This window comes from Pseudomonas sp. ICMP 8385 (assembly GCF_002699915.1).
GTDB classification, from domain to species: Bacteria; Pseudomonadota; Gammaproteobacteria; order Pseudomonadales; family Pseudomonadaceae; genus Aquipseudomonas; species Aquipseudomonas gessardii.
Genome location: NZ_LKBY01000124.1, coordinates 1 through 57,671, shown reverse-complemented (window position 1 = coordinate 57,671; position 57,671 = coordinate 1). Strand labels below are relative to the sequence as shown.

Below are 57,671 nucleotides of genomic sequence, written 5' to 3'. Positions count from 1 at the left end.
CACGGCGATCCGTCGCGCTTCGGGCGTGTGGCGCATGTCCGGCAACAGGCGCATCAGCCGTGCATAGTTGGCCTCGCAAGCAGCTTGCAAGCCGATCAGGTCGACCCGGTAGCGTTCCCGTGCCTTTACTGCCATAACCCCCTCACTTCCGCGCGATTAAGCGCAAGCCATTGCAGGGCGATAATGCTGGCTGCGTTGGAAATCTTACCGTCGCGTACCGCTTGCAGGGCATCTTCAAAGGCCCAGACAGTGACGCGGATATCTTCTGCTTCTTCGGCCAGGCCATGGATCCCGCCGGCACCGGTACTGTCGCAACGCCCCAGGAACAGGTGGACGAGTTCGGTGCTGCCACCCGGCGACGGGAAATATTGGGTGATTGGCCACAGCGCAGAGAAGGTCAGCCCAGCTTCCTCCTCGGCTTCGCGGTGCGCAACCTCCTCCGGTTGCTCGTCCTTGTCGATCAGGCCGGCCACCATCTCCACCAACCAGGGGTTGTCGGTGCGACCCATGGCACCCACGCGGAACTGTTCGATCAGCACCACTTCATCGCGTTGCGCATCGTAGGGCAGGACACAGACGGCATCGTGGCGCACAAAAATCTCGCGGTTGATCACCGGGCTCATGCCGCCGTCGAACAGCTCGTGGCGCAGCTGTACACGATCAAGCTTGTAGAAGCCCTGGTAGGCATTGTCGCGCTGAACCTCTTCAAACCTGGTCGGCGTCGATTTCGCACTGTCGGTCATATCAACCCTCGTTTATTGCGGTGTGTGTCTTGGCATCGCGCCATCCTACAGCGCACGCGCCCGTCGGTGCAGCCCCTTTCCTGTTGCCGGGACAGGCGGCGGCGGTCAAACTCACTGTAATCAGCTTAGTGGCGAACTGACTGGGATGCCGACAGTCGAAGCCCCATATCTTTCGCTCTTCTCCGCTTTATGAAGGACGCCCATGTCGCTGTTAAAAGTCGCCTCCGTGGCCTGTATTGCCCTGACCCTCGGCGCTTGCCAGAGCCTGTTCCAACCCAGCTACCGCGCACCGCTGGAAGCCACCCGCGATGCCTCCGAGGTGGTGCAACCCGGCTGCACCGCCGCCGATTGCCCACTGGTGAACATCGATACGGTGCATTTCGCCAACGAGCCCAAGCTCGATGCCCTGATCGAGCAACGCTTGCTGGAAATGACCCGCACCGCCCCCGGCGCGCCACTGCCAGCCTCGCTGAATGCCTATCGGGAAAAATTCCTACGCGAGTCCGGCCCGCGCAACAGTATGTATTTGCAGGCCAAGGTACGGGAGCAGCATGACGGCTTGGTGATCATCGAACTGTCCAGCTACCTGGACACCGGCGGCGCCCATGGCGAACCCGGTCGTGGCTTTATCAACTACTCGCGCCAGCAGCAGAAAAACCTGACCCTGACGGACATGTTGCGCCCCGGCAAGGAAGATGCGTTCTGGAAAGCCGCCCAGGTGGCCCACAACAGCTGGCTGATCAGCACCCGCCTGAGCCTGGAGCCGGAGTACGTGAAAAGCTGGCCCTTCCAGAAAACCCCGAACGTGGCGCTGACCTACGGCGCGGTGGTGCTCAAGTACCCCACCACCACCATTGCGCCCTACGCCATGGGCCACGTCGAGTTGCAGATTCCTTACGCGCGCCTCGACGGCATCATCAAGCCTGAGCTAGTGCCTGCACGCCGCTGAAGATTGATCGTTCCCACGCTCCGCGTGGGAATGCCGCGTTGGACGCTCTGCGTCCGCGTTGTGACGCGAAGCGTCACGGGATGCATTCCCACGCAGAGCGTGGGAACGATCATTGGGGTCAGACCTTTTTGTAGAGCTGACTGCCCTCCTGCTTGAACCGCTGCGCCTGTTCGGCCAAGCCCTTGGCCACATCCACGTCCACCGCTTCGATGCGCTGGTTGGCCGCGTATTCGCGCACTTCCTGGGTGATTTTCATCGAGCAGAATTTCGGCCCGCACATCGAGCAAAAGTGCGCGACCTTGGCCGAGTCCTTGGGCAGGGTTTCATCGTGATAGGAGCGTGCGGTGTCCGGGTCCAGGCCGAGGTTGAACTGGTCTTCCCAGCGGAACTCGAACCGTGCCTTGCTCAAGGCGTTGTCGCGGATCTGCGCGCCGGGATGGCCCTTGGCCAAATCCGCCGCGTGGGCCGCGATTTTGTAGGTGATGATCCCGGTCTTCACGTCATCCTTGTTCGGCAGGCCCAGGTGTTCCTTGGGCGTGACGTAGCACAGCATGGCGCAACCGAACCAGCCGATCATCGCCGCGCCGATCCCCGAGGTGATGTGGTCGTAGCCGGGCGCGATATCGGTGGTCAGCGGGCCCAGGGTGTAGAACGGCGCTTCGTCGCAGCACTCCAGCTGTTTGTCCATGTTCTCCTTGATCAACTGCATCGGCACATGGCCAGGGCCTTCGATCATGGTTTGCACGTCGTGCTTCCAGGCAATCTTGGTCAACTCGCCAAGGGTTTCCAGCTCACCGAACTGCGCCGCATCGTTGGCGTCGGCAATCGAGCCCGGACGCAGGCCATCGCCGAGGGAGAAGCTGACGTCATAGGCCTTCATGATTTCGCAGATTTCGTCGAAATGCGTGTAGGTAAAGTTCTCTTTATGGTGCGCCAGGCACCACTTGGCCATGATCGAGCCGCCCCGGGACACAATGCCGGTGACGCGCTTGGCGGTCAGCGGTACATAGCGCAGCAACACGCCAGCATGAATGGTGAAGTAATCGACGCCCTGCTCGGCCTGTTCGATCAAGGTGTCGCGGAACAGCTCCCAGGTCAGGTCTTCGGCGGCGCCGCCGACTTTTTCCAGGGCCTGGTAGATCGGCACGGTGCCGATCGGCACCGGCGAGTTGCGGATGATCCACTCGCGGGTTTCGTGGATGTGCTTGCCGGTGGACAGGTCCATCACCGTGTCCGACCCCCAGCGAATGCCCCAGGTGAGTTTCGCCACTTCTTCTTCGATGGACGAACCCAGGGCGCTGTTGCCGATATTGCCGTTGATCTTCACCAGGAAGTTACGGCCGATGATCATCGGTTCCAGTTCGGTATGGTTGATGTTGGCCGGAATGATGGCGCGGCCACGGGCGATTTCTTCGCGCACGAACTCCGGGGTGATGATTTTCGGCACGCTGGCACCAAAGCTGTGGCCGGCGTGCTGCTGCTCGAGCAGGCCACTGGCGCGGGCTTCTTCGAGCTTCATGTTTTCGCGGATGGCGACGTATTCCATCTCGGCGGTGATGATGCCCTGGCGCGCGTAGTGCATCTGCGTGACGTTGGCCCCGGCCTTGGCGCGGCGTGGGTTTTTCACGTGGGCAAAACGCAGGGCGGTCAGTTCGGCGTCGCTCAGGCGCTGTTGGCCGAAGTGCGAACTGAGGCCCGGCAGGCGCTCGGTGTCGCCACGGGATTCGATCCATGGCGAGCGCACATCGCCCAGGCCTTTGCGCACGTCGATGATGACATTCGGGTCGGTGTACGGGCCGGAGGTGTCGTAGACCACCACCGGTGCATTGATCTCACCGCCGAAGTCGGTGGGGGTCACGTCCAGGCTGACTTCGCGCATCGGCACGCGGATATCCGGGCGAGTGCCCTGCACATAGACTTTTTGCGAGCGGGTAAAGGGCTGCACAGATCCCGAGTCAACCTTGGCCGACTCACTCAAATGCACGGTGTTTTTTAGTTTTGTACTCATCACGGGCTCTCCAGACACATCCAGGCAGTGGATTTTTGTCGGAGCGAACCTGTGACGGATGGACGCACTGGAGGCAGTGCTGTGCTTGGTGCACGAGGGCTGTTCGATTGTCGAACAACATCCCGGACGAAGCACAAGAGGACTCGCCGGGTGACGAGAAATCTTGTTCCCTACGCAGGCGCTAACCTGATCAGGTTCAACGGGATCCGGTATTGACCGATCTCAGCCTCATAGCAAGGCACCCCGACAAGAACGCGGTCAGTCTAGACCATGGAGCAGGCAAATTGCCAATAGCGGTGCATTCAGCATGATGAATGGCGCAATTACAGGATTGTTGTGCCGGGGTGCGACCACTACACTCGGCTCCTGCCTCAGCGGCTTGACGCTATGGATTGCTCGTCGTAGCCTTGGGCGCTAAATTATTGTCGTAATATTTATCTAGGGATCGCCTCATGCTGCGCAAACTTTCACTGGCTCTTGCCGTGTCTTGTGCGACCAATGGACTGGTCTGGGCAGCAGAAGCGCCCTTGTCGACCAAAACCGACCTGGTCAGCGTCTACCAGGAAGCGGTGGACAACAACGCCGACCTGGCCGCCGCCCGCGCCCAATATGGCGCGCAGAAAGAAGTGGTGCCCCAGGCCCGCGCCGGCTTGCTGCCCAACCTTTCGGCCGGGGCCGACGTGAACAACGTGCGCACCCAGATCGATACCCCGTCGGCTACCGCCAATCGCGACGCCCATACCTGGCGCGCGACCCTGAGCCAGCCACTGTTCCGTGCCGACCGCTGGTTCCAGTTGCAAGCCGCCGAAGCCGTCAATGAACAAGCCGCCCTGCAACTGTCGGCCACCGAGCAGGAATTGATCCTGCAAAGTGCCGAAAACTATTTCGCCGTGTTGCGTGCCCAGGACAACCTGGCCTCGACCAAGGCCGAAGAAGCCGCCTTCAAACGCCAACTGGACCAGTCCAACGAGCGTTTCGACGTGGGCCTGTCGGACAAGACCGACGTGCTGCAATCCCAGGCCAGCTACGACACCGCGCGGGCCAACCGGATCCTCGCCCAGCGCCAGGTGGATGATGCGTTTGAAGCGCTGATCACCCTGACCAACCGCCAATACAATTCGATCCAGGGCATCGTCCATACCTTGCCGGTGTTACCACCGGCACCGAACGATGCCAAGGCCTGGGTCGACACCGCCGGGCGGCAGAACCTGAACCTGCTGGCCAGCAACTATGCGGTCACCGCCGCCGAAGAAACCCTCAAGCAACGCAAGGCCGGCCACGCGCCGACCCTGGACGCGGTGGCGCAATACGAGAAAGGCGACAATGACGCCCTCGGTTTACGCAACCCCAATGCCTTCGGTCAGCCTTATGGCGGTGATGTCGAGCAGCGCACCATCGGCCTGCGCCTGAACATCCCGTTGTACAGCGGCGGCCTCACCAGCTCCCAGGTGCGCGAATCCTATTCGCGCCTGGGCCAGACCGAACAGCAACGCGAGGGCCTGCGCCGCCAGGTGGTGGAAAACACCCGCAACCTGCACCGCGCGGTCAACACCGACGTCGAACAGGTGCAGGCGCGCCGCCAGTCGATCATCTCCAACCAGAGCGCAGTGGAAGCCACGGAAATCGGTTACCAGGTGGGCACGCGCAATATCGTCGATGTGCTGGATTCGCAGCGCCAGCTCTACGCGTCGGTGCGCAACTACAACAACAGCCGCTATGACTACATCCTCGACAACCTGCGCTTGAAGCAGGCGGCGGGGACATTGAACCCGGGGGACTTGCAGGACCTGGCGCGGTACCTGAAGGCCGACTACAACCCGGACAAGGACTTCCTGCCGCCGGACCTGGCCAAGGCTGCGGCCGAACAACTGAAGGCCCGCCCTGGTAACTAAACCCACCACATAAGCCAGCTCCCACAGGTCAGGCTTTGAGCAGTCTGTCCAAGCCATCGAGCAAACGCTTCAACGCGCCCTGGTTGGCCTGCATCACCTTGAGCCCCGCCTGCGCCATCTTCTGGGCATCCTGCGGCAGTTCAAACAACTGCCGCACCGCCTCGGCCAACCCTTCAGCATCATCCACTGCCTGCAACGCCCCGGCCTCGCGCATCAGCGCGGCGATTTCGAGGAAGTTGAACAGGTGCGGACCGCTGATCACCGGCTTGGCCAGCGCCGCCGGCTCCAGCAGGTTATGCCCGCCATTGGGCACCAGGCTGCCGCCGACGAAAGCGCTATCGGCCAAGGCGTAGAGAAACAGCAACTCGCCCATGGTGTCGCCCAGCAACACCGAGGTCTCGGCATCGACCGGCGCGTCGCTGGAGCGCTGCACCGTGGCAAAACCCTGCTGTTGGCACAGCTCCAGCACTGCGTTGAACCGCTCTGGATGACGGGGCACCAGGATCAGCAGCGCATTGGGGTAGCTGGCCAACAGTTGCCGATGCGCAGCCAGCACCACGGCATCTTCACCCTCATGGGTACTGGCGGCGATCCACACCGGGCGCTCGCTGGCCTGCCACTGTTCGCGCAAGGCCGCGGCACGCGCCAGCAGTTGCGGGTCGATGCTCAGGTCAAACTTGATCGAGCCGGTGACTTCAACCGTTTCGGCGCGCGCACCCAGGCTGCGAAAGCGCTCGGCCTCGGTGGCGGTCTGCACGGCAAACAGGCTCATTTCTGCCAGCATCGGCGCCGTCAGCTTGGCGAAACGTGCATAGCCCTTGGCCGAGCGTGCTGACAGCCGCGCATTGGCCAGGGCCACGGGAATCCCGCGCTTGGCACATTGGTGGATATGGTTGGGCCACAACTCGGTTTCCATGATGACCGCAAGCTTAGGCTGCACCCGGTCCAGAAAACGCTTGGCGGCACACGGTAAATCGTAGGGCAGGTAGCAATGCTGGATGCGCGGCTCATGGGCGAACAGTGCCTGGATCCGCTCGGAACCGGTGGGCGTCATGCAGGTGACGGTGATCGGCAACTCAGGATGACGCTCCAGCAAGCCACGGATCATCGGCGCGGCCGCGATGCTCTCGCCCACCGACACCGCATGCACCCAGATCCCGCCGGGCTTGAGCACCGGCAAGCCGTAGGAAAAGCGCTCGCTGACGCGCTTGGCGTAGGCCGGCGCCTTGCGGGCCCGTAGCCAAAGTCGTAAGGCCACCAACGGCAGCGCCAGGTAAAACACACAGCTGTAGAGAGTTCTATTCATGGCGGCGGAGTTTATCGGCTTTTTCAGCCGATCGCCTGCAAACACGCGGTAAAACGTTCGGCCAGAAAACGCGCCGCCGGGCCCAGGGGCTCATCGCGCCGCCACACCAGTTCCACCACCAGGGCCGGCGGGGTCCATTCGCTGTCCAGCTCGACCATCTGCCCCTGATACGTGGGGTATTGCACCACATGCCGGGGCAACCAGGCCCAGCCCAGGCCCCGGGCCAGCCACTCGGCCAGCACGTAGAAACTGTCGGCGCGCCACACCTGCGGGCTGGCCGCCTCGCTGCCGGGGTAGACGCTGGTCTGGGTCGACATCAGCAACTGGCGAAACTGCGCCAGGCGCTGGCAATCGACAAACCCACCCCGGGCCAGCGGATGGCCGACGCCGCACACCGTGACCATCTCCACACTGCCGACCACCCGCCGCTCCAGGGCTTCGGGGATCTGGTCGTGATAGAACAGCAACCCCAGGTCGGCCTTGCGCTCCACCAGCTTGCGTGCGACATCACCTTGGGCTGTGCTGGACAATTGCACTTCCAGGCTGGGAAATTTCCCGGCCAGCGCCTCAAGGCTGTCGAGCACCGGCTGATACAGCATGGCTTCGTCCTGGGCCAGGCGCAGTCGTGCTTCTTCGCCGCGCATCAGGGACAGGGCGCGGCCATTGAGGCGCTCACACTGGCGCAGCACTTCCCGGGCTTCTTCCAGCAGGACCGCGCCGGCCGCCGTCAAACGGGGCTGGCGACCGCTGCTGCGATCAAACAGGCTCACGCCCAGGTCGGCCTCCAGCAAGGCAATGCCATTACTCACCGCCGACTGCGCCTTGCGCTGGTCCCGCGCCACCGCCGAAAACGAGCGCTGCTCGGCGACGCTGACAAACAGGCGCATCTGCTCCAGGTTCCACTGCACACTCATTGGCTCAACCCATCTTAAATTCGGATAGGTAATGACTTTACCCCATCTATGAAGTCTCTAGAATGCCGGCCTTGTTACGCGCCCCTATTTCCGAGGAACACCCCCATGAACGCCGCCTACTACTACCTGGCCATTGCCATCTGCTCGGAAGTGATCGCTACCGTTTCCATGAAAGCGATCAAAGGCTGGAGCACGCCGATCCCGCTGCTGCTGGTTATCGTCGGCTATGGCGTGGCGTTCTGGATGCTGACCCTGGTGGTGCGCACCGTGCCGGTGGGCGTGGCCTACGCGGTGTGGGCGGGGCTGGGGATCGTCATGGTCAGCATCGCGGCGCTGTTTATCTATGGGCAGAAGCTCGATCTACCGGCGATGCTGGGAATGGGCCTGATTGTGCTGGGGGTGGTGGTGATTCAGTTGTTTTCAAAAACAGCGGGCCACTGACCTTCTACAGTTGTTGATCCTGGGCAAAGATCCCGCTGTCGAGTCTGTATACTTGGCCTCTTGTTCTGAACACTGAGGTCGCCCCATGCCATCCGTTATTTCCACCGACGTCCTGATTGTCGGCGCCGGGGTTGCCGGCCTCTGGCTCAATGCGCGCCTGCGCAGCCAGGGGTTTTCCACGCTTGTGGTGGAGAACGCGACCCTGGGTGGTGGGCAGAGCGTGAAGTCCCAGGGGATCATTCACGGTGGTGCAAAATACGCCCTACATGGCGCCCTGACCGGTGCCTCCGAAGCCATTGCCGATATGCCACGACGCTGGCGCGAAGCCCTGGCGGGCACCGGCGAGCTGGACCTGACGGGCGTGCGCCTGCTGTCCCAGGCCCATTACCTGTGGTCGCCGGGCACCCTGGCCGGCAACCTCACCAGTTTCTTCGCCAGCAAGGCAGTGCGGGGCCGCGTCGACCAGGTCAAGGGCGACGATTTGCCGCCGGCCCTGCAAGACCGCCGCTTCAAGGGCAAGGTCTATCGCCTGGCCGAACTGGTGGTGGATGTACCGAGCCTGATCGAACGCCTGGCACAACTGGCTGGCGACGGCCTGCTCGCCGGGCAACAGATCGAGCCGCTGCTGGAAGGTGGCCTGCTGGTCGGCCTGAAAGTCGATGGCCGGGCGATCCGCGCCCAGCGCATCGTGCTGAGTGCCGGCGGCGGCACCGCCGAGCTGCTGACGGCCCTGGGCCTGAGCCAGCCGGCCATGCAAAAGCGCCCGCTGCATATGATCATCGCCAAGGGCCCCGGCCTCAAACCCCTGTATGCGCACTGCCTGGGCGGCGGCACCAAGCCACGGATCACCATCACCACGCACCCGGCCGCCGATGGCAACTGGGTGTGGTACATGGGCGGCGATATTGCCGAGACCGAAGGCGTGCACCGCACACCCGCCGAGCAGATCGCCACGGCGCAAAAGGAGCTGGCACAGCTGCTGCCGTGGATCGATATGAGCCAGGTCCAGTGGGCGACCCTGCGGGTGGATCGCGCCGAACCCCTGCAAACGGGCCTGACCCGGCCAGACAATGCGTTCCTCGCCGAACAGGGCCGCCTGTTGGTGGGCTGGCCAACCAAGCTGGCCCTGGCGCCGGACTTCGCCGACCGCGTGCTGAGCGCCCTGGAACGTGACGGTATCCAGCCGACACCAAGCGCGCCGCTGCCCGAGCTGCCACGCCCGGCCATCGCCCAACCTGCCTGGGAGCAATTGTTGCCATGAGCCTGCCGACCCTGCATGACCTCCATCGCCCCCTGGGCAGCACCGGCCTGCTGGTGTCACCACTGGGCCTGGGCACCGTGAAGCTGGGGCGCGACCAGGGGGTGAAGTACCCCAATGGTTTCCAGATCCCCAATGATGAAGAGGCGCGGATGTTGCTGCGCCAGGCGCGCGAACTGGGGATCAACCTGATCGACACCGCCCCGGCCTATGGTCACAGTGAAGAACGCCTGGGGCCGCTGCTGCGGGGCCAGCGCCAGGACTGGGTGATTGTCAGCAAGGTCGGCGAAGAGTTTACCGACGGCGTATCCCACCATGATTTCAGCGCGGCCCACACCCGGCGGTCCGTGGAGCGCAGCCTGAAACGCCTGGAAACGGATTTTATCGACCTGGTGCTGGTGCATTCCGACGGCAACGACTTGCATATCCTCAACGATTGCGAGGTCTACCAGACCCTGGCGCAACTCAAGGCCGAGGGCAAGATTCGCGGTTTCGGTTTCTCGGGCAAAACCGTCGAAGGCGGGGTGAAGGCTCTGGAACAAGGCGATTGCGCGATGGTCACCTACAATCTGAACGAGCAAAACGAAAAAGCCGTGATCGATTACGCCGCCGCCCATGGCAAAGGCATCCTAGTGAAAAAGGCCCTGGCCAGTGGCCATGCATGCCTTGAACCAGGAATGGATCCAATTCATGCCAGTTTCGTCTTGTTGTTTGCGCAAACGGGCGTGGCCAGTGCTATTGTCGGCACCATCAACCCGCTGCACCTTGCCCATAACGTAGCAACCGCTGCCCAGATCATTCGCCAATCCTGATGCCGCCGACGCGGCCGACCCCGACGCAAGAAGGAGCCGACATGCCGCGAACGCTCATAAGAAAAAACCCCAGCAACTTCAAGACTCTGCCGCTGTACGTCGAAGCCACCCCCGAAGGCCTGAGCTACCAGAGCGTGGGCATGCCGCTCAACTTTGCCCAGACCCTGCAACGACGCAAGCCGGTGGAGGTGGCGGATGCCGAGCGCTTTGCCCTGGAGTTGGCCAACCTCGGGGTATCGGTGCGCCTGACCCTGCATTGGCAAAACCGCGATTACTGGGTCTTGGTGCGCCAGCGCCGGCAGGACCGGGGCGATGTGGTGCTCAAGCTGATTTCCGGCTACGTGCCGGCCCACGAACTGAACCTGCCGTTGCACACCGCCATCCAGGAAATCGCCGAGGAATGCCTGCTGGAAACCCCGGAAGGCTGGCTCGGCGGGCGTTTCAACGACACCTGGCTGCCGGCGCCCTACTCCGCCGCCCTGCATTACCGCGAGGCCTTGCCGTTTCGCCTGTCGCCGTTGTCCGGCGCCGCCCGCCCGGTGCGCTGCGCCAATATGCAGTTGATCGAGCGCCCCCGGGCCTATGTGCACCTGCCCACGGCCTCCCTGCAATTGATCTATGACCTGCGCCTGGAAGTGCCCAAGGAAGCCAAGTCCCTGAGCCTGTTCCATGTGGACGAACGCCTGGAGGGCGACCAACTGGTGGCGCGCCTGGACCGCCAGCGCCCGGACTTGTACCTGATGCCCCTCAAGGACGGCCAGCCGTGCGCCGAGCTGTATACCCTGAAGAAGGATCAACTGATCCCGGCGAGCACCCGTGGGGTGTACCTGGCCGAGAGTTTTGCCCAGCAGGAAGGCTGGTTGGTACGTGACGAGCGGATCAAGTGGAAGGATTGGCTCCAGCAACAGGGCCTGAGCGCGCCAGAGAAGGAATCGAAGTTGAAACAGCTGACCGGGCGGGCCAGGCAGATCCTGCGCAAGATGGTGCCGAAGAAGGCGGGTCGCTGAAGCAGCCCCGCCTGTGGCGAGCGATGCCTACGGGTTGAGCAGTTTCTCCAGGCCAACCTTCAACGGTGTCGGCTCAGGCAATGTGAAACTCGCCGCCAAGCGCTGGTTATTAGCCCTGGAATGCCGGATATCCCCCGAGCGCGGCGCCGTGTAGCTGACAGCCGGCAACGCGCCGACAATTTCCGACAGTGCCTGCAGCAGCTGCTTGAGGGTGGTGGTGCGGTTCCAGCCGACATTGATCGCGCCCAGAGGCGCATCGGCCATTTCCACGGCTTGCACCAGCACAGCCACCAGGTCCCCGACGTACATGAAGTCCCGGGTTTGCTCACCGTCGCCAAACACGGCAATCGGCAGGCCTTTTTGCACACGCTCGCTGAAGATGCTGATCACCCCGGAATACGGCGATGAAGGGTCCTGGCGCGGGCCAAAGATATTGAAGAAGCGGAAAATCACCGGCTCCAGGCCATGCTGGCGCCGATAGAAGTCAAAGTAGTGCTCGCTGGCCAGCTTGTCCGAGGCATACGGCGTCAACGGGGCCTTGGCGGTTTGCTCGTCGATGGAGTCGCCCTCGCCATTGTTGCCATACACCGCTGCGCTGGAAGCAAACACCACGCGCTTGACCCCAGCCTGGCGCATGGCTTCGCAAACGTTCAGGCTACCCACGAAGTTGCTCTGGTGCGTACTGACCGGGTCATCCACCGACGCCTGCACCGAAGCGACGGCCGCCAGGTGCACCACCGCCGTCGCCCCTACCGCCGCGCGCGCGACCAGCGCCGCATCGGCCACATCGCCTTCGAGCAGTTGCAGGCGCGGGTTATCCAGCGGCAGGTTGCTGCGCTTGCCGGTGGACAGGTTATCCAGCACGCGCACCGCGTAGCCCTTGGCCAGCAGTGCATCGACCAGATTGGAACCGATAAAGCCGGCACCGCCGGTAATCAGTACAAGAGCATCAGACATAGCGGTAAAACCTATTGAGCGGCATCGTTGGTTTGGCGAATTTTTTCGACAATCGCGGTGGTCGAGCTGTTTTCCACCAGCCCCAAGACTTTGACCTTGCCACCATAGGCGTTGACGATATCGGCACCGACCACCTGGTCGACCGAGTAATCCCCCCCCTTGACCAACACGTCCGGCTTGACCTGGGCCAGCAGGTTTTCCGGGGTGCCCTCGGAGAAGCTGATCACCCAGTCCACCGCGCCCAACCCAGCCAGCACCGCCATGCGCCGGTCCACACTGTTGATCGGCCGACCCGGCCCTTTCAGGCGGCTGACCGACGCATCGTCGTTGATCGCCACGATCAGGCGATCACCCTGGGCGCGAGCCTGCTCCAGGTAGGTCACATGGCCAGCATGCAGGATGTCGAAACAACCGTTGGTGAAGACGATGCTTTCGTTATGCGCCCGGGCATCGTCAATCGCCAGCAGCAATTGCTCAAGGCTCAACACGCCACGCTCCGAGCCTTCCTCACGCTGGATCGCGCGACGCAGTTCCGGGGCGCTGATGGACGCAGTACCCAGCTTGCCCACCACGATGCTCGCCGCCAGGTTGGCCAGGGCCACCGCGTGGGGCAATTCCTCGCCGGCCGCGATCGCCGCCGCCAGGGTGGAGATCACCGTGTCGCCGGCGCCGGTGACATCGAATACTTCCCGCGCCCGCGCCGGCAAGTGCATGGCCGGGTGGCCGGGGCGCAGCAGGGTCATGCCGTGTTCGCCACGGGTCACCAGCAAGGCGCCGAGGTCGAGGTCGGCCATCAGGCTGGCGCCTTTGCTCACCAAATCGTGCTCATCGACACAACCGCCGACGATGGTTTCAAATTCGCTGAGGTTCGGCGTGATCAGGCTGGCGCCTCGGTACACCGAGAAGTCCTTGCCCTTGGGATCGGCCAGCACCGGGATACCCCGGGCCTTGGCGGCCTGGATCAGCACCTGGTGGTTTTTCAATGCACCTTTGCCGTAGTCCGACAGCACCAATACCTTGATGCCTTCGAGCAACGCATCGACCTGGTCACTGAGGGCCAGGGCGTCGGTGGCAAAGGGTTCTTCAAAATCGATACGCAGCAATTGCTGGTGACGGCTCATGACCCGCAGCTTGACGATGGTCGGCTGGTGGGCAATACGCTGGAACAGGGCACGCACGCCAGCGCCGCGCAGGCTGTTGGTCAGGCTGTCGGCGGCTTCGTCGTCACCGGTCACGCCGACCAGGGAGGCCGGGGCGCCGAGTGCGGCGATGTTAAGGGCGACGTTGGCAGCGCCGCCTGGGCGGTCTTCGATTTGCTCGACCTTGACTACCGGTACCGGTGCCTCAGGGGAAATCCGTGAGGTACCGCCATGCCAGTAACGGTCGAGCATGACATCGCCGACCACCAAGACAGGGGCTTGATCGAATCGCGGCATGGACAACTTCATGGAGCAACCCACATACAAAATGAACAGGGGCGCGATATTAGCACAGGGAAAAGCATCGACCGCTTCAATCCTGGCGGTCGATCCCGGCCCAGCGGCCATGGCGCCTCAATAGGCATCCGTCACGTGGGTGGGCGCCACCGGGTCGCCCTCTTCAAACTCCTTGGCGTGCAGCCGCGCGTAGTAGCCATTCTTCGCCAGCAGCTCGACATGGGTACCGCGCTCGACAATCTGGCCGTCGTCCATCACCAGGATCAGGTCGGCTTTCTCGATGGTGCTCAGGCGGTGGGCAATCACCAGGGTCGTGCGGTTTTTCACCACATGGTCCAGGGCCGCCTGGATATGGCGCTCGGACTCGGTATCCAGGGCCGAGGTGGCCTCGTCGAGAATCAGCAGCGGCGCATCCTTGAGCAGGGCCCGGGCAATCGCGATGCGCTGGCGCTGGCCGCCGGACAGCAGCACGCCGTTCTCGCCCACCAGGGTTTCATAGCCCTGGGGCATCTTCACGATGAACTCATCGGCATAGGCTTCGCGAGCAGCATGGAGCACCGCATCGGTGGGCGCGCCGGCCAAGTCGCCATAGGCGATGTTGTTGGTCACGGTGTCGTTGAACAAGGTGACCTGCTGGGTCACCAGGGCAATTTGCCGGCGCAGGTTGCGCAGGGTGAAATCCTGCACGCGTACGCCATCGAGCAGAATCTGCCCTTGTTCGTGCTGATAGAAGCGTGGGATCAAGCCCGCCAGGGTGGATTTGCCGCTGCCCGAACGCCCCACCAGCGCAACCATTTGCCCAGGTTCGACGATAAAGCTGATGTCGTTGAGCACCTTCTTGTCGCTATCGGGGTATTGGAAGCTGAGGTTGCGCACTTCGATGCGCCCGGCCAGGCGCTCATGCTCAATCACACCCTGGTCAACTTCTACCGGCTCATCCAACTGCTCGAAAATACTCTCGNAAAACTCCTCTCGCCCCCCGCCACACCCTTCTGGATGGTGGAGCTGACTTCGGACAGCTGGCGGATCGGCTTGGGCAGCAGGCCGGCCATGGTGATGTAGGCCACCAGGTCGCCGGGCGAGGCATCGCCACGCAAATACAGGACCAGGAACATGACCACGGCCATCGCACTGTAGGTCACCAGTTGCAGCATCGGCGTGTACACCGCGCCGGTCTTGGTCATTGCCAGTTGTTTCTCGGTATTGCTCAGGCTCGCCTGCTCGAAACGCACCTTTTCATAGTGCTCGCCGCCAAAGCTGCGGACTACACGGTAGCCGTGGATCGTCTCGGAGGCCACATGGGTCACATCGCCCATGGACACCTGGATTTTCTTGCTTTGCTTGCGGAATTTACGGCTGGTGCTGTTCACCATCATGCCGATCACCGGCAGGATCGCCAGCATCACCAGGGTCAGTTTCCAGTTCATCCACACCAGGGTGCAGAACAGGAAAATCACGGTCATGCCTTCGCGGATAACCACCTTGATCGCATCGGTGGCCGCGCCGGTGACCATGGTGACGTTGAAGGTAATGCGTGAAATCAGGTGGCCGGAGTTGTTCTTGTCAAAGAAGCGGTTGGGCAGCTCCAACAACTTGTTGAACAGCACCACGCGCAGGTCATGGACCAGCCCCAGGGAAACCCGGGCCAGGAAGAAGTTACCGAGGAACGAACCCACGCCCTGCCAGGCCGCGATCAGCACGATCATCAGTGGCACGGTTTCCAGCAACTGCAACTTGCCCAGATAGGGGTTGCCGGGGAACAGGCTGGCCTCGGGGTTCGCCAGGCCATCGACGAAATATTTGAGAATGTAAGCGAGCATCGGCTGGGTCGATGCGAAGATCAGGAACCCGACGATACTCAGGATGAACAGACCCACATAAGGCCGTACGTAAGTCAGCAGGCGAAAGTAAATCGCCAGCGTCGACTGGGTTTTCGGTTCAGGACTGCTCATGGGAATCCGCGCAAATCAGTAAGGCGCGGATCATATCACAGGCCTCTTCCCCCCAAAAAACATGAGCAGGGGCCAGCCTTGCATCAAGTCGGTTAAGATAACCGGCTATTGATGGGAGTCAGGCATGCAAGTAATCGATCACAACACCTATGAGGCATTGCGTGCTGGCGCGCAGGTGCTGGAAGCCGATGGTTCTGGCGACAAGGTGCTCCGGTTGACCGATGGTTGCATGCTCAAACTGTTCCGGCGCAAACGCCTGCTCAGCTCGGCGTTGTTCTACCCGTATGCCCAGCGTTTCGCCAACAACACCCGCGCCCTGCAGCAACGGGATATCCCCTGCCCGCGCATCATTGCGGTGTATCGCATCCCCAGCATTGCGCGGGATGCGGTGTATTACAGCCCGCTGGCCGGGGAAACCATCCGCCAGCTGAAACTCGCCAAGGCCGAGGCCGACGCCTTGCGTGTGCGCCTGGGCTGTTTTATTGCGCAACTGCATGAGAAGGGCGTGTACTTTCGCTCGCTGCACTTTGGCAACGTGGTGCTGACGCCGGAAAACACCCTGGGGCTGATCGATATTGCCGACCTGAGCTGCCAGAGCGCCCCGCTGAGCCAGAACAAGCGCCTGCGGAACTTCAGCCATCTGCGGCGCTATCCCGAGGATAGGCAATGGCTACTGGGCGATGATGCCGGGCAAGCCTTCTTCAATGGCTATCGCCAGGGCTTGCCGGCAGGCAGTCAACAGGCGCCGTTGATTGAGCGCCTGCGACACCTACTGGGCTGACTTCACTGGGTGATGACCAACACCGTGGCGCCTCGACGATTGGCGAAGCGCTCGACGATGCGCAGGTTGCGCTCGGCCAGCCAGCTGGTGAGCCAGGGCTCGTTACCGCGGGCTTCGATCAGGAAGTAGCGGAATTTATCGGCGTGGGCCGGTGACATGGCAGCCTCACGGGTCAATTGCTTGAGCCGATAACCACGCCCGGCGTAATAGCCGATCCTCCCGTCGTCGAAATACGCAGGGGCGTCCGGCTCGACGTTCGCCGCCATCCAGCGCCCCGCTTCGACGTACTGGACCTTACCCGGTCCGCTGGACACCACATTGGACAGCATCACCAACAGGCATACCGCCACCAGGGCCTTGCCCAGGCGCGGGAACTGTTGGGCAAACATCTGCAGCGCCAAGGCCAGCGCCGGCACAAACAGTAGGTTCAGGAAGCTCATGTAGCGCAAGTTCATGAACTGCTGCTGGATAAAGAACAGCAGCAATATCAACAGGTACAACAGCGCGGCCCAGGCAAAAGGCCGGTATTCATGCCAGTAGCGCTTGATTGCCTGCCAATTGCGTCCGCGCAGAAACGGCACGGCAAAAGGACCGCAAATATTCACAAAGCCGATGGCCATGGCCGCCAGGATGCCAAAAAAGATGATGCGTCCGGCTTCATCCTGGGAGTACTTGTTGATCAGCGAGTTGGCGAACTGCTCGCGCAGCAAATCAAATGACGCCAGCACACTGCTCGGGTTGATCAGGTCCAGATAGTAGGCAACGCGTGCCGATGAAAAACCACCCGTGGCCGAGACCAGCACCATCCCCACGACAACACCCAGCAGCGGCAGTGCGACAAACTGCAGCAGCGCCAGACGCCGCTCGCGCACCCACAGGCCAGGCATCTGCCACAGCCCCAATGCAGGCAACAGTAACAAGGCTTCCAACCGGAAGGCTGCCGCCGCGACAAGTGCCAGGTGGAGGGTTGCCGCCCGCAGCCAGCCCCCGCGTGCCTGCCAACGCATGGCCAGCCAAAGGGTCAGGATGCAGAAGAACCAGAAGCCAAACTCACGCAGGATTTCGCCACGAAACTGGTTGAACGCCGGCATCGCCAACACCACCAGGCAGGCCCAGGGCGCAAGCTGCACCGAGCGCTGGCGCACGCAGTCAACCAGCAGCGCGCAGGTCCCGGCAGCGAACAGCGCACACCACAAATAAGCACTCAGTTCTATGGGCAGGGCGGAAACCCAATGGGTGCCCGCCAGGAGCAGGGAGAACCAGGGCCAGTTGAATACGGCAAAGGCGGCTTGCGGGCCATCGACTTGAACGTCCTGGGCAATGGTCAGGTAGAAAGCAGCATCACGCCCGACAGTCGCTGCGCCCAACACCGCGATCAGGGACAGCAGCAGGCTCCCAAAAAATGCCACTCGAACAGGACGCTCGACGACAATACTCAACATCCGGGCCCACCACTTGCTGCCTATACCAACCACACCCCCCCCTTAAAACCTGGCGTCACATCATGTGCACAAGATTTGAAAACATATATTCCAGAAAAACCACTGCACCACGAAAACCCGGCGCCAAGTCATTGCAATCAACTCAGGCGCTGCATAGGTCATTCCCGGCGTAGCGTAGCAGGCTATAAAACGCTTACTTGAACATCAGCTGAAGCGCTTTGCGTGTGTACGACCAGCGCGTCAGGGCGCGCCAGTCTGTACGTATCGCCTGGCAGTAAAACTGCTTGGCAAGCGTGTATTCCCCAGCGCTGAAGCAATTGCGAAACAACGACAGGCAGCGCTGCGCGAGAAACGCACTGCGCAGGCCCTGCAACTCTGCAGGCATACGCACCGGCGAAAACACCTCGTCTACCAGGCTCACGCCAGCCGCGACACTGTGGTTGATGTCATGTCGCAAGCTGTCCGCATGCTTGTAGATCAGCGCCAGTGGCTGATCGATGACCGTGCAAGATACGCGCGCCAGGGCCTGGGCAAACACCGGGATATCCTCGGCGTTACGCATGCGCTCCGGGTAGTTGCCCACCGCGAAGATGTCACGGTGCATGGCGCAGGCGCCATTGGAGATCGCGATGGTCTTCTCCAGCAAATACCCGCGCACCCGCTGATAAGGTGTGGCGGGCAGCGGCTTGACGGCATGCAGGCGGCGCTTGCCATCCTCGAACACCGACCAGTGGCCACCGATGATCAGGCGGCTATCCGGGTGAGCAGCAATATGCTGCGCAACCAGGGCCAGGGCGCCTGGGGCCATTTCATCATCGGCGTCGAGGAACATCAGGTACTGGCCCGCAGACTCCTCAATCCCGCGATTGCGCACCGAGGCCAGGCCGCCATTGGGCTTGCGCAGAGCCTGGAAACGCCCGGGGTGCTTGGCCAGCAGAGCTTCCAGCACCTGCGGCGTCTCATCGGTAGAGCCGTCATCAATCACCAACAGCTGCGCATCGGCTTCGTCGAGTTGCGCCAACACCGATTCAACCGCGCGCCCCAAGGTGCGCGCATAGTTATAGGCGGGGATGACGACGCCAATCAGTACCTCAGTCAATGACTTGCCCTTCCACGCCGTCCTTGACTACCAGAATATCTTCCATGATCAGGTACTGCAGGTCGGAGCCGAAGAACATGTTCAGGGCATCGGTCGGCGAGCAGATCATCGCTTCACCACGGCGGTTGAGCGAGGTGTTCAAGGACACGCCGTTGCCGGTCAGCACTTCCAGCTCTTTCATCATGTCGTAGTAGCGCGGGTTGTACTCGCGCTTGAGCACCTGGGCGCGGGAGGTGCCATCTTCATGGACCACTTCCGGCACGCGGGTTTTCCATTCTTCGGCCACTTCAAAGGTGAAGGTCATGAACGGGGCCGGGTGATCGACCTTGATCATCTGCGGGGCCACGGTGTCGAGCATCGACGGGCAGAAAGGCCTCCAGCGCTCGCGGAACTTGATCTGGTGGTTGATCCGGTCAGCCACGCCCACGGCGCTCGGGCAACCGATGATCGAACGACCGCCCAAGGCACGCGGACCAAACTCCATGCGGCCCTGGAACCAGGCCACCGGGTTGCCGTCGACCATGATCTGGGCGATGCGCTTGGGCATATCGTCGATCTGGCGCCACTTTGGCTTGCTCGGGTGCTTGGCGCACGCGGCAATCACTTCTTCGTTGCTGTAGGACGGGCCGAGATAGACGTGCTCCATCTTCTCTACCGGTACACCACGGGCATGGGACACATAGGCCGCCGCACCCACGGCAGTGCCGGCATCGCCGGACGCCGGCTGTACGAACAGCTCCTTGACGTCGTCGCGGGCAATGATCTTCTGGTTCAACTTGACGTTCAGCGCGCAGCCGCCGGCAAAGGCCAGCTTACCGGTTTCCTTGAGGATATCGCCCAGGTAATGGTCGATCATCTGCAAGGCCAGCTTCTCGAACAGCGCCTGCATGCTGGCGGCATAGTGGATGTACGGCTCGTCGGCGATATCGCCTTCGCGCTTGGGACCCAGCCACTCAATCAGTTTTGGCGAGAAGTAGAAGCCCTTGCCCTTCTCTTTATAACGGCGCAGGCCAATGACGTTGGCGTAGTCGGTGTTGATCACCAGCTCACCGTTCTCAAAGGAAGCCAGGCGCGAGAAGTCGTACTTGCTGGCATCGCCATACGGCGCCATGCCCATGACCTTGAACTCGCCGTCGAGCATCTCGAAGCCGAGGAACTCGGTGATCGCGCCATACAGGCCGCCCAGGGAGTCTGGATCGTAGAACTCCTTGATCTTGTGGATCTTGCCGTTCTCGCCGTAGCCGAAGAAGGTCGTGGCGTACTCGCCTTTACCGTCGATCCCGAGGATCGCGGTCTTTTCCTGGAAGCCCGAGCAGTGATAGGCGCTGGAAGCGTGGGCCAGGTGGTGTTCAACCGGCTCGATCTTGATCTTCTTCGGATCGAAACCCAGTTGCTCCAGGCACCAGACAATCTTGTTGCGGTAGCGCTTGTAGCGCCGGTTGCCCATCAGGATCGCGTCCAGGGCGCGGTCCGGGGCGTACCAGTAACGCTTGGCATAGTGCCAGCGGGCCTCGCCGAACAAGCTGATCGGGGCAAACGGGATCGCCACCACATCAACATCAGAAGGCTTGATGCCAGCCTGCTCCAGGCAGAATTTTGCCGATTCGTAGGGCATGCGGTTCTTTGCATGTTTATCGCGTACGAAGCGCTCTTCTTCGGCGGCCGCGATCAGCTTGCCGTCGATATACAGGGCTGCGGAAGGATCATGGCTAAGGGCGCCGGACAGGCCAAGAATCGTCAATGCCACTGGGGTCTAGCCTCTTTTAGTCTGCATGCAGGCGCTGGCGCCTGAAAAAATGTGTGCCCCTCGCCTCGGCGAGAAAAGCTAAAGGGCGGGATTATAGCTTAAAAGCGGCAAAACGCCTCTAGCCGAAAATGGCCCGGAGAAACAAGAGGCATCATCGGAAAATCTCGATACTGCCGTCGCGGTTCTGCCGGTAGACGGTATAGGGCAGTACCAAAGTGTCGAGAACGCCCGACAGGGCAAAATCAATGGCGATCCAGGGCACCGAGGCGATTTGCTGGTCATCCAGGCTTTTCTTGCCGTTGGGTTCGCCATTGAGGGAGCAGAAGTCATACACCACACCACTGTAGATACGGGGCACGCTCTCGCAGTGGCTGCGCAGGTCCTTGAGTTTCTGGCTGGCCACCGCGTCCTCGCGAAACACGGTGTCGAGGGTACCGCAGGCCGTGGTCGAAAGGACAATAGCGGCAAGCAGCAAAATGTTTGTAGGATTCACGGGCAACCCTCTTTGGCATGAGGCCAACAGCCTAACGCAAGACTGCGTAAGACGAATATGCCGGCATTTTGCAGGAAGATTCTTCGCAAAAGCCTCGCAGAATCATTAAACTCGCGCCCTTTTTTTCCGCGCTTGTGCTGCACCTTATGAGCGTTGGTTGGCTCATGAACGTCGTTGCTCCCTGGCCTACACCCGTCTGCAAGCCACCTACGACAGTGAAATCCGCATCAACCATTACAAAACATAAAAACCCCAACCAACACACCGGCCACCCCATCAATGTAAGCCCCGGGCTAAACATAACCACGCACAGACATGACATACCGACCTATTTCGACAAGCGTTGCTGGGCCAATAGTTCATGCTCTGGCACCTCGTCGCTTTATACATTTGCCCCAGCCCCACAAGCCCCTCTTTAAGCAATCACCGATCAGCTTTTAATTGCCCCCCCATAAACCAGCTCATGATCTATGGATTCTCGATAGGAAGGACCAAAGTTCACATAACCACCATCACCCTTGCCATTAGAGGCCGTTGGCTGCCACTCCTGGCTCTCGGCGCTAAAAAACTCGGCACCCTCGCCAGCAGTTTTATCCAATGGGTTACGGTGATCCCCCTGGACCTTGTCTATTTTACCGTCTGATCCCTCCTTCTTTACTGGTTTGCTTTTATCAAATAAAACATTATTTATAAAAAGCGGAAGAAGAAATGTTATTGCACTCATTTTTACACCCCCAATATCAATAACTAGAACATTCAACCAAGGCTACCTACACAGGCATCCTCGTTGAATATCGATGCAACCTATCAACCTAAAAAGTAATGACTTAATCAAAATATCAAGTCGCACTAACCATCTGCCTTTGCAAGCCCACCAGCGGCAGGGCACGGTCGCCGTGACTCATGAATCAATAAATCTTCGGTAAACAAACACGACAACCCGCCTGAGAGTATGCGCAACATCCTGGCCTATCGAGAACTATCACTCTCCCCCATAAAGGATATCTGAGCGACCATCGCCCCCGGAATCACCGGCAACAACAAAGTGTCCACCTTCCCGAAGAACGTAGATCCCAGGTTCAAGAGGGGTTTCCTTATCATCCATCGGTTCTCCAGCCAGGCGATCACGATCATTGACCAGAGGCTTATCCACGTTCCTATCGCCTGCATCCTCAAAATATTTAACATTAGCAGCAAAAAAAGCAGCAGCATTAATAGAAGACATAATCAAACCCTCTTAACCAAGAATCAAAACCAAAACAACGCTGACAAATAAAAAACTACACAACAGCCCACTTACTTTCAACACAACAAAAATATCAAATCAGCAGCAAACATCACAGAATGTAAAGTCTCATAGGCTCACACATACAACTTCCAAGCCCGCCATCAGACAAATCCGACGCACAGCCTTTCCATAGTCCTTCTGGAATAGTCTCCATGACTTGATTTTGCAATCTCAAATATTTATCACGCCAGGTCAGCGTTAATCATCGCCACGATGAAACATAACGAATAAGTTGGACAGCCGGCGCCCCGCCCCATAGGCGCCGGTAAGCCGATGGCTACAGGTCAGTGTCGATGCGTTTGGGCAAGCGCTGGTCGATCACACGATACAAAGCGCTGTCAGCCGGCCAGTTGCGCATAAACCGCGCACGGTCCCTGGCAAACGCCGGCGCAAAGCTACTCAGCGAGCCATGCTGGCACATCGAATCCAGATCAATCAGCACCCAACGCCCCCCCTGCCAGAACAGGTTGCGTCCCTTGAAGTCGCCATGGCTGATGCGTTCGCGAATCAGGTCGCCAAACAAGCGCTCCAGGGCCAGCAGCTCAGGCTCGGGCACCTCGCCGCCGTCCACGTAAGGAGCCAGGTGCTCGATCAGGTCGGGCCCGGACAGGTGCTCGGTGACCAGATAAGCCCGGCTGCGCAGCCAGAAAAAGCGTCGCTCCAGAAGCGCCAGGGGCTTGGGCGTGGCAATGCCCAGGAACGCCAGGCGATTGCCTTCGCACCAGGCGTGCCAGGCACGGCTTGGCCGCCAGAAACGCCTGAGCCAGTGGGCAAAGCCCTTGATGTTGTAGCGCTTGATCACCAGCGGTCGCCCCGCGACGTCCACCCTGGCCACCGTGGCCGAGGCGCCGGCCTTGTACATCTGGCCCTGGCCCATAAGCCCATCGACCTGCGCCAGGACCGGCAACAGGGTCGGTGCTTCTTCACGGCGGATCGCCCGCAGCCCAAAGGCCCCGCGCACCACGCTGAACAAGGTGCAGTCGCGGCCGACCTTGCCCAGGAAGTCTTTCAGGCGCCAGGCCCGCACTTTGCGCACCTGTTTTTGCAGGGCTTCCAGGGGCAAGGCGTGTTCGCCGTTGCTCAACAGGTAATGCACCAGCAATTCTTCGGTAAACGGTTCGAGATTGCTCGGCAACTGGGCAAAAAACACCCCGAGGTTTTCCAGCACCCGGTTGCGTGACAGGGGTTTGCCCGCCTGTTCGACGCAGATCCCGCCACCGTCGATCAAATACAGCGTATCGCCCTGACGCATCAGGTTGTCCAGGTGCAGGTCTTCCTGCCACAGACCCTTGGCGTGCATCTGTGCAATCGCACCCAGCGCTTCGGCCAACACTGCCTGCTGCTCATCCGCCAGGGGCGGCATTGCTTCAACAGCCGCCCAGGCCTCGGCCAGGCTTTGTGCGCCTTCGAGAAACTCGAACAGCAACCAGCCGCCCTCACCGTCTTGCAAACCGTCAGCCAGCAACAGCGGCGTGGTCAGGCCTTGTTCGGCCAGCAGGCGCACGCCCTGCAGTTCACGCTGGAAATGCCGGGCGGCGCTGCTACCCACCAGCAACTTGGCCAACACCGGCCGGCCGCGCCAAACCGCCGCGCCCACATAACGCTGGCCCGGCAACACTCGCAACAGGCTCAGCAGTTGCAATTGGCCGGGCCCCGCCGCATCCGCCAACTCGATACTCAAGGGCAGCGTAGGCGTGCGCCCGGCATTTTTGAGTTCAGACAAGCGCATCAGCGGGCCTCCTTGTGACTGCGCCGCCCAGCCAAGTACTGTGCCCACGTATCCACCAGCGAGCTGTCCACCGGCTGGTCGAGGTAGGCCGCCAGAAATTGCCGCACCTGTTCGGCGGTCCATGCGCCAGTACGGCGCAGCAGTGGTTCCAGGTCCTTGACCCGGTCACGCCGGCCCAACAACAGTGGCCGGGTTTTTTCCAGGTCGATCAACTGCGCGGCGTAACCGTCGCCAGTGGCCTGCAGGAAGATATGCTTGGGGTAAAAACAGCCATGCACCTGGCCGACACCATGGAGCGTGCGCGCCAATTGGCCACAGGCCACGAGGATCGCGTGGTGCTGGGCGTCGCTCAGGGCTGGCCACTGCTCCAGCAGTGAATCCAGGTCATTCCAGCCATCGAGCGCGCGGGTCAGCAGCAAGGCGCGGTATTCGCCGGCGACTTTGCGCTCGCCATAAAAGGCCGCCTGCAAGGCCGGGATCGCCTTCTGCCGATAGCGGCTGATATTGCGAAACTCGCGGGCAAAGGTCGGCTCGCCAAAGGGCCGATGCAGGGTACGCGTCAGGTAGTTGCTCTGGCGCTTGAGGTAAAAGCCACGGCCCTCCAGCTCCAGGCGGAACACGCTACTCCAACCGCCGCGGCTGGTATTGGGTTCGTCCACTGCATCCAGTTGCCTGGCCCACAGGGCGTCGAAGTCAGCCAGGCCATTGCGCTCCAGCAAGGCCCGGTCTTCAGCTGCCAGGAAGTCATTCATTCGCGTCCCTCGAAAAACTTCAGCACATGGCGAATCCGCTGTTTGTCCGATTCGCTCAGGTGCTTGCGCCGACAATATTGCATGTAGAAACGTAGGCGCTGGGTGGCCGACAGGTGGTATTTGGCGACCTTGTCCAGGCACGCCAAGTCCTTGGTGATCCGGTACTTGAGCCAGAACCCGCGCCAGAAGTCGCCATTGGGGCAGTCGATCAGGTACAGGGTCTGCTGGTCGTCGATCAACAGGTTGCGCCACTTCAAATCGTTGTGGGTAAACCGGTGGTCGTGCAGGGTCCGGGTGTATTCGGCGAGCTGGCGGCTGACCTTGTCGACCCACACCGGGTCGGACAGTCGCGGGTCCTTGCGCTCAGCCAGGGCCGCCAGGTCTTCGGTGCGCGGCAGCTCGCGGGTGATCATCGCCCCACGGTCATAGGCCAGGCCCTTGCGCTCCAGGCCCCAGGCCACGACGTCGGCCGTGGGGATGCCCCACTTGGCGAAACGCTTGAGGTTCTGCCACTCGGACTTGACCCGTGGCTTGCCCAGGTAACGGCGCAAGCCTTTGCCGGCGCCGGTGTAGCGCTTGACGTAATAGTTGACCCCGCCACGCTGCACGCGAATGACTTCGGACAGCGGATCACGGGTCAGCCGCTCGCCTTGCAGGGCAAACACCGCGTCGAGGCTACCAAAGTCGTGCACAAGCTCCGAGTAAGCAGGTTCCAGGTTCCAACCCGCCATCAGAGCGCGCCTCCGTAGCGGACTTTACGGTCATAGAGCTTGCTGGCCTTACGCTCCAGCCACTGCAGCAACGCGCCTTCCTCGGCCAGGATCTGGCGCAGGGGCTGCTGGAAGTAGCCTTTGAGGAAGCGCAGCTTGTCGCGGCGGGTCAGGCCGATATCCAGGATCGAGAAATACAGGGCTGCCAGGTCCTTGTTGCGCCAGCGCTGGCTGATGCGCGGCCGCACCTGGGCGCGATGCAGGTCGATCACCGACAGCTTGAAGTCATCGGCCGTCACCGGCTTGTCGGTGTGCAGCAGGAAGTGGCAGATGTAGCAGTCGCGATGGTTGACGCCTGCGCGATGCATCATCCCGGTCATGCGCGCCACTTCGGCAATCAGTGCACGCTTGAGACGCGGCTCGGGCGGCTGCCGGAGCCAATCCATGCTCAAGTCTTCCAGGCTGACGGTCGGCGCCAGCTCCTCGGTGACAATAAAGGAATGCTGGTCGGCCGGGTTGGCGCCGCGCTCGCCGTAGGCCACGGCGGTCATGGTCGGTACGCCCACTTCGTGCAGGCGCTGGATCGCCTGCCACTCCTGCCCAGCGCCCAGCACCGGCAGTTTGGCGGTGAACAGGTTCTTGAAGATTTCACCCCAGCCGATGCCACGGTGGATTTTCACAAAGTAGCCGCGCCCCTCCACCTCGGTGCGCAAGGTGCGACGGGCTTCCAGTTCACGGTAAACCTCACCCTCCAACAGCTCGACTTCAGTGAACGCATCGCGTCCGGCCCAAAGGCTCTTGAACGGTTCGGCAAGAATCAACTTCATCAGTGTTGCTCCGCCAGAATTACATCCGCAGCGTGCTGCGGCATGCTATAGAGGTCGGCCGTCTCGGCGAAGGCCAGACCATTGCGGCTCCAGGCCGCACGTTGCTGCTGATCACTGAGCATCCCAGCCAGGTACTGATTGAGCTGGGCCTGCTCGAAAGGTTCGTCCAGTACGCGCCCGCAATCGGCCTCACTGATGTAATGGGCATACCCACACACCGCCGTGACCAATACCGGCAACCCGGCCACCAGGGCTTCGAGCAGCACAGTCCCGGTATTTTCGTTGTACGCCGGGTGAATCAACAGGTCGGCGCCCAGCAAAAAACGCGGGATATCGCTGCGCCCCTTGAGGAACTGCACATTGTCGCCCAGGCCAAGGGTAGCACTCTGTAATTGGAATACTTTGGGGTCGTCCTGGCCGATTACAAACAGGCGAGTGCGTTTTTTCAGCTCCGCTGGCAGGGCGGCCAGCGCCTTGAGGCTGCGGTCCACGCCCTTGGTCTTGAAGCCCGAACCGATCTGCACCAGCAGCAGATCGTCCTCGGCAAGGTTGAATTCGGCACGGAAGCCCGCGCGGATCTCGGCCGCATTCGGCGGCGCCCGACGGTCCTGGGCGATGCCCGGCGGCAACAGGTGGAAGCGCGCCAGCGGCGTGTCGTAATGCTTGATAAACAGCGGCTGCTGGACCTCGGAGATCATCAGCACTTGGGTCTTGGCGTCCCTGGCAAACACTGCGCGTTCGTACTCGGAAAAATGCCGGTAGCGGCCAAAGCTGCGGTACAGCGAGTGCCGCAGGTTCTGCGCCTTGTCCTCAAAACAGCCGTCTGCCGCGTAGTACACATCCAGGCCGGGCATTTTATTGAAGCCGATCAGGCGGTCCACCGGGCGCTGGGCCAGGTCGGCCTGCATCCAGGCCGTCAACTTCTCGTTGCGCCGATGGTTGAAGAACGCCTTGACCGGCGCCACCAGCACTTCAAACCCGGGCGGTACGTCGCCTTCCCAGATCAGGGTGTAGACACGGATCTGGTGGCCGCGCTGCTGGCACTCCAGGGCGATGCGCATAAAGTCGCGCTGCAAGCCACCAAAGGGGAAATATTTGTACAGTACAAATGCCAGTTGCATCAGTGCAGCTCCTCAGCCAATAACAACGTGCTCAGTCGGCTGGCCACACGCTCAGGGTTCAGGCGAGTAAAGCACAGTGGCCACTCGCGCTTGAGATCAAACCGGCGCTGGTCTTCAGCGGTCGGTTGGTAGGTGCATTTCTTTTGCAGGCAGGGCGCGCAGGGGAAATCGCTGCCCAGATGGATCTGCGCCTTGCCGTAGGCACCGGTCAGGCCCGGGTTCGTCGGGCCGAACAGAGAGATCGTCGGCACATCCAGCGCGGCGGCCAGGTGCCCGAGGCCAGTATCCACCGCCACACAAGCCCTGGCGCCGGCCAATACCCGCGCCACACCCGCCAGGTTCAGCTTGGGCAGCACCTCGGCGTTGGCCAGGCCTTGGGCCAGGCGCTCGGCGCGGGCTTTTTCGGCGGCGTTGCCCCACGGCAGCTTCACGTCCACCCCCAGGCTGCCCATGCGTTCGGCCAGCTCGCGCCAGTAGGCTTCGGGCCAGTGCTTGGTGTCCCAGGTGGTGCCGTGCAGCAGCAGCACGAAGGGCTTCTTCGGCGGCAGGCCCAGCAGTTTTTCGGTGCTCAGGCCGTAATCCCCCAGGCCTTTGGGCAGGTCATAGCCCAGGGCCACGGCGAACAACTGGCGCAAGCGCTCAACCGCATGCTGGCCACGGGCAACCGCCAGGCGCCGGGAGTAGAAACGTGCGGCAATTGGCTCGCGGGCCGACTGCTTGTCGAAGCCGGCTACCGGCGCCCGCACATAGCGGGTCAGCCAGGCGCTTTTCAACAGGCCCTGGGCGTCGATCACCAGGTCGTATTTAGTCGCCTGGATCTGCTGCTTGAAGCGCCGCCATTCGCCGCTCTTGAAGGTCTGCCAGAGGTTCTTGCGCCAGCGGCGAATCGCCACGGGGATCACCTTGTCCACCGCCGGATGCCAGGTGGGGATTTCGGCGAAGCCTTCTTCCACCACCCAGTCAAAGCGGATCCCCGGGATCGCCCGGACCGCGTCGGTCAATGCCGGCAAGGCGTGGATCACATCGCCCAGGGATGAGGTCTTGATTACCAGTACCCGCAACTCAGTGAACCTCGACCACGTTGCCCTGCAAACGCTGCAAGGCCTCGGCTACCGAATCGGGCAGCAACTGGCGCAGGCAGTTGTAGTGGCCGAAACGGCAGGTGCGGTCAAAGCACGGGCTGCACTCCAGGCCCAGGCGCACCACTTCGACCTTGTCGGCCAATGGCGGGGTAAAGCCCGGCGAAGTGGAGCCGTACACTGCCACCAATGGGCGGTTCAGCGCGGCGGCCACGTGCATCAGGCCAGAATCGTTGGACACCACCGAATCGGCGCAGGACAGCAGGTCGATGGCCTCGGCCAGGGATGTATCGCCACTGAGGTTGACCGCTTCTTCACGCAGGCCGGGGATCAGGCGCTGGCGGATGTCTTCACCCACCGAGTGATCGTTTTTCGAGCCAAACAGCCAGACTTGCCAGCCTTCGCGGATTTTCAGCTCGGCGACCTTGGCGTAATGCTCCGACGGCCAGCGCTTGGACTCGCCAAACTCGGCGCCCGGGCACAGCGCCAGCACCGGCCGGTCGAGGCTCAGGCCGAACTTGGCCAGGGCCGCGTCGCGGGTGACCGGGTCAATTTGCAGGCTCGGTCGCGGATACGGCGTCGGCAACTCGGCACCGGGCGCGTAGGCCAAGGCCATGAAGCGCTCGATCATCAGCGGGTAGCGGGCCTTGTCGAGCTTGCGCACGTCGTTGAGCAGACCGTAACGGAACTCGCCGCGCCAGCCGGTACGCTTGGGGATGCCGGCGAAGAACGGCACCAGGGCCGACTTCAGCGAGTTGGGCAGCAGGATCGCCTGGTCGTACTGGCCGGCCAGGGACTTGCCGATGCGCCGTCGGGTCGCCAGCTCCAGCGCGCCGTGGCCGAGCGGGAAGCTCAAGGCCTGCCGGACTTCGGGCATGCGCTCCAGGATCGGCCGGCTCCACTCGGGGGCGAGCACGTCGATTTGGCAGTCGGGATGACGCTGTTTCAGGCACTGGAACAGTGTCTGCGCCATCACCATGTCACCGACCCAACTGGGCCCAACGATCAGAATATTCATGTAGTTTCCACAAACGATTCGGGGAGGCTCATGCCTCCCCGCCTCGATAATTACTGTAGGTCACGGTGTGTGTGGGAGCGGGCTTGCCCTAATGCCAGTCAGTTAAGCCTTTTTGTAGGAGCGAGCTTGCTCGCGAAGAACTTGAGAGCGCAGCGTTTACCTAGCAAACACGCGTTATCGTTGACGTCCTTCGCGAGCAAGCTCGCTCCTACAGAAAGCAGAATCCGCTTAACTGACTGGCATTAGGGCTTGCCCGCGATAGCATCACCGCGGGCTGTCAGCCAGACCGCAGCGCCTGCATCGCGGGCAAGCCCGCTCCCACATAAAGCCGGTCTCCACATTCAATTGGGGTCGCTGTAGTGTTTTAGCTTAACCCCAGTTCTTGCCAGATCCGTTTCACCTGGCGCCGTTCGTCAGCAAACTGATCCCCGGCAACCACGCCCGCCTCGTTCTGCAAGGCCTGGCGATGGGCCGCCGAGCGGTAGGCCTTATACACCTCACGCAACAGGTGGGCATCGGCGGCGGGCATCAGCCCGACCTGCTCCAGGCCTTCCAGGATGCGGATATTGTCGGTGTAGCGCAGCAACGATGGATGTTGTGCAGACCACGCCAAAGCGGCGTATTGCACCATAAATTCAATATCGACGATACCTCCGGCGTCCTGCTTGAGATCGAACACCGCCGTGGCCTCGAAGGCATTCGCCGCCGTACCGGCCGCCGTGGACTTGGTGCCCAGGTTGTCACGCATCTTGGCGCGCATCTCGCTGACCTCCTGGCGCAGCTTCGCCAGGTCCTGCGCGCGCCCCAGTACCTGTGCGCGCACGCCTTCAAACGCGCGGCCCACGTCCTGGCTGCCGACCAATACCCGCGCCCGCACCAGGGCCTGGTGCTCCCAGGTCCAGGCCTCGTTTTCCTGATAACGGGCAAAAGCCCCCAGGGAACTGACCAGCAGCCCGGATGCGCCAGAAGGTCGCAGGCGCATATCCACTTCGTACAATTGCCCGGAGTTGGTCTGGGTGGTCAGCAGGTGAATAATCCGCTGGCCCAGGCGGGTAAAGAACTGCGCACCATCGATCGGCTTGGCGCCATCGGTCTCGGCCTGGGGATCACCGTCGTGGATAAACACCAGGTCCAGGTCCGAGCCATGCCCCAGCTCGATGCCGCCGACCTTGCCATAACCGACGATGATAAAGCCGGGGTCGCACAAGGTGCCGTCCAACCGTTGCGGCGTACCGTGGCGCGCTACAGTCTGGCGCCAGGCCAGGGCCAACACCTGTTCCAGAATGGCCTCGGCGAGCCAGGTCAGATAGTCGCTGACCTTCATCAACGGCAAGCTGCCGGCGATTTCCGAGGCAGCGACCCGCAGGCGGTGCGCCAGCTTGAAGTGGCGCAGGGCTTCCATCTGCTGCTCAAGGTCATCCTCGGGGATACGCGTGAGGCGCTCGCGCAGTTCGGCGGCCAGCTCCGGCGCCAAGGGCGGTTTGAACAGGCGGCCTTCGTTGAGCAATTCGTCCAGCAGCAGCGGGAAGCGGGTGATCTGCTCGGCAATCCACGGGCTGGCAGCGCACAGGGTCAACAGCCGACGCAGGGCGTCAGGGTTTTCCGTCAACAGCACCAAATAAGCGGAACGCCGCGCCACCGCTTCGACCAGCGGTAGTACGCGCTCCAGCACCAGGTCCGGGTTGGCGTGCTCGACGGCCTGGGCCAGCAGGCGCGGGATAAACGCATCCAGCCGCTCACGCCCCAGGCGTTGCATCGCCCGCAGTTGCGGGCTGCCGCGCAGGCTGGCCAGGGCTTTCAGGGCCTTGGGCGCGTCGGCAAAGCCGCCTTCGGCCAATTGGCGACAGGCGGCCTCCTCATTTTGGGATTCTTCCCACAAGGGCAGCCACTCACCGCCGACCACCAATTCGCTTTCTCCCCCCTCCTCTTCATCTGGATCGGCAATCACCTGGCGGAAATGCCAGTCCACCCGGCCGCGCCAGTACATCAATTGCTCATGGAACGCGCTCCAGTTGGCAAAACCCATCATGAACGCGATGCGCGCCTGGTCTTCATCACTGTTGGGCAGCATCTGGGTCTGACGGTCGGCGATGGCCTGGATCGCATGCTCGGTGTAGCGCAGGAACTCATAGCCGCTGCGCAACTCGGCAATCACCGCCGGCGGCAGGTAGCCCTGGCCTTCCAGGGTGCCCAGCACCTTCAGCAAAGGCCGCTGTTGCAGGCTCAAGTCGCGGCCGCCGTGAATCAGTTGGAACGCCTGGGCGATAAACTCCACCTCGCGGATGCCGCCCGCGCCCAGCTTGATATTGTCGGCCATGCCCTTGCGCCGCACTTCCTGCTGGATCAACTGCTTCATGGTGCGCAGCGCTTCGATGGCAGAAAAGTCCAGGTAGCGCCGATAGACGAACGGGCGCAGCAGATCGAGCAGTTGCGCACCGGCCACCTGGTCGCCGGCCACCACCCGCGCCTTGATCATCGCGTAGCGCTCCCAGTCGCGCCCCTGGTCCTGGTAGTACTGCTCCAAGGCATTGAAGCTCAACACCAGCGCCCCGGCCGAACCGTAGGGCCGCAAGCGCATGTCGACGCGGAACACAAAGCCATCGACGGTCATCGGGTCCAGGGCCTTGATCAGCTTCTGGCCCAGGCGGATAAAGAACTCCTGGTTGTCCAGGGCACGCTTGGCCCCCACGGTCTCGCCGCCTTCGGGGTAGGCGAAGATCAGGTCGATGTCCGACGACAGGTTCAACTCCACCGCGCCCAGCTTGCCCATGCCGAGGATGACCATCTGCTGCGGCTCGCCGCTGCGCCCGCCGGTGGGGGTGCCAAATTGCGCGCAGTGGCGCTGGTACAGCCACTGGTAAGCCTGGTCGATGCTGGCGTCGGCCATGTCCGACAGGTCGCGGCAGGTCTGTACCAGGTCCGCCTGTCGGGTCAGGTCGCGCCAGATAATCCGCACCTGCTGGCGGGTGCGCTGGCGACGCAGCATGCGCCCCAGCTCATCTTCTGTTTCAGCCTGTTGCACGGCTGCGGCAATCTGCCCACACAGCTCATCGGGTGCAAAGCCGCGATCCAGCTCGCCCCAGGCCACCAGTTCAAGCAACATCAAAGGGTCACGAACACTCTGTTCAATCACAAAATCACTGGCGGCGCACACCCGGGCGAAGTCGGCCCAACGTTGCGGCGTCCACGCGGACAGGCCATGATCGTCATCCAGCCTGGCCACGGCGTCACGAAATGACTGCTCGGCCCGGCTCGCAAATGGCAACAGAACAGCAGGGAGTTCAACCAGCACGGGAAGGCTCATGGTCTATCCTTGATCGGCGCGTAAATGGCTTGTGGCTGTGAACGCAAGAACCACGCTCGATGAAGGACTGTCGAACAAAGGTTAGAAATAGCTGAAAAAATATTAATTTTGGCAGGCAACATTAAACTTCTACCTTTTCTTGTTCACAAAAGATCAACAATAACGATTATGCTCATCAGCCAGACCGAGCAACCCCCTCGGTCTTGTGTAGTTTTACTACTCGTATATACATCCGAAAGGCTGAAATGGCCGACGATTTGTAGTAAAACTACAGGACGCCGAAGCAACCTTCGGCCACCCAAGAATTTATGTCGTCTGCCCACAAGGCCAGTCGCAAACTTCAGGCAACCGATTCTGGTAGCCTTTCCGCCCTGGAGCAAGCCATGCAAGACCTCGATCCCGTCGAAACCCAGGAATGGCTGGACGCCCTGGAATCGGTTCTCGACAAAGAAGGCGAAGACCGTGCGCATTACCTGATGACCCGTATGGGCGAACTCGCGACCCGCAGCGGCTCGCAACTGCCTTACGCCATCACCACGCCGTACCGCAACACCATCCCTGTTACCCACGAAGCACGCATGCCTGGCGACCTGTTCATGGAACGCCGCATTCGCTCGCTGGTACGCTGGAACGCCATGGCGATGGTTATGCGCACGAACTTGAAAGATTCTGACCTGGGCGGTCACATCTCCAGCTTCGCTTCCAGCGCAACCCTGTATGACATCGGCTTCAACTACTTCTTCCAGGCCCCGACCGACGAACACGGCGGCGACCTGATCTACTTCCAGGGCCACACCTCGCCAGGCGTCTACGCCCGTGCGTTCATGGAAGGTCGCATCAGCGAAGAGCAGATGAACAACTTCCGCCAGGAAGTCGACGGGGGCGGCCTGTCGTCCTACCCGCACCCTTGGCTGATGCCTGACTTCTGGCAGTTCCCGACCGTCTCCATGGGCCTGGGCCCGATCCAGGCGATCTACCAGGCCCGCTTCATGAAGTACCTGGAAGCCCGTGGTTTCATCCCCGAAGGCAAGCAGAAGGTCTGGTGCTTCCTGGGCGACGGCGAGTGCGACGAGCCGGAATCCCTGGGCGCCATCTCCCTGGCCGGCCGCGAGAAGCTCGACAACCTGATCTTTGTCATCAACTGCAACCTGCAGCGCCTCGACGGCCCGGTTCGCGGCAACGGCAAGATCATCCAGGAACTCGAAGGCGTGTTCCGCGGTGCCCAGTGGAACGTGACCAAAGTCATCTGGGGCCGTTTCTGGGACCCACTGCTGGCCAAGGACGTCGACGGTATCCTGCAACGTCGCATGGACGAAGTCATCGACGGCGAGTACCAGAACTACAAGGCCAAAGACGGCGCGTTCGTGCGTGAACACTTCTTCAACACGCCTGAACTCAAGGCGATGGTTGCCGATCTGTCCGACGACGAGATCTGGAAACTCAACCGTGGCGGCCACGACCCGTACAAGGTCTACGCGGCGTACCACGAAGCGGTCAACCACAAAGAACAACCGACCGTCATCCTGGCCAAGACCATCAAGGGTTATGGCACCGGTGCCGGCGAAGCGAAGAACACTGCGCACAACACCAAGAAAGTCGACGTCGACAGCCTGAAGTTGTTCCGCGACCGCTTCGACATCCCGGTCAAGGACGAAGAGCTGGAAAACCTGCCGTTCTTCAAGCCGGAGCCAAACAGCGCCGAAGCCCGCTACCTCAGCGAGCGTCGCACTGCACTGGGCGGTTTCGTACCACAGCGCCGCGCACAGAGCTTCAGCGTACCGACGCCGGACCTCAGCACCCTCAAGGCCATCCTTGACGGTTCGGGCGACCGTGAAATCTCCACCACCATGGCTTTCGTGCGGATCCTCGCGCAGTTGGTCAAGGACAAGGAAATCGGCCCGCGCATCGTCCCGATCATCCCGGACGAAGCCCGTACCTTCGGTATGGAAGGCATGTTCCGCCAGTTGGGCATCTACTCCTCCGTCGGCCAGCTCTACGAGCCAGTCGATAAAGACCAGGTGATGTTCTACAAGGAAGACAAGAAGGGCCAGATCCTCGAAGAAGGCATCAACGAAGCGGGCGCCATGAGCTCCTTCATCGCTGCCGGTACTTCGTACTCCAGCCACAACCAGCCGATGCTGCCGTTCTACATCTTCTACTCGATGTTCGGCTTCCAGCGCATTGGCGACCTGGCCTGGGCAGCAGGCGACAGCCGTACCCGTGGCTTCCTGATCGGCGGTACTGCCGGGCGGACCACGCTGAACGGCGAAGGCCTGCAACACGAAGACGGTCACAGCCACATCCTGGCTGCCACCATCCCGAACTGCCGCACCTTTGATCCAACCTACGGCTACGAGCTGGCGGTGATCATCCAGGACGGCATGAAGAAGATGACCGAAGAGCAGCAGGACGTTTTCTACTACATCACCGTGATGAACGAGTCCTACCAGCAACCTGCCATGCCGGCCGGTGTCGAGGAAGGCATCATCAAGGGCATGTACCTGCTCGAAGAAGACACCAAGGAAGCGGCACACCACGTCCAGCTGATGGGCTCCGGCACCATCCTGCGCGAAGTGCGTGAAGCGGCGAAGATCCTGCGTGAAGAGTTCAACGTCGGCGCAGACGTATGGAGCGTCACCAGCTTCAACGAACTGCGTCGCGACGGCCTGGCCGTGGAACGCAGCAACCGCCTGCACCCAGGCCAGAAGCCTGCGCGCAGCTACGTCGAAGAGTGCCTGGCTGGCCGCAAGGGGCCGGTGATCGCCTCTACCGACTACATGAAGCTATTTGCTGAACAAATTCGCCAGTGGGTCCCGTCCAAGGAATTCAAAGTCCTGGGCACCGACGGTTTCGGTCGCAGTGACAGCCGCAAGAAGCTGCGTCATTTCTTCGAGGTCGACCGTCACTTCGTGGTGTTGGCAGCCCTGGAAGCCTTGGCTGACCGTGGTGAGATCGAACCCAAGGTGGTGGCTGACGCTATCGTCAAGTTCGGGATCAACCCGGAAAAACGCAACCCACTGGACTGCTGAGGAGACTTTTTGTGAGCGAACTCATTCGCGTACCTGACATCGGCAGCGGTGAAGGTGAAGTAATCGAGCTGTTTGTGAAGGTCGGCGACAAAGTCGAAGCCGACCAGAGCATCCTGACCCTGGAGTCGGACAAGGCGAGCATGGAAATCCCTGCTCCCAAGGCCGGCGTGGTCAAGAGCCTGAAAGTGAAGCTGGGCGACCGCCTGAAAGAAGGCGACGAACTGCTGGAACTGGAGATCGAAGGTGCCGCCGATGCGGCCCCAGCAGCGGCGCCTGCTGCCGCTGCTGCACCGGCGCCGGCTGAAAAGCCAGCGGCGGCGGCCGAGGCCCCTGCGGCCCCGGCGGCTGCACCGGCGGCGGCGACTGTCCAGGACATTCATGTCCCGGACATCGGTTCGTCGGGCAAGGCCAAGATCATCGAGCTGCTGGTCAAGGTCGGCGACACCGTCGAAGCCGACCAGTCGCTGATCACCCTGGAGTCCGACAAGGCCTCCATGGAAATCCCATCGCCGGCTGCCGGCGTCGTGGAAAGCATCGCGGTCAAGCTCGAAGACGAAGTCGGCACTGGCGACTTCATCCTCAAGCTGAAAGTCGCGGGCGGCGCTGCCCCTGCTGCGGCTGCGGCGCCAGCCGCTGCTGCTCCTGCCGCCAAGGCTGAAGCGGCACCTGCTGCGGCCCCGGCTCCTGCGGCAAAAGCCGAGGCCGCCCCGGCCCCGGCTGCTGCCCCTGCGCCAAGTGGTGCCAAGGCCCATGCCGGCCCTGCCGTGCGTCAACTGGCCCGTGAATTCGGCGTCGAGCTGAGCGCTGTCAGCCCAACCGGCCCGCACGGTCGTGTGCTCAAGGAAGACGTGCAGGTCTACGTCAAATCCATGATGCAAAAAGCCAAGGAAGCTCCGGCTGCCGGCGCGGCTACCGGTGGCTCGGGCATTCCGCCGATCCGCACCGTAGACTTCAGCCGCTTCGGCGAAACCGAAGAAGTGCCGATGACCCGCCTGATGCAAATCGGCGCAGCCGGTCTGCACGCCAGCTGGTTGAACATTCCGCACGTGACTCAGTTCGACCAGGCCGACATCACCGACCTGGAAGCTTTCCGCGTTGCGCAGAAAGCCGCGGCCGAGAAGGCCGGCGTCAAGCTGACCGTACTGCCATTACTGCTCAAGGCCTGCGCGCACCTGCTCAAGGAACTGCCGGACTTCAACAGTTCGCTGGCACCAAGCGGCAAAGCGATCATCCGCAAGAAGTATGTGCACATCGGCTTTGCGGTCGACACCCCGGATGGCCTGCTGGTACCGGTCATCAAGAACGTCGACCAGAAGAGCCTATTGCAACTGGCTGGAGAAGCGGCTGCACTGGCGGCCAAAGCCCGCGACAAGAAGCTGACCCCGGACGACATGCAAGGCGCCTGCTTCACCATCTCCAGCCTCGGGCACATTGGCGGCACTGGCTTCACGCCAATCGTCAACGCGCCGGAAGTGGCGATCCTCGGTGTTTCCAAGGCCACCATCCAGCCTGTGTGGGACGGCAAGGCCTTCCAGCCGAAGCTGATGCTGCCGCTGTCGTTGTCCTACGATCACCGTGTGATCAATGGCGCGGCCGCCGCACGCTTCACCCAGCGCCTGAGCCAGTTGCTGAACGATATCCGCACCATCCTGCTGTAAGCCGCAGCGGCCTCCCCTTCACCGGGGAGGCCTGGCTGTACGATTTCCGAGCGCCACGCTCGTACCTCAACCCCGCCAATTGGCGGGGCTTTTTTTGCTTGTGGTTTGTAGAAGCCGGCGCCTATAGGGAATCGACAGACCATCTATCAGGCCGACTGTAGAAAACCGCCTCGCCGCCGATAACACACTTATAGCACTTAGCCTTCATCCTCTCTTGTCAGTCCGTGCTGCATGATGCAACCTTGCCACAGGCAGCAGTAAAGAGGGCGATAGCCCGGCGCAATGCGCATTTTTCCAAGCGAGTTTCCCCATGAAAAGCCAACCCGATGTCGCCCGAACGGCGGCCGAGGTCGTGACGCAATTACCGGTGCCTTCGCGCCTCGGTATGCTGCGTTTCGAGCGGCTGAATGAGGCTAGCTGGGCACTGCTGTACCTGGACCCCAATTGTGAACGCCAATTCGGCTTGCCCGCGGTAGAGCTGTGCTCGCTGGTCGGCTCGCCCTACGCCAGCCTGATGGAACCCCAGGCGCGCTACCAGCTGCATGATGCGATCCAGCAGCAGCTGACTGCCAGCCCCCATTACCGGGTGCGCTACACCCTGCACACCAACGACGGCCCGTTGAGCCTGCTGGAGGTGGGCGAGGCCTACAAGCAGCACAATCGCCACCTGCTGCGCGGCTACCTGATGGTGGTGGACGGTTTGTTCAGCAACCTGCCACCCATGCCTGCGGCCGACCTGGAAGACCAGAACAGCCGCTTGCAGATCGCCCTGGAGCTCAACCAGCGCGCACAACAGGAGCAGTTGCAGCACCTGGAACGGGTGCGCGCCCAGCAGGAACTGATCCTGCTGCTGGCCCGCCAGCGCTACAGCACCAACAACTCCCTGCAAGAAGCCGCCGAACTGATCACCCGTAGCGCCTGCGATATCTATCAGATCGACTGCGCCAGTATCTGGAACCTCGAAGGCCAGCAACTGGTGCCGATTTCTGCGTTTCATCGCGCCGACCAACAGCACCATCTGCCAGCGCCAATTGATGCCAGCAGCTTCCCGGACTACCTGGAAGCCCTGCAGAGCAGTCGCGCCATCGATGCCTGCAACGCCATGCGCGACCCCCGTACCCGGGACATGGTCGAAAGCCTGCGCCCCATGGATATCCACGCCATGCTTGACGCCAGTATCCGCGTCGATGGCCAGGTGGTCGGCGTGCTGTGCCTGGAGCAAAGCGCCAGCACCCGGGACTGGTTGTCCGATGAAATTGCCTTTGCCGGCGAACTGGCCGACCAGTTCGCCCAGGTCATCAACAACCACAACCGCCGCACCGCCACCAGCGCGCTGCACCTGTTCCAGCGCGCGGTGGAGCAAAGTGCCAATGCCTTCCTGCTGGTCAATTGCGACGGCGTGGTGGAGTACGTCAACCCCAGCTTCACCGCGATCACCCAGTACAGCACCGAAGAAGTCCACGGCCATCGCCTGGCCCAGTTGCCGGCCCTGGAGAACCTCAGCGAACTGCTGTTCGACGCCCCCTCCAGCCTGGCCCAGAGCAACAGCTGGCAGGGCGAGTTCAAGAGCCGACGTAAAAACCTCGAACCGTACTGGGGCCAGTTGTCGATTTCCAAAGTCTATGGCGACAACCGCGAACTGACCCACTATATCGGCATCTACGAAGACATCACCCAGACCAAGCTGGCCCAGCAGCGTATCGAACGCCTGGCCTACACCGACAACCTGACCAACCTGGGCAACCGCCCGGCGTTTATCCGCAACCTCGATGAACGCTTCGCCCGTGACAGCGACGCGCCCATCAGCCTGCTGCTGGTGGACATCGACAACTTCAAGCGGATCAACGACAGCCTTGGCCACCAGACCGGCGACAAATTGCTGATTAGCCTGGCCCGACGCCTGCGCAACAGCCTCAATGCCGGTGGCAGCCTGGCGCGCTTTGCCAGTAACGAATTTGCGGTGCTGCTCGACAATGCCGACCTTGAGGTCGGCCAGCAAATGGCCTGCCAACTGTTGATGACCCTCGACAAACCGATGTTCGTCGACAACCAGTTGATCAGTGTCACCGGCTCCGTGGGCCTGGCCTGCGCGCCGCTGCATGGCCGCGACCCGCAGACCCTGATGCGCAACGCCGGCCTGGCGCTGCACAAAGCCAAGGCCAACGGCAAGCACCAGGTGCAGGTGTTTACCGAGGCCCTGAATGCCGAGGCCAGCTACAAACTGTTCGTGGAAAACAACCTGCGCCGCGCCCTGACCCAGAACGAACTGGACGTGTTCTACCAGCCCAAGCTGTGCTTGCGCAGCGGGCGCCTGCTGGGCATGGAAGCCTTGCTGCGCTGGAACCACCCGGAAAAAGGCATGATCCGCCCGGACCAGTTCATCAGCGTCGCCGAAGAAACCGGCCTGATCATCCCCATCGGCAAATGGATCGCGCGCCAGGCCTGCCGCATGAGCAAGCAATTGAGCGCTGCGGGCATGGGCAACCTGCAGGTGGCCATCAACTTGTCGCCCAAGCAGTTTTCCGACCCGGACCTGGTGGCCTCCATCGCCAGCATCCTCAAGGAAGAACAGTTGCCGGCCAACCTGCTGGAGCTGGAGCTGACCGAGGGCCTGCTGCTGGAAGCCACCGAGGACACGCGCCTGCAACTGGACCAGCTGAAGAGCTTCGGCCTGACCCTGGCCATGGACGATTTCGGCACCGGTTACTCATCCCTGAGTTACCTGAAGAAATTCCCCATCGACATCATCAAGATCGACCGCAGCTTTATCCATGAAATCCCCGATAACCAGGACGACATGGAAATCACCTCGGCGGTGATCGCCATGGCGCACAACCTCAAGCTCAAGGTGGTCGCCGAAGGCATCGAGACCGCCGAACAGTTGGCGTTCCTGCGCCGCCATCGTTGCGACGTCGGCCAGGGCTACCTGTTCGACCGGCCCATCCCCGGCTCCGAGCTGCTGGACAAGCTCAAACGCTATCCGCGTGGGCCAATCGCCTGACAGCGCTGTAACACTCGGGCACACTGTGGGTCTGAACTGTTAACTCAACCTGACGAGAGGACTGATCATGGTCTTGCGCTCGGAAATTCTGGTGAATAAAAACGTGCTGCCTACTGCCGAACAAGCCCTGCCTGGTCGTGAAACGCCGATGAACCTGCCCGAGACGCACTTCGTCAACGGCAACCCGCTACTGGGCCCGTTCCTTGACGATGTAGGGTTTGCGATCTTTGGCCTGGGCTGTTTCTGGGGCGCCGAACGCAAGTTCTGGCAGCGTGACGGCGTAGTCAGCACCGTGGTCGGCTACGCCGGCGGCTTGACGCCCAACCCGACCTATGAAGAAGTCTGCTCGGGCCTGACCGGCCATAGCGAAGTGGTGCTGGTGGTGTATGACCAGGCCAAGCTCAAGTACGAAGACCTGCTGAAGATGTTCTGGGAGCTGCATAACCCGACCCAGGGCATGCGCCAGGGCAATGACATTGGCAGCCAGTATCGCTCGGTGATCTACGCCACCACGCCTGAGCAACTGGAGGCTGCGAAGGCCAGTGCACAGGCTTATCAGGAAGAACTGACCAAGGCTGGCCTAGGCGCGATCACCACCGAAATCGACCAGGCGCCAACGGTGTACTTCGCCGAGGCCTATCACCAGCAGTACCTGGCGAAGAACCCCCAGGGTTATTGCGGGATCGGCGGTACTGGCGTGACTTGCCCGATCTGACCTCAAACGCATCGCGGGCAAGCCCGCTCCCACATGGGAACGCATTTCCACTGTGGGAGCGGGCTTGCCCGCGATAGCACTCTAAAGAGCGACGCCGTTATTCGGCGATCAACCAATCCATCTGCCACCCACCCTGGGTCTGCCCCAGTTTCTTCGACAACCACGGCAGCAGCTCACGCAACTCCTCCTCCAGCCCCCACGGCGGGTTGGCAATCGCCAAGCCCGAGCCGGTCAGGGTGTTGGGGGTGTCCAGCGGATGCACCAGCAATTCCACACGCAGCAGCTTCGGCGCGCCGGTGCCGGCCAGGTCCTGGTAGAAGCGGCGCAACATGCGCTGGTCCTTCACCGGGTACCAGATCGCAGCGACTGTCTGGCGCATGCGGCCCACGGCTTCCTTGAGGGAGGCGGCGCAGCGCTGCATCTCGTCGAGTTGCTCGAACGGTGGGTCGATCAGCATCAGCGCGCGCTTTTCCGGCACCGGCAGCAAGGCTCGTGGCACGTGCCAGCCTTCGCCCAGGTGCACCTTAACGCGGCGGTCGCCCTTCATATTGTCCTTGAGCAACACACCGTCTTCGGGGTGTTTTTCGTTGAGCAGCACGCGGTCCTGGGGGCGGGTCAGGCGCCGCGCCAGCTCTGGCGAGCCTGGGTAATAACGCAACTGGCCATCCGGGTTCATCTCGTGCAGCACCCGCATGTAGTCGGCGGTCAGCGCCGGCAGGTCCGCCTCGCCCCACAGGCGGGCGATGCCTTCCAGGTATTCACCGGTGCGGTTGGCCTGGTCGCCTTGCAGGTCGTACAGACCAATCCCGGCGTGGGTGTCGAGATAGGCAAACGGCTGCTCCTTGCGCGACATCAGGGCGATGAGGCGGGTCAAGGTCAGGTGTTTGAAGACATCGGCGTGGTTGCCGGCGTGAAAGGCGTGACGATAATTCATGGTTGCTCCTGCGCAGGGGGCGAAGTTTACCTTTTACGCGGGCAAAGGTGCAGGGCTGCATGCCGGGCGGTGCTTATGTCGCAAACCTAGGAACAGCCCCGAAAACGTTCTAGTGGGTTATGTAGGTGCGGGCTTGCCCGCGAGGCAGGCGACGCGGTATTACCCATATGCTGCGGTGATGCTATCGCAGGCAAGCCAGCTCCCACCTTGTCCGGGGCTGCCCATGTAATCCAGGGAGGTCAGTAACCCTCATGAAAGACGCCACAATCGCATTGCACCACGGTTTCAAGTCGGACCCGACCACCAAGGCCGTTGCCGTGCCGATCTACCAGAACGTCGCCTTCGAGTTCGATAACGCCCAGCACGGCGCCGACCTGTTCAACCTCGACGTACCCGGTAATATCTACACGCGGATCATGAACCCCACCAATGACGTGCTGGAGCAGCGCATGGCCGCCCTGGAGGGCGGGATCGCGGCCCTGGCCGTGTCGGCAGGCAGCGCGGCGATTCACTATGCCATCCAGGCCCTGACCCGCGCCGGCGACAATATCGTCTCCACCCCGCAGTTGTACGGCGGCACCTACACCCTGTTCGCCCACCTGCTGCCCAGCTTCGGCGTGGACGTGCGCTTGGCCCGCAATGACTCGGCCGAGGCCATCGCCGAGCTGATCGACGACAACACCAAGCTGGTGTACTGCGAAAGCATCGGCAACCCGGCCGGCAACATCGTCGACCTGCAAGCCCTGGCCGACGTTGCCCATGCCCGCGGCGTACCGCTGATGGTGGACAACACCGTCGCCACGCCGATCCTGTGCAAGCCGATCCAATTTGGCGCGGATATCGTCGTGCATTCCCTGACCAAGTATGTCGGCGGCCACGGCAACTCCCTGGGCGGGGTGATTGTCGACAGCGGCACCTTCCCCTGGACCGACTACCCGCAGAAATTCCCCGGCCTCAACCAGCCGGAGCCGGCCTACCATGGCGTGGTCTACAGCGAGAAATTCGGCCCGGCGGCTTTTATCGCCCGCGCCCGCACCGTGCCGCTGCGCAACACCGGCGCGGCCCTGGCCCCGATGAACGCCTTCCTGCTGCTGCAAGGCCTGGAAACCCTGGCCCTGCGCATGGAGCGCCACACCGAGAACGCGCTGAAAGTCGCGCAGTTCCTGCAGGCCCACGAACAGGTGGAATGGGTCAGCTACGCCGGCCTGCCGGATCACCCGCACCATCACCTGGCGCAAAAGTACATGCAGGGCAAACCCTCGGCGATCCTGTCCTTTGGCCTCAAGGGCGGCTATGCCGCTGGCGTGCGCTTCTACGATGCGCTGCAAATCTTCAAGCGCCTGGTGAATATCGGCGACGCCAAGTCCCTGGCCTGCCACCCGGCGTCCACCACCCACCGGCAGATGAACGAGCAGGAGCAAGCCAAGGCCGGCGTACGTCCAGAGATGATCCGCCTGTCGGTGGGCATCGAGGCGATCGAGGACCTGCTCAATGACTTGCAGCAGTCACTGAACGCCTGACTCAACCCCGCTCGCCAGCCAGATGGGCCACCAAGGCCTGCTGCCCGGCGTAGGGCGGGCGCACAAAATACGCGACCTTGTGCTGCAAGGTCGCTGGCGCGAAGGCGTCGTGCAGGTCGGGGTGCTCTTGGGCCAGCCATTGCAGCAGGTTGTCCACCAGGGTCACGCTGGACTGCTCGCCAAGCTGCTTGAGTAACGTGGCGGGCACCTCCCACCAGGGGCTTTTCCTCGCCGTCCCCACGACCGTAGCCGGCACTTCATGAAGCTGGCCGTTGATCCAGTAGCGTCGAAATACCGCAAGCAGCTCCCCCGCCCCAGGCCCCAGCGCGTGCAGGATCGGCAGTAGATAACCACCCTCCCAGAAGCGGAAAAACACCTCCTGCCCCTCGGGCAAACGCACCTTGGTCAGGCTGGCGAGATGCTCGACCACCGTGGGCAGCGGGCTGGAGGAAACGCCCAGCCAGCCCCAATCGGTCGCGGCGCATTCAGCCACCCAGTCGAGAAACCCACTGCTGTCGCTGACCAGCGCCACATAGGGCATGACTTCAGCCCAGGCCGCGTACTCGCTGCCAGCCCACACCGGGCTCAGCGGCCCGCCATCCGCCTGGCGCCAGGCCGCCACCGGCTGGCACTCGCTGGTGCTGGCCAGGATGACGAACAACTGCTCGCCGGCCTGCAACGGCTCCCGGGCCAGCCACTCACGCGGGGTCATCATCGCACGCCTCCCACTCGATGTTGCGGGGTCTCACAGACACCCTGCTTGCAGCGCTCACATTCCTCGCAGAACGGCGCGCTGCGCTTGAGGCTGAACACCTGCGCGGCACTCAATGGCGCTGCCAACGCCGCCAGCAGCGTTTCCTGAACGCCCGGGCGCAAGGGTGATGGCGCCACGGCCGCCGACGGCGCGCCACCCTGCTGGATCGGTGTACTGCTGAAAATCCCCCCGGCCGACAAGGTGATCCACTGCCCACCGGCTTGCAGCGTCAGGCTGGCACCACCGTCGACCACCATTTGCTGGCCCGCGCCAAGGCTGATCTGCTGGCCCGCCTGTAACGAATAGCGCGCCACTTGCACCTGCTGCTGGCCCGCGATCAGCAGATGATCGTCCTGCTTGAGTTCCGTCAGCCGGTTGCCGTGGGTAATGCGCTGCTCTTGGCCGTGCAACTCGTGGTGCGACTCGCCACTCACCTGCACATGGCGCTGGTGATCCACCTGCAGGCGCAAATCGTGGAGCACATGCTGGGTCCAGTCACGCTGGGCACGCAGGTAGATCTCCTCGGCGCCCTTGCGGTCTTCGATACGCAGCTCGTTATAGCCGCCACCTCCGGGGCTGCTCTGGCTGCGGAAGAGGCTGCGGGTCTTGTCCGCCGGCAGGTCGAGGGGCACCGGCGTCGCGCCATTGGCCAGGCAGCCGAGCACCAGCGGCATGTCCACATCGCCGTTGACGAAGCCCACCAGCACTTCCATACCCACCCGCGGGATCACCACGCTGCCGTAATGCTCATGGGCCCAGGCACTGGCAACCCGCAGCCAGCAACTGGCATGTTCGTTGTATTGGCCGTGACGATCCCAGGCCAGTTGCACCTTGACCCGGCCGAACTCATCGCAATGGATTTCACTGTCCACAGGCCCAGTGACCACAGCGTTCTGATAACCGCCGATCGGCGCCCTGGCCGCAGGCAGTGGCGGGCGAAACGGTACATCCCAGGGCGTGGCGAAGAACTCGTTGCGGTAGCCCTGCTCATCCACCGCGCCAACGGACTCTTCCAGCACTTGCGGCTGTCGGCCCTGGTGGATTACCCGTGTCACCAGCCACAGGCCGTTCCACTCCTGGCGCGGATGGTCGGCCAGTGTGAGGAACTGCCCGCTGACCAGTGCCGGCTGATCGCTCTCGCCCTGGGCCTGGCGCTGGTCGCTGCGCTGGCGCTCCAGCGCCCGTTGCGCCAGGTGCTTGCCATGGGCACGGTCGGTGAAATGCCCAGGGTAGCCCTGGGCCTCCAGCGCCGGCAGTTGCTCACCGAGGGCGGCGCTTTCCAGCACCAGGCGCGGCTTGCGAAAATCATAGTCGCGCAGGTTGACCCCGGTGGTCCGTGCCTCCAGGCGCAGCGTGAAACGCTTGATCACCGGCGCTGCCGCCACCATCCCCGAGCCCGGCGCATAGCTCGTCGGCTGCCCGGCCTGGGCAAACACCGTCTGGTCATCGCCGAACACCAGCCGGTGCCCGTCCGGCGAATGCTGGAAGTGATAGTGAATCCCCAGTTCGGCGCACAGCCGCTGGATAAACGCCAGGTCGGTTTCATCGAACTGCACGCAGTATTCACGTTCGGGATAGGTCGCGCCCAGGCGCCATTCAAAGGCATCGCGCTGGATACCCTGCCCTTCCAGCACCAGGCTGACGATCTGCGGCACCGTCTTGTGCTGGAAGATGCGCTGGTGGGCACTGTGTTGCAGGTAGGCCAGCTGCGGCACCAGGCTCAGTTGATAACGGGTCAGGCGCCGGCCCGAGTCACCTTGCGCCACCCGCTGGACCTGCCCATGGATACCATGGCCCTGGGCATCGAATGCCAGGAAGGCCTGGCGATGCAGGAGGCTCTCCAGATCCAGGTCCGGCTGTTCGCTGACCAGTTCAAGGTCAAAACAATAGGGCTGACTGATAGCCTCCTCGCCCCTGAACGCCAGGACCTTGAGGTCACTGGGCTGGCCATCGACGGTCAGGTTAAACGCAGGGTGGTTGGCAGGAGCGAACATCCGGTGTTTCTCTGCAAGTGAAGGGCCTGGGATTCTGCACCAGCCATTTGCCAAGCTGCGTGCGCTGCAGGGAATTCAGTAAACCCCTACAAGACAACCGCCACCGTCGCACCGAAAAAAAAGGCCCGCCATCCAGGGATGCGGGCCTTTTTTCAGTTCAGCGGGCCATCAAGGCCAACATGAACGCCTCACTTGTTGAGGTTGTAGTCTTTCTCGGCAGCCGTGAAGCGCTCAACCATACCGGCAGTCGGGGCGCCCATCTTGCTCACGAAGTAGATCGCCAGGCTGGCGAACAGGAAGCCTGGGATGATTTCGTACAGGCCCAGCAGCTCGAAGTGTTTCCACACGATCACGGTGATCGCGCCGACCAGGATCCCGGCCAGTGCGCCGTTGCGGGTCATGCCTTTCCACAGTACCGAGATCAGGACCACAGGACCGAACGCAGCGCCGAAGCCGGCCCAGGCGTAGCTCACCAGGCCCAGTACACGGTTTTCCGGGTTGGCGGCCATGGCGATGGCGATCAACGCCACCACCAGCACCATGATCCGGCCGACCCATACCAGCTCAAGCTGGGACGCGCCCTTGCGCAGGAAAGCCTTGTAGAAGTCTTCGGTCAGGGCGCTGGAGCACACCAGCAACTGGCAGCTCAGGGTGCTCATCACGGCAGCCAGGATGGCCGACAGCAGCACGCCAGCGATCCATGGGTTGAACAGCAGCTTGGCCAGTTCGATGAACACACGCTCAGGGTTTTCGGTCACGGGACCGGCGACTTCAGGGTGTGCCGAGAAGTAGGCAATACCGAAGAAGCCGACCGCCACGGTGCCGGCCAGGCACAGGATCATCCAGGTCATGGAGATACGACGCGCCTTGGCAATCGACTTGACCGAATCCGCCGCCATGAAACGCGCCAGGATGTGCGGCTGGCCGAAATAGCCCAGGCCCCAGCCCATCAGCGAGATGATGCCGATGAAGGTGGTGTTTTTCAGCATGTCGAAGTTGGTTGGATCGTTCGCTTCGATGGCCAGGAACGTGGTATCGACACCGCCGGTGGCCAGCAGCACGATGATCGGCGTCAGGATCAACGCGAAGATCATCAGGGTGGCTTGTACGGTATCTGTCCAGCTTACTGCCAGGAAACCACCAATGAAGGTGTAGGCAATCGTCGCCGCGGCACCGGCCCACAGCGCAGTCCCGTAGGACATGCCGAAGGTGCTTTCAAACAGACGGGCGCCGGCCACGATGCCGGAGGCGCAGTAGATGGTGAAGAACACCAGGATCACCACTGCCGAGATAATCCGCAGCAGGCCGCTCTTGTCTTCAAAGCGGCTGGAGAAGTAGTCCGGCAGGGTCAGGGCGTCGCCGTTGTGTTCGGTCTGCACGCGCAGGCGACCGGCCACAAACAGCCAGTTCAAGTAAGCACCGACGACCAGGCCGATGGCGATCCAGCTTTCCGACAGGCCCGACATGTAGATGGCACCTGGCAGGCCCATCAACAACCAGCCGCTCATATCCGAGGCGCCAGCCGAGAGTGCGGTGACGACGCTGCCGAGGCTGCGACCACCGAGGATGTAATCGGAAAGGTTATTGGTGGAGCGATAGGCCATGAGACCGATCAGCACCATTGCCGCGATGTAGATCACAAATGTGATCAGGGTTGGATTACTTACGCTCATTGAGTTACGCCCTGGCTTTGTTTTTATGTAGCGGCGGTCTGTCAGCCCATCTACAAAAGAGTCGTTTGTAGACGAAACTGCGTGCCGCGCATTTATGACTGACGTTTCCCCAGGAAAGCCATCAGCCGATGAACCGAACTTTGCAGATGGTTGCACCTTGGGCGCGAATGCTATTCAACAAAGCAAATAAGGTGCAACCAGTTTCGTGAGAATTAGTTGCACCTGTGCGCGTTTTTCGGCAAACGGCAGGTTTTTGCTCCTTTTCGGAGCAAGAACAGCCAAATCCAGAAGCAAATGCACCAATACCAAGCCGATTCCGTCGAGTGAAAATGATTTCTGACGAGCAACGCGGATTTCATGAAGAAAATGGGTTGCACCCGGTTGCACCTCGTACTGTGCGAAGCTAATCTTGCCGCCAGCTGATGCCACGCAGTAGTGGCACCCATGAGGATAAAAATATGGCTACGACCACCCTTGGGGTCAAACTCGATGACCCGACCCGCGAACGCCTGAAGGCCGCCGCGACCTCCATTGATCGCACGCCGCACTGGCTGATCAAGCAGGCAATTTTCAATTACCTGGAGAAACTCGAGGGTGGTGCAACCCTGACCGAGCTCAACGGTTCAGGCCTCAAGGACGCAGACGACGCTGGCGAGGTGCAGAACGACCACGCCCACCAGTGCTTCCTCGAATTTGCCGAGAGCATCCTGCCGCAATCGGTGCTGCGCGCCTCGATCACCGCCGCTTACCGCCGCCCCGAGCCGGAAGTGGTGCCGATGCTGATCGAGCAGGCCCGCCTGCCCGCGCAAATGGCCGAGGCCACCAACAAGCTGGCCGCCTCGATTGCCGAAAAACTGCGTAACCAGAAGAGCGCCGGCGGCCGTGCCGGTATCGTCCAGGGCCTGCTGCAGGAGTTTTCCCTGTCGTCCCAGGAAGGCGTGGCCCTGATGTGCCTGGCTGAAGCCCTGCTACGGATCCCGGACAAGGGCACCCGTGACGCGCTGATCCGCGACAAGATCAGCACCGGCAACTGGCAGCCGCACCTGGGCAACAGCCCGTCGCTGTTCGTCAACGCCGCCACCTGGGGCCTGCTGCTGACCGGCAAGCTGGTCGCCACCCACAACGAGGCCGGCCTGACCTCGTCCCTGAGCCGCATCATCGGCAAGAGCGGCGAGCCGATGATCCGCAAGGGCGTCGACATGGCCATGCGCCTGATGGGCGAGCAGTTCGTCACCGGCGAAACCATCGCCGAAGCCCTGGCCAATGCGAGCAAGTTTGAAGCCAAGGGCTTTCGCTATTCCTACGACATGCTCGGTGAAGCCGCACTCACCGAACACGATGCACAGAAGTACCTGGCCTCGTACGAACAAGCCATTCACTCCATCGGCAAAGCCTCTCACGGCCGTGGGATTTATGAAGGCCCGGGCATCTCCATCAAGCTGTCGGCCCTGCACCCGCGCTACAGCCGCGCCCAGTACGAGCGCGTCATGGACGAGCTGTACCCGCGCCTGCTGTCCCTGACCCTGCTGGCCAAGCAATACGACATCGGCCTGAACATCGATGCCGAAGAAGCCGATCGCCTGGAGCTGTCCCTGGACCTGCTCGAGCGCCTGTGCTTCGAGCCGCAACTGACCGGCTGGAACGGTATCGGTTTCGTGATCCAGGCTTACCAGAAACGCTGCCCGTACGTGATCGACTACGTGATCGACCTGGCACGCCGCAGCCGTCACCGCCTGATGATCCGCCTGGTAAAAGGCGCGTACTGGGACAGCGAGATCAAGCGCGCCCAGGTCGAAGGCCTGGAAGGCTACCCGGTGTACACCCGCAAGGTGTACACCGACGTTTCCTACATCGCTTGCGCACGCAAGCTGCTGTCAGTCCCGGAAGTCATCTACCCGCAGTTCGCCACGCACAACGCCCACACCCTGTCGGCCATCTACCATATTGCCGGCCAGAACTATTACCCCGGCCAGTACGAGTTCCAGTGCCTGCACGGCATGGGTGAACCGCTGTACGAACAGGTTGTAGGCAAGGTTTCCGAAGGCAAGCTGAACCGTCCGTGCCGCGTGTACGCTCCGGTCGGCACCCACGAAACCCTACTGGCCTACCTGGTGCGTCGCCTGCTGGAAAACGGCGCCAACACCTCGTTCGTCAACCGGATCGCCGACCAATCCATCTCGATCCAGGAGCTGGTGGCCGATCCAGTGGCCAGCATCGAGCAGATGGCGACGCTGGAAGGCGGCTTCGGCCTGCCGCACCCGCGTATCCCGCTGCCGCGTGACCTGTATGGCAGCGAGCGCGCCAACTCGGCCGGTATCGACCTGGCCAACGAACACCGCCTGGCCTCGCTGTCCTGCGCCCTGCTGGCCACTGCGCACAACCACTGGAAGGCCGCGCCGATGCTCGGCTGCGCCTCCAGCAATCAAGCCGCTGTGCCGGTGTTGAACCCCTCCGACCTGCGTGATGTGGTCGGCCATGTCCAGGAAGCCACCGTCGAAGACGTCGATAACGCGATCCAGTGCGCCCTCAATGCCGCACCGATCTGGCAGGCCACCCCGCCGGCCGAACGCGCCGCGATCCTGGAACGGGCCGCCGACTTGATGGAAGGCGAGATCCAGCCACTGATGGGCCTGCTGGCCCGTGAAGCCGGCAAGACCTTCGCCAACGCCATCGCCGAAGTGCGTGAGGCCGTGGACTTCCTGCGTTACTACGCGGTGCAGGCCCGTAACGATTTCACCAACGACGCCCACCGCCCCCTGGGCCCGGTGGTGTGCATCAGCCCATGGAACTTCCCGCTGGCGATCTTCAGTGGCCAAGTCGCCGCGGCACTGGCCGCCGGTAACCCGGTACTGGCCAAGCCGGCCGAACAAACCCCGCTGGTCGCCGCGCAAGCCGTGCGCCTGCTGCTGGAAGCCGGCATTCCTGAAGGCGTGCTGCAACTGCTGCCGGGCCAAGGCGAAAGCGTCGGTGCCCGCCTGGTGGGCGATGATCGCGTCAAAGGCGTGATGTTCACCGGCTCCACCGAAGTGGCGCGCCTGCTGCAACGCAATGTCGCCGGGCGCCTGGATGCCCAGGGCCGCCCGATCCCGCTGATCGCCGAGACCGGTGGCCAGAATGCGATGATCGTCGACTCCTCGGCCCTGACCGAACAGGTGGTGATCGACGTCGTGTCCTCGGCCTTCGACAGTGCCGGCCAGCGTTGCTCGGCCCTGCGTGTACTGTGCCTGCAGGAAGATTCGGCAGACCGCGTCATCGAAATGCTCAAGGGTGCCATGGCCGAATGCCGCCTGGGCAACCCGGAGCGCCTGTCCGTGGATATCGGCCCGGTGATCGACGCCGAAGCCAAGGCGGGCATCGAGAAACACATCCAGGCCATGCGCGACAAAGGCCGCACTGTGTACCAGGTGGCGATTGCCGACAGCGAAGAAATCAAGCGCGGCACCTTCGTGATGCCAACCCTGATCGAGCTGGAAAGCTTCGACGAGCTGCAACGGGAGATCTTCGGCCCGGTCCTGCACGTGGTGCGTTACAAGCGTAAGGAAATCGACCAGTTGATCGGCCAGATCAATGCGTCCGGCTATGGCCTGACCCTGGGCGTGCACACCCGTATCGACGAGACCATCGCCAAGGTGATCGACAACGTCCATGCCGGTAACGTCTACGTCAACCGCAACATCGTCGGCGCCGTGGTCGGCGTGCAGCCATTCGGTGGCGAAGGCTTGTCGGGCACCGGTCCGAAAGCCGGTGGCCCGCTGTACCTGTACCGCCTGCTGTCGACTCGTCCTACCGATGCGATCGAGCAATCCTTCGTACGGGGTGATGCACTGGCCGCACCGGATGTGCGCCTGCGTGACGCCATGAGCCAACCGTTGACCGCCCTCAAAACCTGGGCCGACAGCCATAAGTTCAGCGACCTGAGCGTCCTGTGCAGCCAGTTCGCCGCGCAATCGCAAAGTGGTATCACCCGCCTGCTGGCCGGCCCGACCGGCGAGCGCAACAGCTACGCCATCCTGCCCCGCGAGCACGTCCTGTGCCTGGCGGATGTGGAAGGCGACCTGCTGGCACAACTGTCGGCGGTATTGGCCGTAGGCAGCTCGGCGGTGTGGCCGGAATCTGACCTGACCAAGGCGCTGTTCCCACGGCTGCCGAAGGAAGTTCAGGCGAAGATCCAGCGTGTAGCCGATTGGACCAAGGACGAAGTGATCTTCGACGCCGTCCTGCACCATGGCGATGGCGACCAACTGCGTGGGGTTTGCCAGCAAGTGGCGCAGCGCAGTGGCGCGATTGTCGGGGTCAATGGCCTGTCTTCGGGCGAAACCAACATTGCGTTGGAGCGCCTGGTGATCGAGCGGGCGTTGAGCGTCAACACGGCTGCGGCAGGGGGTAATGCCAGCTTGATGACCATCGGCTAGTCCACCGATCACTCCCACGCTCTGCGTGGGAGTGCCGCCCAGGACGCTCCGCGTCCGCGACGCAGAGCGTCGCAAGAGGCGTTCCCACGCAGAGCGTGGGAACGATCTTGTGTATCCAGCCTTTGTTTTGCTGCTCCATCACCCAGATCAATCTTGCTATCGCGCCTCTATTCGCGCACTTAGACTGCGGCCTATTCCCACATAGGTAAGCCGCCATGTCCGAGACGCTCCTCAGTTCCCGCAATCTGGCTTTCGAGCTGTACGAAGTCCTCGATGCCGAGGGCCTGACCCAGCGCGAGCGGTTTGCCGAACACACTCGCGAAACCTTCGATGCCGCCATCGGCACCGCCCGCTCCATCGCCGAAAAGTACTTCGCCCCGCACAACCGCAAGGGCGACGAAAACGAACCGCGCTACGAAGACGGCCAGGCGATCCTGATCCCGGAGGTGAAACCTGCCGTGGATGCCTTCCTCGAAGCCGGCTTTCTGAATGCGGCGCGCAGTTTTGAAGCCGGTGGCATGCAACTGCCGACACTGCTGTCCCAGGCCTGTTTTGCGCACTTTCAGTCAGCCAATGCGGCCTCCACCTCGTACCCGTTCCTGACCATGGGCGCGGCCAATCTGATCGAGAGTTTTGGCAGCGAGGAGCAAAAGCGGCGTTTTCTGCAACCGATGATCGAAGGCCGGTTCTTCGGCACCATGGCCTTGACCGAGCCCCATGCTGGCTCGTCGCTGTCGGATCTGCGCACCCGCGCCGAGCCCGCGGCGGACGGCACCTACCGCCTCAAGGGCAACAAGATCTTTATCTCCGGCGGCGATCATCCGCTGTCGGAAAATATCGTGCACATGGTGCTGGCCAAACTGCCGGATGCGCCTGCCGGGGTGAAGGGCATTTCGCTGTTTATCGTGCCCAAGTTCCTGGTCAATGACGACGGCAGCCTGGGCCCGCGCAATGATGTCGTGCTGGCTGGGCTGTTCCACAAGATGGGGTGGCGCGGCACCACCTCCACGGCGCTGAACTTCGGCGATAACGGCGAGTGTGTTGGTTATCTGGTGGGCAAGCCGCACCAGGGCCTGGCCTGTATGTTCCAGATGATGAACGAAGCGCGGATTGGCGTTGGCATGGGCGCGGTGATGCTCGGTTACGCCGGTTACCTGTACTCCCTGGAATACGCCCGGGAACGCCCGCAAGGCCGCCTGCCGGACAGCAAGGACCCGAACACCGCGCCGGTGTCGATCATCCAGCACGCGGATATCAAACGCATGCTGCTCACGCAAAAAGCCTATGTAGAGGGCGCTTTCGACCTCGGCCTGTACGCGGCGCGGCTGTTCGATGACACCACCACCCTGGACAACGAGGCCGGGCGCCAGCAGGCCCATGAGCTGCTGGACCTGCTGACCCCGATCGTCAAATCCTGGCCCTCGGAGTTCTGCCTGAAGGCCAACGAACTGGCGATCCAGATTCTCGGCGGCCACGGCTACACCCGCGACTACCCGGTGGAGCAGTACTACCGCGACAACCGCCTGAACCCGATCCACGAAGGCACCCACGGTATCCAGTCCCTGGACCTGTTGGGGCGCAAGCTCGGGCAAAATGGCGGCGCGGGGTTGAAGCAGTTGATCCGCCTGATCGCCGAGACCGGCGCACGGGCCCAGGCCTATCCATCACTCACGGCATTGCGCGAACCGTTGGAACAACTGGTGGCACGCCTGCAAAGCGTGACCCTGGGGCTGTTGACGGATCTCGCCCAGGGCAAGGTCAACAGCAGCCTGGCGAACTCGGCGCTGTACCTGAAAGTGTTTGGGCATATGGTGATTGGCTGGCGCTGGCTGGAACAGGCGATCCACGCCGAAGAAGGCTTGAGCAAGGGCAATGCGGCAGATGTCGCCTTCTATAAAGGCAAGCTGCAAGCGGCCCGGTACTTCCTGACCTGGGAAGTGCCGGGCTGCCATCATGAACTGTCGATCCTGCAGGCACGGGACGATACGTGCCTGGCCATGCAGGATGAATGGTTCTGATCAGGGCTGGCCGATGGCCTTGGCAATGACGTCGACCGTGGCGCTGACTTGCTCTTGGTAACGATCGAGTTCCTGCTGGTGACGCTGCTGCATGTCGATCTGCTCGGCACATAGGTTCAGCGCCGCCAGCACCAGCAGTTTATCGCCGATCAGGGTCGGGTACTTCTGCTTGGTGGTGGCCAGGGACGCCTTGAGCAGGGTCACGGCCTTGAGCAGGGTGTTGTCCTCCCCGTCCGGGGCCTTGATCGAGTAATCCTCACCGAGAATCGAAACGACCTTTATCCCGTCATTCATGCGCTGACAGGACCTGCGCTCACACGCTCAACCAACGCCTGGATACGGGCTGCGGTGGCGCCCTGCTTTTCTTCCTGCTCCATCAGGTTCAGTTGCAGGCTGTCGTTCTCATCCTTGGCGCGGGCCAGTTCCGCCTTGAGGGATTCGTTGGTACCCAGCAATGCTTGATTCTGCTGCACCAGGTCACTGACCAGTTGTTCCAGTTGGCTGAGGGATGTTTCTAACATTTTGAATTCTCGGGCTTTTTCAAAGGGCGGTGACGATAAAGAAAAATCACCGTGGAAGCCAGGGATATCCTGGCGCGCAGCCTTGATTTCATGGGCCAGGCCACGCTGTAGAGCCTTAGTGACTGTATTTACGCCATCTGGTTCCTCAATCCATTCCAATGCGCAGCGGGTGCGACAAAAGCGCGCACCCCCTCAAGACTTTAGTCGTATGTCCGATAGGTCAGGCTTACCCCGCCTCAACGCCGCACGGATCGCGCCTATCCCAGGACCACTGCATGTCTCTTCGTAATATGAATATCGCGCCACGTGCGTTTCTCGGCTTCGCGTGCATTGGTGCGCTGATGTTGTTTCTCGGTATTTTTGCCCTGAACCAGATGGGCAAGATCCGGGGCGCCACCGAAAACATCACCCTGCGAAGCGTGCCGAGCATTCGCGCCCTCGATGATTTCACCCAACTGACCCTGCGCCTGCGCGTGCTGTCCTATCGCCTGCTGACCAACCGCGAACCGGACGTGCAGCAAAAAACCCTGGAAGCCTTTGAACTGCGTAACCAGCAGATCCGTGCCGCCCAGGGTGTGTATGAAAAACTGATCGACAGCCGCGAAGAACGCTCGGCCTATGACGAGTACGTACGCCTGCTGGGCCAGTACCGCCAGATCGAAGAGCGGATGAGGAGCCTGTCGCGCAACAACCAGACCGAAGAGCTGCGCACCTTGCTCAACACCGAGTTGTTGAACAACTCCGAGGCGGTCAATGCCGTCCTGACGCGCCTGCTGGACATCAACAATTCGATGGCCAACGACAGCAACCAGAAAGCCGCCGAGCAATATGATGCGGCTTTTAACCTGGTGGTGGCCTTGCTGGCGCTGGCCACGGCGCTGACCGTGCTGTTCGCCTGGCTGCTGACCCGCAGCATCACCCTGCCGATTGCCCAGGCGTTGAGCGCTGCCGAGAAGATTGCCGACGGTAACCTGACCCAGCCGATCAAGGTCGATGGCGACGACGAAGCCGGCCGCCTGCTGCTGGCGATGCACAAGATGCAGGAGAAGTTGCGCGACACCCTGCAACGCATCTCCGGCTCGGCCACCCAACTGGCCTCGGCTGCCGAAGAGCTGAACGCCGTCACCGACGAAAGCGCCCGTGGCCTGACCCAGCAGAACAACGAGATCGAGCAGGCCGCCACCGCCGTCAACGAGATGACCAGCGCCGTCGAAGAAGTCGCGCGCAATGCCGTCAGCACCTCCGAAGCCTCGAAGAACGCCACCGCTTCAGCCGGCGATGGCCGCGACCTGGTGCAAGAGACCGTCAGCGCCATCGAGCGCATGAGCGGCGACGTGCAGGGCACCGCCACCCTGATCGGCGCCCTGGCCGAAGAGTCGCGGGATATCGGCAAGGTACTGGATGTGATTCGCGGCCTGGCCGACCAGACCAACCTGTTGGCGCTCAACGCCGCCATCGAAGCCGCACGGGCCGGGGAAGCCGGGCGCGGGTTTGCCGTGGTTGCCGATGAAGTACGGGCCCTGGCCCATCGCACCCAGCAGTCCACCAGCGAAATCGAGCGGATGATCGGCAGCATCCAGGTCGGCACGGAACAGGCCGTGGACTCGATGCGCAACAGCACCGAGCGCGCCGAATCCACATTGAACATCGCCAAAGGCGCGGGCATGTCCCTGGATACCATCAATAGCGCGATTGTCGAGATCAACGAGCGCAACCTGGTGATCGCCAGCGCCGCCGAAGAACAGGCGCAAGTGGCCCGGGAAGTGGACCGCAACCTGGTGAACATCCGCGACCTGTCGGTGCAATCGGCCACCGGCGCCAGCCAGACCAGTGCAGCCAGTAATGAGTTGTCGCGCCTGGCGGTGGATTTGAATGGGATGGTGGGGCGCTTTCGGCTCTGATTGAAGTCATGAGGAATGGAGGGTATTAACCTCCATTCCCCGTACGAAGATTATCGAGTGCGTTTGTGTCTATATAAACCTCCTTTACAACTCCCCATTTATCCTACGTCGCCCTTCCCCCCCAAAACCAAACTTCAACACAACAATAAAAACGCAAATATTAGAAACATACCGACACTGGCAAATAAAAAGACGCCCGTGGAATACTTAATTATCGCACTAGCGATAAACCACCCCATTCGAGTTCGGGACATACATTCAAACACAGAGACGTGAAACATTATGACCATTTCGAACGTGAATAACTTAGTGACACTTCCCCCCGTTCAGGATTCTTCCTCCACCCCAGCGGGTGAAGCCCGGGGCATTAGAGTGAGCTCTAAGGATGGTCTGAAGTAGCCATGTATTTCCCCGGCATACCACCTAGCGCAACTTTTAAACTCGCCAAATGATCAAAAAACAATCAATTCGACGAG

The 57,671-nt window shown here is 61.8% G+C and carries 43 protein-coding genes, 2 pseudogenes and 1 riboswitch (1 of these 46 running past the window's edge); of the genes and pseudogenes, 16 read left to right on the top strand and 29 right to left on the bottom strand.

Translation table 11 applies throughout. The features are described from left to right. On the bottom strand, positions 1 to 135 hold the 5' portion of the coding sequence (locus AO268_RS24430; RefSeq protein ID WP_076961600.1) for a DUF1249 domain-containing protein. 315 nt of this gene lie to the left of the window's left edge; 135 of the gene's 450 nt are visible here — the first part of the coding sequence; the start codon lies at positions 133 to 135; the stop codon falls past the left edge of the window. After that, positions 126 to 743, bottom strand: a complete 618-nt coding sequence (locus tag AO268_RS24425; RefSeq protein WP_099170112.1) for an NUDIX domain-containing protein — start codon at positions 741 to 743, stop codon at positions 126 to 128. The genes AO268_RS24430 and AO268_RS24425 overlap by 10 nt, the downstream gene beginning before the upstream one ends. Positions 744 to 945: 202 nt before the next feature. Between AO268_RS24425 and AO268_RS24420 the strand changes: the two genes are divergently transcribed. Continuing rightward, positions 946 to 1,692 carry an RsiV family protein gene (locus AO268_RS24420; RefSeq protein WP_099170111.1) on the top strand — a complete coding sequence of 249 codons (747 nt, stop codon included), beginning with the start codon at positions 946 to 948 and terminating at the stop codon, positions 1,690 to 1,692. 118 nt (positions 1,693 to 1,810) lie between these two features. Here AO268_RS24420 and thiC read toward each other — a convergent pair whose 3' ends face one another. Further along, the gene (gene thiC / locus AO268_RS24415) at positions 1,811 to 3,700 is read right to left on the bottom strand and encodes a phosphomethylpyrimidine synthase ThiC (RefSeq protein WP_076961603.1); all 1,890 of its coding nucleotides are present in this window, start codon (positions 3,698 to 3,700) and stop codon (positions 1,811 to 1,813) included. Positions 3,701 to 3,850: 150 nt separating this feature from the next. Next, positions 3,851 to 3,956: riboswitch (TPP riboswitch) on the bottom strand. A 196-nt stretch (positions 3,957 to 4,152) separates the two neighbouring features. On the opposite strand from thiC, the gene AO268_RS24410 reads away from it, so the two are divergent. Continuing rightward, a complete protein-coding gene (locus AO268_RS24410) occupies positions 4,153 to 5,592 on the top strand; it encodes a TolC family outer membrane protein (protein ID WP_076961604.1) in 1,440 nt (479 codons plus the stop codon). Positions 5,593 to 5,620: 28 nt separating this feature from the next. On the opposite strand, the gene waaA is transcribed toward AO268_RS24410, so the two are convergent. Both waaA and AO268_RS24400 read right to left on the bottom strand, forming a co-directional pair. Beyond that, on the bottom strand, positions 5,621 to 6,898 hold the full coding sequence (gene waaA, locus AO268_RS24405; RefSeq protein ID WP_076961605.1) for a lipid IV(A) 3-deoxy-D-manno-octulosonic acid transferase: 1,278 nt from the start codon (positions 6,896 to 6,898) through the stop codon (positions 5,621 to 5,623). Between the two features lie 23 nt (positions 6,899 to 6,921). Further along, complete coding sequence (locus tag AO268_RS24400; RefSeq protein WP_076961606.1) at positions 6,922 to 7,812, bottom strand: LysR family transcriptional regulator; 891 nt, start codon at positions 7,810 to 7,812, stop codon at positions 6,922 to 6,924. A gap of 105 nt (positions 7,813 to 7,917) precedes the next feature. On the opposite strand from AO268_RS24400, the gene AO268_RS24395 reads away from it, so the two are divergent. The 4 genes from AO268_RS24395 to AO268_RS24380 all read left to right on the top strand — a co-directional run bounded on the left by AO268_RS24395 (position 7,918) and on the right by AO268_RS24380 (position 11,330). Beyond that, a complete protein-coding gene (locus AO268_RS24395) occupies positions 7,918 to 8,253 on the top strand; it encodes a DMT family transporter (protein ID WP_099170110.1) in 336 nt (111 codons plus the stop codon). 85 nt (positions 8,254 to 8,338) lie between these two features. Next, positions 8,339 to 9,514 (top strand): FAD-dependent oxidoreductase, encoded by a 1,176-nt coding sequence (locus tag AO268_RS24390; protein ID WP_099170109.1) that lies wholly within the window; start codon positions 8,339 to 8,341, stop codon positions 9,512 to 9,514. Then, a complete protein-coding gene (locus tag AO268_RS24385; RefSeq protein WP_099170108.1) occupies positions 9,511 to 10,323 on the top strand; it encodes an aldo/keto reductase in 813 nt (270 codons plus the stop codon). The genes AO268_RS24390 and AO268_RS24385 overlap by 4 nt, the downstream gene beginning before the upstream one ends. A gap of 41 nt (positions 10,324 to 10,364) precedes the next feature. Continuing rightward, positions 10,365 to 11,330: a metal ABC transporter ATPase gene (locus AO268_RS24380; protein WP_076961610.1), complete on the top strand. Its 966-nt coding sequence runs from the start codon at positions 10,365 to 10,367 to the stop codon at positions 11,328 to 11,330. A gap of 27 nt (positions 11,331 to 11,357) precedes the next feature. Here the strand turns inward: AO268_RS24380 and AO268_RS24375 are convergent, their stop codons facing one another. From AO268_RS24375 to msbA, 3 genes and pseudogenes are all read right to left on the bottom strand, one after another. Then, positions 11,358 to 12,287: an NAD-dependent epimerase/dehydratase family protein gene (locus AO268_RS24375; protein WP_076961611.1), complete on the bottom strand. Its 930-nt coding sequence runs from the start codon at positions 12,285 to 12,287 to the stop codon at positions 11,358 to 11,360. A gap of 11 nt (positions 12,288 to 12,298) precedes the next feature. Next, positions 12,299 to 13,735 carry a bifunctional D-glycero-beta-D-manno-heptose-7-phosphate kinase/D-glycero-beta-D-manno-heptose 1-phosphate adenylyltransferase HldE gene (hldE, locus tag AO268_RS24370; RefSeq protein WP_076961627.1) on the bottom strand — a complete coding sequence of 479 codons (1,437 nt, stop codon included), beginning with the start codon at positions 13,733 to 13,735 and terminating at the stop codon, positions 12,299 to 12,301. Positions 13,736 to 13,840: 105 nt separating this feature from the next. Next, a pseudogene (gene msbA, locus AO268_RS24365) lies at positions 13,841 to 15,675 on the bottom strand (lipid A export permease/ATP-binding protein MsbA). A gap of 124 nt (positions 15,676 to 15,799) precedes the next feature. Here msbA and AO268_RS24360 point away from each other — a divergent pair. Beyond that, the gene (locus AO268_RS24360; RefSeq protein WP_099170107.1) at positions 15,800 to 16,456 is read left to right on the top strand and encodes a phosphotransferase; all 657 of its coding nucleotides are present in this window, start codon (positions 15,800 to 15,802) and stop codon (positions 16,454 to 16,456) included. Between the two features lie 2 nt (positions 16,457 to 16,458). On the opposite strand, the gene AO268_RS24355 is transcribed toward AO268_RS24360, so the two are convergent. The 14 genes from AO268_RS24355 to glnE form a co-directional block, all read right to left on the bottom strand. Continuing rightward, on the bottom strand, positions 16,459 to 17,898 hold the full coding sequence (locus AO268_RS24355) for a hypothetical protein (protein WP_090412814.1): 1,440 nt from the start codon (positions 17,896 to 17,898) through the stop codon (positions 16,459 to 16,461). A 193-nt stretch (positions 17,899 to 18,091) separates the two neighbouring features. Beyond that, on the bottom strand, positions 18,092 to 18,997 hold the full coding sequence (locus AO268_RS24350) for a glycosyltransferase family 2 protein (protein WP_099170106.1): 906 nt from the start codon (positions 18,995 to 18,997) through the stop codon (positions 18,092 to 18,094). Beyond that, entirely contained in the window at positions 18,990 to 20,744 is a 1,755-nt protein-coding gene (locus AO268_RS24345) for a carbamoyltransferase family protein (protein ID WP_065942896.1), read from the bottom strand. The genes AO268_RS24350 and AO268_RS24345 overlap by 8 nt, the downstream gene beginning before the upstream one ends. 151 nt (positions 20,745 to 20,895) lie before the next feature. After that, complete coding sequence (locus AO268_RS24340) at positions 20,896 to 21,237, bottom strand: YceK/YidQ family lipoprotein (protein WP_076961616.1); 342 nt, start codon at positions 21,235 to 21,237, stop codon at positions 20,896 to 20,898. A gap of 430 nt (positions 21,238 to 21,667) precedes the next feature. After that, entirely contained in the window at positions 21,668 to 21,997 is a 330-nt protein-coding gene (locus tag AO268_RS32465; RefSeq protein ID WP_130898199.1) for a hypothetical protein, read from the bottom strand. Between the two features lie 222 nt (positions 21,998 to 22,219). Next, positions 22,220 to 22,462 (bottom strand): hypothetical protein, encoded by a 243-nt coding sequence (locus AO268_RS24330; protein ID WP_130898198.1) that lies wholly within the window; start codon positions 22,460 to 22,462, stop codon positions 22,220 to 22,222. A gap of 340 nt (positions 22,463 to 22,802) precedes the next feature. Continuing rightward, on the bottom strand, positions 22,803 to 24,254 hold the full coding sequence (locus tag AO268_RS24325) for a lipopolysaccharide kinase InaA family protein (protein ID WP_099170105.1): 1,452 nt from the start codon (positions 24,252 to 24,254) through the stop codon (positions 22,803 to 22,805). After that, on the bottom strand, positions 24,254 to 25,006 hold the full coding sequence (locus AO268_RS24320; RefSeq protein ID WP_099170104.1) for a lipopolysaccharide kinase InaA family protein: 753 nt from the start codon (positions 25,004 to 25,006) through the stop codon (positions 24,254 to 24,256). Before AO268_RS24320 ends, AO268_RS24325 begins: the two co-directional genes overlap by 1 nt. Further along, positions 25,003 to 25,737, bottom strand: coding sequence for a lipopolysaccharide kinase InaA family protein (locus AO268_RS24315; RefSeq protein WP_076961775.1), 735 nt, complete (start codon positions 25,735 to 25,737; stop codon positions 25,003 to 25,005). The genes AO268_RS24320 and AO268_RS24315 overlap by 4 nt, the downstream gene beginning before the upstream one ends. Next, on the bottom strand, positions 25,737 to 26,543 hold the full coding sequence (rfaP, locus tag AO268_RS24310) for a lipopolysaccharide core heptose(I) kinase RfaP (protein WP_076961774.1): 807 nt from the start codon (positions 26,541 to 26,543) through the stop codon (positions 25,737 to 25,739). Before rfaP ends, AO268_RS24315 begins: the two co-directional genes overlap by 1 nt. Beyond that, the gene (locus AO268_RS24305; RefSeq protein WP_076961773.1) at positions 26,543 to 27,664 is read right to left on the bottom strand and encodes a glycosyltransferase family 4 protein; all 1,122 of its coding nucleotides are present in this window, start codon (positions 27,662 to 27,664) and stop codon (positions 26,543 to 26,545) included. The genes rfaP and AO268_RS24305 overlap by 1 nt, the downstream gene beginning before the upstream one ends. Beyond that, entirely contained in the window at positions 27,664 to 28,725 is a 1,062-nt protein-coding gene (gene waaC, locus AO268_RS24300) for a lipopolysaccharide heptosyltransferase I (protein WP_099170103.1), read from the bottom strand. Before waaC ends, AO268_RS24305 begins: the two co-directional genes overlap by 1 nt. A 1-nt stretch (position 28,726) precedes the next feature. Then, positions 28,727 to 29,761: a lipopolysaccharide heptosyltransferase II gene (waaF, locus tag AO268_RS24295; RefSeq protein WP_076961771.1), complete on the bottom strand. Its 1,035-nt coding sequence runs from the start codon at positions 29,759 to 29,761 to the stop codon at positions 28,727 to 28,729. A 364-nt stretch (positions 29,762 to 30,125) separates the two neighbouring features. Further along, positions 30,126 to 33,065 (bottom strand): bifunctional [glutamate--ammonia ligase]-adenylyl-L-tyrosine phosphorylase/[glutamate--ammonia-ligase] adenylyltransferase, encoded by a 2,940-nt coding sequence (glnE, locus tag AO268_RS24290; protein ID WP_076961770.1) that lies wholly within the window; start codon positions 33,063 to 33,065, stop codon positions 30,126 to 30,128. Between the two features lie 383 nt (positions 33,066 to 33,448). Between glnE and aceE the strand changes: the two genes are divergently transcribed. From aceE to msrA, 4 genes are all read left to right on the top strand, one after another. After that, complete coding sequence (gene aceE / locus AO268_RS24285; protein WP_099170102.1) at positions 33,449 to 36,094, top strand: pyruvate dehydrogenase (acetyl-transferring), homodimeric type; 2,646 nt, start codon at positions 33,449 to 33,451, stop codon at positions 36,092 to 36,094. A gap of 11 nt (positions 36,095 to 36,105) precedes the next feature. After that, on the top strand, positions 36,106 to 37,752 hold the full coding sequence (aceF, locus tag AO268_RS24280) for a dihydrolipoyllysine-residue acetyltransferase (protein ID WP_099170101.1): 1,647 nt from the start codon (positions 36,106 to 36,108) through the stop codon (positions 37,750 to 37,752). Positions 37,753 to 38,062: 310 nt separating this feature from the next. Then, the gene (locus AO268_RS24275; RefSeq protein WP_076961767.1) at positions 38,063 to 40,753 is read left to right on the top strand and encodes a putative bifunctional diguanylate cyclase/phosphodiesterase; all 2,691 of its coding nucleotides are present in this window, start codon (positions 38,063 to 38,065) and stop codon (positions 40,751 to 40,753) included. Between the two features lie 67 nt (positions 40,754 to 40,820). Beyond that, entirely contained in the window at positions 40,821 to 41,468 is a 648-nt protein-coding gene (msrA, locus tag AO268_RS24270; RefSeq protein WP_076961766.1) for a peptide-methionine (S)-S-oxide reductase MsrA, read from the top strand. Positions 41,469 to 41,565: 97 nt separating this feature from the next. Here msrA and AO268_RS24265 read toward each other — a convergent pair whose 3' ends face one another. Further along, positions 41,566 to 42,402: a 23S rRNA (adenine(2030)-N(6))-methyltransferase RlmJ gene (locus AO268_RS24265; protein WP_057958111.1), complete on the bottom strand. Its 837-nt coding sequence runs from the start codon at positions 42,400 to 42,402 to the stop codon at positions 41,566 to 41,568. A gap of 251 nt (positions 42,403 to 42,653) precedes the next feature. On the opposite strand from AO268_RS24265, the gene AO268_RS24255 reads away from it, so the two are divergent. Further along, entirely contained in the window at positions 42,654 to 43,922 is a 1,269-nt protein-coding gene (locus AO268_RS24255) for an O-acetylhomoserine aminocarboxypropyltransferase/cysteine synthase family protein (RefSeq protein WP_076961765.1), read from the top strand. A gap of 1 nt (position 43,923) precedes the next feature. Here the strand turns inward: AO268_RS24255 and AO268_RS24250 are convergent, their stop codons facing one another. The 4 genes from AO268_RS24250 to AO268_RS24235 all read right to left on the bottom strand — a co-directional run bounded on the left by AO268_RS24250 (position 43,924) and on the right by AO268_RS24235 (position 48,772). Beyond that, a complete protein-coding gene (locus tag AO268_RS24250) occupies positions 43,924 to 44,637 on the bottom strand; it encodes a DUF4123 domain-containing protein (RefSeq protein WP_099170099.1) in 714 nt (237 codons plus the stop codon). Then, entirely contained in the window at positions 44,634 to 46,670 is a 2,037-nt protein-coding gene (locus tag AO268_RS24245) for a type VI secretion system Vgr family protein (protein ID WP_099170098.1), read from the bottom strand. Before AO268_RS24245 ends, AO268_RS24250 begins: the two co-directional genes overlap by 4 nt. A 188-nt stretch (positions 46,671 to 46,858) precedes the next feature. Next, the gene (gene putP / locus AO268_RS24240; protein ID WP_076961762.1) at positions 46,859 to 48,343 is read right to left on the bottom strand and encodes a sodium/proline symporter PutP; all 1,485 of its coding nucleotides are present in this window, start codon (positions 48,341 to 48,343) and stop codon (positions 46,859 to 46,861) included. Positions 48,344 to 48,517: 174 nt separating this feature from the next. Then, the gene (locus tag AO268_RS24235; RefSeq protein ID WP_090412817.1) at positions 48,518 to 48,772 is read right to left on the bottom strand and encodes a hypothetical protein; all 255 of its coding nucleotides are present in this window, start codon (positions 48,770 to 48,772) and stop codon (positions 48,518 to 48,520) included. A gap of 29 nt (positions 48,773 to 48,801) precedes the next feature. Between AO268_RS24235 and putA the strand changes: the two genes are divergently transcribed. Both putA and AO268_RS24220 read left to right on the top strand, forming a co-directional pair. Beyond that, the gene (gene putA, locus AO268_RS24230; RefSeq protein WP_099170097.1) at positions 48,802 to 52,755 is read left to right on the top strand and encodes a trifunctional transcriptional regulator/proline dehydrogenase/L-glutamate gamma-semialdehyde dehydrogenase; all 3,954 of its coding nucleotides are present in this window, start codon (positions 48,802 to 48,804) and stop codon (positions 52,753 to 52,755) included. A 215-nt stretch (positions 52,756 to 52,970) separates the two neighbouring features. Beyond that, positions 52,971 to 54,773 carry an acyl-CoA dehydrogenase gene (locus tag AO268_RS24220; RefSeq protein WP_099170096.1) on the top strand — a complete coding sequence of 601 codons (1,803 nt, stop codon included), beginning with the start codon at positions 52,971 to 52,973 and terminating at the stop codon, positions 54,771 to 54,773. Here AO268_RS24220 and AO268_RS24215 read toward each other — a convergent pair whose 3' ends face one another. Next, a complete protein-coding gene (locus tag AO268_RS24215) occupies positions 54,774 to 55,067 on the bottom strand; it encodes a cell division protein ZapA (RefSeq protein WP_076961759.1) in 294 nt (97 codons plus the stop codon). Continuing rightward, complete coding sequence (locus AO268_RS24210; protein ID WP_029299225.1) at positions 55,064 to 55,294, bottom strand: hypothetical protein; 231 nt, start codon at positions 55,292 to 55,294, stop codon at positions 55,064 to 55,066. The genes AO268_RS24215 and AO268_RS24210 overlap by 4 nt, the downstream gene beginning before the upstream one ends. Positions 55,295 to 55,452: 158 nt before the next feature. On the opposite strand from AO268_RS24210, the pseudogene AO268_RS34035 reads away from it, so the two are divergent. Further along, positions 55,453 to 56,292, top strand: a pseudogene (locus AO268_RS34035) (MCP four helix bundle domain-containing protein); the annotation flags it as partial. Between the two features lie 30 nt (positions 56,293 to 56,322). After that, a complete protein-coding gene (locus tag AO268_RS34030; RefSeq protein WP_415756551.1) occupies positions 56,323 to 57,195 on the top strand; it encodes a methyl-accepting chemotaxis protein in 873 nt (290 codons plus the stop codon). The last annotated feature ends 476 nt before the right edge of the window (positions 57,196 to 57,671 follow it).

Excerpts from the sequence above, each read along its gene's own strand:
- AO268_RS24375 (WP_076961611.1), bottom strand. The coding sequence starts at position 12,287 with ATGTCTGATGCTCTTGTACTGATTACCGGCGGTGCCGGCTTTATCGGT.
- msrA (WP_076961766.1), top strand. The coding sequence starts at position 40,821 with ATGGTCTTGCGCTCGGAAATTCTGGTGAATAAAAACGTGCTGCCTACT.
- hldE (WP_076961627.1), bottom strand. The coding sequence starts at position 13,735 with ATGAAGTTGTCCATGCCGCGATTCGATCAAGCCCCTGTCTTGGTGGTC.
- putA (WP_099170097.1), top strand. The coding sequence starts at position 48,802 with ATGGCTACGACCACCCTTGGGGTCAAACTCGATGACCCGACCCGCGAA.
- AO268_RS24395 (WP_099170110.1), top strand. The coding sequence starts at position 7,918 with ATGAACGCCGCCTACTACTACCTGGCCATTGCCATCTGCTCGGAAGTG.
- AO268_RS24255 (WP_076961765.1), top strand. The coding sequence starts at position 42,654 with ATGAAAGACGCCACAATCGCATTGCACCACGGTTTCAAGTCGGACCCG.
- rfaP (WP_076961774.1), bottom strand. The coding sequence starts at position 26,543 with ATGAAGTTGATTCTTGCCGAACCGTTCAAGAGCCTTTGGGCCGGACGC.
- AO268_RS24385 (WP_099170108.1), top strand. The coding sequence starts at position 9,511 with ATGAGCCTGCCGACCCTGCATGACCTCCATCGCCCCCTGGGCAGCACC.
- AO268_RS24265 (WP_057958111.1), bottom strand. The coding sequence starts at position 42,402 with ATGAATTATCGTCACGCCTTTCACGCCGGCAACCACGCCGATGTCTTC.
- AO268_RS24425 (WP_099170112.1), bottom strand. The coding sequence starts at position 743 with ATGACCGACAGTGCGAAATCGACGCCGACCAGGTTTGAAGAGGTTCAG.
- AO268_RS24330 (WP_130898198.1), bottom strand. The coding sequence starts at position 22,462 with ATGTCTTCTATTAATGCTGCTGCTTTTTTTGCTGCTAATGTTAAATAT.
- waaF (WP_076961771.1), bottom strand. The coding sequence starts at position 29,761 with ATGAATATTCTGATCGTTGGGCCCAGTTGGGTCGGTGACATGGTGATG.
- AO268_RS24315 (WP_076961775.1), bottom strand. The coding sequence starts at position 25,737 with ATGGCGGGTTGGAACCTGGAACCTGCTTACTCGGAGCTTGTGCACGAC.
- AO268_RS24355 (WP_090412814.1), bottom strand. The coding sequence starts at position 17,898 with ATGTTGAGTATTGTCGTCGAGCGTCCTGTTCGAGTGGCATTTTTTGGG.
- AO268_RS24220 (WP_099170096.1), top strand. The coding sequence starts at position 52,971 with ATGTCCGAGACGCTCCTCAGTTCCCGCAATCTGGCTTTCGAGCTGTAC.
- AO268_RS24305 (WP_076961773.1), bottom strand. The coding sequence starts at position 27,664 with ATGCAACTGGCATTTGTACTGTACAAATATTTCCCCTTTGGTGGCTTG.
- AO268_RS24380 (WP_076961610.1), top strand. The coding sequence starts at position 10,365 with ATGCCGCGAACGCTCATAAGAAAAAACCCCAGCAACTTCAAGACTCTG.
- AO268_RS24420 (WP_099170111.1), top strand. The coding sequence starts at position 946 with ATGTCGCTGTTAAAAGTCGCCTCCGTGGCCTGTATTGCCCTGACCCTC.
- AO268_RS24210 (WP_029299225.1), bottom strand. The coding sequence starts at position 55,294 with ATGTTAGAAACATCCCTCAGCCAACTGGAACAACTGGTCAGTGACCTG.
- thiC (WP_076961603.1), bottom strand. The coding sequence starts at position 3,700 with ATGAGTACAAAACTAAAAAACACCGTGCATTTGAGTGAGTCGGCCAAG.
- waaA (WP_076961605.1), bottom strand. The coding sequence starts at position 6,898 with ATGAATAGAACTCTCTACAGCTGTGTGTTTTACCTGGCGCTGCCGTTG.
- AO268_RS24390 (WP_099170109.1), top strand. The coding sequence starts at position 8,339 with ATGCCATCCGTTATTTCCACCGACGTCCTGATTGTCGGCGCCGGGGTT.
- AO268_RS24400 (WP_076961606.1), bottom strand. The coding sequence starts at position 7,812 with ATGAGTGTGCAGTGGAACCTGGAGCAGATGCGCCTGTTTGTCAGCGTC.
- AO268_RS24410 (WP_076961604.1), top strand. The coding sequence starts at position 4,153 with ATGCTGCGCAAACTTTCACTGGCTCTTGCCGTGTCTTGTGCGACCAAT.
- aceE (WP_099170102.1), top strand. The coding sequence starts at position 33,449 with ATGCAAGACCTCGATCCCGTCGAAACCCAGGAATGGCTGGACGCCCTG.
- AO268_RS24325 (WP_099170105.1), bottom strand. The coding sequence starts at position 24,254 with ATGCGCTTGTCTGAACTCAAAAATGCCGGGCGCACGCCTACGCTGCCC.
- glnE (WP_076961770.1), bottom strand. The coding sequence starts at position 33,065 with ATGAGCCTTCCCGTGCTGGTTGAACTCCCTGCTGTTCTGTTGCCATTT.
- AO268_RS24320 (WP_099170104.1), bottom strand. The coding sequence starts at position 25,006 with ATGAATGACTTCCTGGCAGCTGAAGACCGGGCCTTGCTGGAGCGCAAT.
- putP (WP_076961762.1), bottom strand. The coding sequence starts at position 48,343 with ATGAGCGTAAGTAATCCAACCCTGATCACATTTGTGATCTACATCGCG.
- AO268_RS24250 (WP_099170099.1), bottom strand. The coding sequence starts at position 44,637 with ATGATGACCCCGCGTGAGTGGCTGGCCCGGGAGCCGTTGCAGGCCGGC.
- AO268_RS24275 (WP_076961767.1), top strand. The coding sequence starts at position 38,063 with ATGAAAAGCCAACCCGATGTCGCCCGAACGGCGGCCGAGGTCGTGACG.
- AO268_RS24245 (WP_099170098.1), bottom strand. The coding sequence starts at position 46,670 with ATGTTCGCTCCTGCCAACCACCCTGCGTTTAACCTGACCGTCGATGGC.
- AO268_RS24215 (WP_076961759.1), bottom strand. The coding sequence starts at position 55,067 with ATGAATGACGGGATAAAGGTCGTTTCGATTCTCGGTGAGGATTACTCG.
- AO268_RS24360 (WP_099170107.1), top strand. The coding sequence starts at position 15,800 with ATGCAAGTAATCGATCACAACACCTATGAGGCATTGCGTGCTGGCGCG.
- AO268_RS34030 (WP_415756551.1), top strand. The coding sequence starts at position 56,323 with ATGCACAAGATGCAGGAGAAGTTGCGCGACACCCTGCAACGCATCTCC.